The sequence below is a fragment of the Campylobacter sp. BCW_6465 genome (genome assembly GCF_001762815.1).
GTDB lineage: Bacteria > Campylobacterota > Campylobacteria > Campylobacterales > Campylobacteraceae > Campylobacter_D > Campylobacter_D jejuni.
The window spans coordinates 56,553-102,182 of sequence record NZ_MJXN01000112.1; the positions used below are offsets into that span (position 1 = coordinate 56,553).

The following is a 45,630-nucleotide window of genomic DNA, read 5'->3' on the forward strand; positions in this document are numbered from 1 at the left end:
ATTTTCTCCAAATAAAAACTCGCAAATGTTTGATGAAAATTTAATTTTTGAAGTGGCAAGACTTTCTAAAAAAAATACACAAATTTGCACCTTTTCTTCGGCAAGTTTTTTACAAAAAAATTTAAAAAAATATGGCTTTAGAGTAGAAAAAACCAAAGGTTTTAGAAAAAGAGAAATGATTAAAGCTTATTTGGAAAATGAGCTTGAGTTTAAAGATAAAGAAGCGTATTTTTCAAGAACATTTTCATCTTTAAAAAATAAAAAAGTAGCTATTATTGGTGCAGGTATATCAAGTGCTGTTTTAGCTTATGAGTTTAGTTTAAGGGGTTTTGAAATAGATGTTTTTGAAAAACATTTAGAATTAGGCAAGGGTGCAAGCGGAAATGAAAGTGGAATTTTAAGCTCTTTAATCTTAAAGCCTAAGGTAAATTTAGGGGAGTTTTCAGAGCTTTCTCTTATAGAGGCAAGTCGTTTTTATAGACAAATTTTAGATTTAGAATTTAAGGGTGTAGTCGAGTTTGCACATAATGATTTGATGCAAGAAAGATTTGATACACAAAGAGAAAATGTTTTGTTTAAAATTTCAAAAAATCAAGCTTTTTTAGAAGATGGTGGAGTGATTTTTCCAAAAAATTTGGTTAAAAATCTTTTTGAAAAAAGTAAAGCTTGTATATATTTTAATCATGAATTTCAAGCTTATAAATTTGAAAATGAGTGTTTTGTTTTAAAATTTAAAAATAATATTGTTAAAAGTGATTATGCGGTTTTGATTTATGCTATGGGTGCAGATACAAAAGATTTTGTTTTTTATGATGAGATGAAATTAAGTAAAGTAAGAGGTCAAGTTACACACCTAAAACCTTTTTTAGACTCTCCATTTCCTTTATCTTCTAAGGCTTATATTTGTCCTATAAAAGATGATTTGCAAGTGATTGGAGCAAGTTATGATAGGCTTGATACAAGTTTAGAATCAAAAGAAGAAGATGATAAACAAAATATAGAAAATATAGCCGAATTTATAGATAAAAATATAAAATTAGAAATCATAGGTTCTAAGGTAGGTTTTAGATCTTATTCGAGTGATCGCTTTATGATAGTTGGAAATGCTTATGATGAAGTGTTTTATAAAGAAGAATATAAAGCTTTATTATGGACAAAAAACAAGGAGCAAAAACCAGCTAAAATGTCTTGTAATTTGTATTTTAATTTTGCTCATGGATCAAGGGGTTTTAGCACAAGTGTTTTAGCGGCAAGGTATTTGTGTGCATTGATAAATAATGAACCCTTGTGTTTAGAAAAAAAATACATCCACGCTATTCACCCTGCAAGATTTTTGATTCGCAAACTCAAAAAAGGCTTATGATTAAACTTTAATTAAGATTGATACTAATATTTGCTTATGAGAGTAAGTTTTTAATTTTATTTTAACTTCCTTTATTTTATTATTATAGAGAATAAATTTCATATTATAAAGGAAATATAATGATTGATTATCATCAAATAGAGTCGCGTTTATCGGCTCTTGAAAAGCTTCCTTCTTTAAAAGACAATGATAGCATTGCAAAAGCATTAGAAAAGTCAGGTTTTTCTAGAAGGGATTTTATGAAATGGGCAGGTGCTATGACGGCATTTTTGGCTTTACCAGCGAGTTTTACTCCTATGGTAGCAAAAGCTGCTGAGCTTGCTGATAGACTTCCTGTTGTGTGGCTTCATATGGCTGAGTGTACAGGCTGTAGTGAGAGTTTGTTAAGAAGTGATACTCCAACGATTGATAGTTTGATTTTTGATTATATTTCTTTAGAATATCACGAAACAGTGATGGCTGCAGCAGGTTGGCAAGCTGAAGAAAATTTAGAAAGTGCCATTCAAAAACATAAAAATAAATACATTTTAATGGTTGAAGGTGGCATCCCTATGGGTGATACAGAGCATTTTTTAACCATAGGTGCACATGGAAAAACAGGCTATGAGCTTTCAAAAATGGCAAGTGAAAATGCTTTGGCTATTTTTGCTATAGGAACCTGTTCTAGCTTTGGAGGAATCCAAGCAGCAAGACCAAATCCTAGTAATGCGCAGCCTTTAAGTAAAGTAACAAGCAAAACTGTGATCAATGTTCCAGGCTGTCCTCCAAGTGAAAAAAATATAGTGGGTAATGTGCTTCATTATTTATTATTTGGTGAGTTACCAGCACTTGATGTATATAATAGGCCAAAATGGGCTTATGGCTTAAGAATTCATGATCTTTGTGAAAGACGCGGACATTTTGATGCGGGTGAATTTGTGCATGCCTTTGGAGATGAAGGAGCAAAACAAGGTTTTTGTCTTTATAAAGTAGGCTGTAAAGGGCCTTATACTTTCAATAACTGTTCAAGAGAGAGATTTAACCAGCACACTTCTTGGCCTATCCAAGCAGGGCATGGTTGTATAGGTTGTTCCGAGCCTGATTTTTGGGATACTATGGGACCTTTTGAGGAGCCTATGGCTAGTCGTAAATTTGATACTGTTTTTGGTTTGGGCGCGGATAGTGTTTCAGATAAAATCGGCATAGGCGTGCTTACGCTCACAGGTGTTGCTATAGCAGCGCACGCAGTTATATCTTCCATGCAAAAAGATAAGGAATAAAAATGAGTCAAAAAATAATTGTAGATCCTATTACAAGAATTGAAGGGCATTTAAGAGTTGAAGTTGTTGTTGATGATAACAATGTGGTAAAAGAAGCTTATGCGGGCTCTACTTTGTGGCGTGGTATTGAAACCATAGTAAAAGGGCGTGATCCAAGAGATGCGGGTTTTATGACACAAAGAATTTGTGGAGTTTGTACTTTTTCACATTATAAAGCAGGTATAGTTGCTGTTGAAAATGCTTTAGGTATTACTCCACCTTTAAATGCGCTTTTAACAAGAACTTTAATGAATGCAGCTTTATTTTTACACGATCATATCGTGCATTTTTATCAACTTCATGGGCTTGATTGGGCTGATGTGGTAAGTGCTTTAAGTGCTGATGTTAAAAAAGCAAGCGATGAAGCTTTTAAATACACTCCAAATCCTTATGCAACAGGTGCGGATAAACTTCTTGAAGTGCAACAAAGACTTAAAACTTTTGTAGATAAAGGAAATTTAGGACCTTTTGCTAATGCGTACTATGGTCACCCAACTTATCGTTTAAGTCCTGAACAAAATTTAATCGTTCTTTCTCACTATTTAGAATGCTTAAGAATCCAAAGAATCATTGCTCAATGTATGGCGATTTTTGGAGCTAAAAATCCACATCCACAAAGCTTAACTGTTGGTGGTGTAACTTGCGTTATGGATTTACTTGATCCTGCAAGAATGGGTGAATATATGGTTAAATTCCAAGAAGTACAAGACTTTGTTAATCGTGCGTATTATCCTGATCTTGTGATGGCAGGAAAAGCTTATGCACATGAAGCAAGCGTTTTAAATGATATAGGGGTAAATAATCTTTACACCTTTAAAGAATTCCAACTCGGAAGAGATGAATGGCTTTTTGAAAGTGGTATTATCAAAAATGGAGATTTAAGCAAGGTTTATGAAGTAGAAGAAGATAAGATTACTGAAGAGGCAACTCATTCTTGGTATGCAGACAATGAACCTTTACATCCTTATGATGGCAAAACAAATCCAAATTATACAGGACTTGTAGATGGGGAAAGCGTAGATCATCATGGAAATAATGTTCATTCTAAAGTGTTTGATACTAAGGGTAAATATAGTTGGATTAAAGCTCCACGCTATGAAGGAAACCCTATGCAAGTAGGACCTTTAGCAAATATCGTTGTAAATTATGCCAAAGGTAATCAAAATGTTGTTCCTGTGGTTGATGAGTTCTTAAAAGAAACAGGACTTCCTTTAAATGCTGTATTTAGCACACTTGGAAGAACAGCTGCGCGTTGTATTGAAGCAAAAATCGTTGCAAACAATACTTTAAAAGCGTTTAATAATTTAGTTGAAAATTTAAAAGTAGATCAGAGTACTTGTGCGCCTTATGTGATCGATAATTCTAAAGAATACAAAGGACGCTATATGGGGCATGTGCCACGCGGAACATTAAGTCATTGGTGTAGAATTAAAAATGGCGTCATTGAAAACTGGCAAGCTGTGGTGCCTTCTACTTGGAATGCAAGTCCAAAAGACGCAAATGGCGTAGGTGGAAGTTATGAGCAATGTTTGATAGGACTTAAAATCGCTGATGTAAAACAACCGCTTGAAATCATTAGAAAAATTCACTCTTATGATCCTTGTATTGCTTGTGCGGTGCATGTAATGGATACTAAGGGCAATAATCTAAGCGAATATAAAGTGAATGTCAATTTATAAGGAGGCTTTCATGCAAAACAAAGAAGAAAAATTGCAAAGAAAAGCTGAATATGAATTTAGCATAGGTTTGCGTTTAACGCACTGGGTAAGAGCTATTGCTATAGTGATTCTTATTGGCACAGGGTATTATCTTTCTTATGTGTTTCAAAGTCCTATTAGCAACGGCGAACCCGTAAATTTTATGCAAGCAAAATACCGTTTAGTACATCAAGCGGTGGGTTTTGTTTTAATCGCTTGTATTATTTTTAAAGTATATTTGTTTTTCTGCGATAAGGTAAGTGCAAAAGAACGCAGAAGTGTATGGGATATTTTTAATATCAAATTATGGATAGAACAAGTAAAATTTTACATTTTCTTAGGAAAACATCCGCATTTAAAAGGGGTTTATAATCCTTTGCAATTTGTAACTTATTTTTTCTTTTATCTTGTGATGTTAGGTATCATTCTTACAGGGCTTATTCTTTATACTCATACTTACCATGAGGGCTTAGGTGGGCTTTTATATCATATTTTAAGACCACTTGAAGCTGCAATGGGCGGTTTGGCTGATGTAAGAACTTATCATAGAATTTTGATGTGGGTGATTATGATTTTTGTACCAGTACATATTTACATGGCGATTTTTAACGCAGTAAAAGGTAAAGATGGTGCTATGGATGCTATTATTAGCGGATATAAATTTGTAAAAGAAGAAAAGCATTGAAATTCTTAGTCCTTGGAATAGGCAATATCATGTTTGCAGATGAAGGCTTAGGCGTTCATCTTTGCAAACAACTTGAAAAAAACTACAAATTCACTCATCCTGAATTTACTTTAGATTTTATTGATGGTGGAACTTTGGCTTTGCAACTTAGCTATATCATCGCTAGGTACGATAGACTTATCGTTTTAGACTGCATAGAAGCGCAAGATGCGAGTATAGGAGATGTATTTTTCTTTCCTTATGATGCTATGCCTAATAAAATTAGCTGGAGTGGAAGTGCTCATGAAATAGAAATGCTTCAAACCTTACAATACATGGAACTTGCAGGAGATTTGCCTAAAACACACATCTTAGCTTGTGTGCCAAAGCGTATTGAAGCGATGAGTTTTAAGCTCTCAGATGAGCTTATACAAGGGGCTAAAATCATGGAAAAAACTTTACTTGATTTTTTAAGCAAGGAAGGTTTTATTTATGAAAAGATTGCGGATTTTTCTTTGCAAGAATTAGCCGATATTTCTTATAAAAATTTCTAAATTTTTGTTCTAAAATTCATAGCTTTATTTAAAGAGATTAAATCCACATTTTCTAAATTTACACCACTTGGAATTCCTTGAGCGATTTTACTAAAAGTTAGGTTTAAATCTTTAAATTTATCTTCTATAAAAAAGATAGTTGCATCAGAATTAATGCTATGTGTCAATGCAAAAATGAGCTCAGAGATATTTAGCTTAAGTATGATTTGCTTTAGTTTTTCAAGTTTTTCTTCATTTAACTCATCTAAAACAAAATATAGCCCATTGTAACTTTGACTCTCTTCGAGCGTTAGTATATCTTTTGGACTTTCAACTATACATAAAATGTTTTTATTTCTTTCTTCATCACTGCAAATTTCGCAAAGCTCATTTTCGCTTAAAGCACCGCATTGCTCACAAGGTTTTATAAAGCGGATAGCATTTTCTATATTGTGTGCGAGTTTCATACCATCGATTTGATTATTTATGCAAAGGTGATAAGCAAGCCTTATGGCGGTTTTTTTCCCTATGGTAGGTAAATTTGCAAAACTTTCAACAAGTTCGTTGAATTTTTCTAGGCCTTTTGCCATTATTTTTCTTTATCTCCAAAGAAAATTTTAAAGCAATGTTTTCCATCATCATAAAAATAAATCAAATCAAAATTATGCAGTTTACATACCTCTGAAACTATATAAAGTCCTAGTCCCATACCTTTGACCTGATTGTGTTTTTCTCTTGCGAAAGCTTCAAGATAATGTTCTATAGGCTCTGCTAAAGGCTTGCCTGGATTTTTAATGGTAAAACATTCTTTACAACAAAAAAGCTCACAAGTGCCATTGTTTGAGTATTTTAAGGCATTATCGATAAGATTTTTTAAAATTACAGAGAAAATTTCCATATCAACATTGATTAAAGCATCATCTCTGATATCGACTTTTACAACTTTATTAAAATCATCTCTCATAAGGTGTTCTTTAGCTTCCTCAAGTATAGTGCTAAAACGACTAGGTTTAAAGTGTAAGTTGTAGTTTTTTGAAAATAAATTTTCGATTTTGGCAAATTCATTGATCAAAGAATCCATACGTAAAAATATAGCGATAAGTCTTTCTTTTTGTCTGTCTTCTTTGATCATTTCAGAAATAATTCTCCCTTTTCCTATAGGGGTTTTTAACTCATGCATGATTGTTCTTAGGAAAAGTTGTCTTGATTGGATTAATTCTTGATTTTTTTTAAAAGCTTTTTGAAATTCAAAGGCGATTTTTCCTACTTCATCTTCTTGATAATCTAAAAAATCAGGTTGCTCCCCATTTGCAACTTTAGCAACTTGCCTTCTTAATTTTTTTAAAGGTTCTAAAGATTTTAATACCGAAAAATACATAAAAACAACCAACAAAGAAAAAGAAAAAAATCCTATTAATAAAAGATTATAAACTCTATCGCTAGTATTTTCTTCATATAAGCCATCAAAATCTTTACATTGAACATCAAAATAAAGATTGCTATGATATTTTAAAGAAGAAAGGGTGCAAAATTCTCCATTTGCTTTAAAAAGTGATTGTCCATTATTTCTTATGCTTTTTACAAGATAGGGATTTTGTATAGTATTAAAACCGCTATTTTCAAGATAGGATCCTATTTTAGCACCTGAAGTGTTTTCATAGGAGATGAGTAAATTTTTTATAAGATTTTCTTGTTTTAAACTTTCTTCTTCGTTGTAAGCACTTCCTTCTATTTTCAAAAGAACGATAAAAAGCACACAAACCAAGAAAAAAGTAACAACAAATAAAATAATTAGCTTGGTATAAATAGAATAATTTTTTGTCATCCTATTAGTTTATATCCTATACCTCTAACAGAAAAAATATGTTTTGGGGATTTTGAACTATCTCCTATTTTTACTCTTAAGCGACCAATGATAACATCAAGACTTTTAGAATCTTTATCTTTTAGATTTTTACAGCGACTTACAAGCTGTTCTCTTGAAACGCTATATCCGTGCTGCTGGATAAGGTATTCTAAAATTTCAAACTCAGCAGGAGTAAGTGTTAAAACCTTATCTTCATAGGTGATCTCATGCCTTCTCTCATCGATTTTGAAAGCGGAATTAATATTTTCATTATTTGCGTGTTCAACTCTTTTTGTGCGACGAATAAGACTCATAATCCTTGCATACATTTCTTTTGGATCGTAAGGCTTTGGTAGGTAATCATCAGCACCAATTTGAAGCCCTACAACCTTATCGCTTAAGTCGCCTCTAGCTGATGAGATGATAATGGGAATATTGCTTTTTTGTCTGATTTCTCTACAAACTTCAAGACCATCAATTCCTGGTAAAGTTAAATCCAAGATTAGACAATCATAGCCTTGAACGCCTACATTTAAGGCACTTTTAGGATTTTCAAAATTTGTGATTTTAATATTAAACTGCGCTAAATACTCAGATAATAATTGCGCAAAATCAGGATCATCTTCTATCATCAACACATTAATCATTTTGGTATCCTTTAAATTTTATCTAAGATTTATAATATTTGCATAATTTTATTTAAAATTTGATAAATTATTGATTTTATTTTTGCTAAAATTAGATTTTTGAATTTTTAAGATTAAAATTCTAGCAAAATTTTAAATTTTTTAAAGGAATAATGTGGAAATAAGTTATTATGAAATTCTTGAAATCACGCAAAATGCTGATAAAGAAACCATAAAAAAAGCCTATAGAAAAATGGCTTTAAAATACCATCCCGATAGAAACCAAGGCGATAAAGAAGCAGAAGAGAAATTTAAGCTTGTTAATGAAGCCTATGAAGTTTTAAGTAATGATGAAAAGCGAGCTATTTATGATAGATATGGAAAAGATGCTTTAAAAGGCGGTGGATTTGGTTCTAGTAGCTCAGGTTTTGGTGGTTTTGAGGATTTAGGAGATATATTTTCTAGTTTTTTTGGAGAAGGCTTTGGTTCATCATCGCGTCGTAGAAAAAGTTCAAATGATGAGAAAATCCCTTCAGATTTTATCGTTAATTTAAAATTAAGTTTTAAAGAAGCGATTTTTGGTTGCAAGAAAAATATAGACTTTACTTATAAATGTTCTTGTAAAACTTGCAATGGAACAGGGGCTAAAGATGGAAAACTTCAAACTTGTCCAAAGTGTCAAGGTAGAGGACAAGTTGGGGTTTCTCAAGGTTTTATCACTTTTGCACAAACTTGCCCTGATTGTCAAGGAAGTGGAGAAAAAGCTAGTGAAAAATGTAGCGATTGTAAAGGTTTAGGTTATAATGAAAGCAAAGATAGTGTTGAGCTTAATATCCCAGAAGGCGTAGATACAGGTATGAAGCTTCGTGTCAATGCTAAAGGCAATATCTTAAAAAATGGCACTAGAGGGGATATGTATGTTAAGATCATCGCTGCTGAAGATGATACTTTTATCAGAGATGATGATGATATATATATAGAATTTCCAGTGTTTTTTACTCAAGCTATCTTAGGAGAGAATATAAAAGTACCTACCATACGCGGTGAAGCGACTTTAAATTTACCAAAGGGTGCTAAAGATGGACAAAGATTTGTTCTTGAAAAAGAAGGGGTAAAAGATGTTCATAGTTCTCGCATAGGAAATCAAATCGTTCAAATTTCTATCAAATTCCCAACTTCTTTAAACGATGAACAAAAAGAACTTTTAGAAAAACTAAGTGAAAGTTTTGGTATCAAAGATGGTATGCATCAAGAGCAAAAAGGGCTTTTTGAAAAAATCGCTAATTGGTTTAAGTCCTAATTTTCCTAAAGCTTTTTAGCTTGGGAAAATCTTTTTTTATATAAATTTAAGTTTTAAAAATCAGGCATAAAAAAAGCGGAGCAAAACCCCGCCTTAAAGTTAAACTTGAAAACCCCTTAGAATTTGTAAAGAGCTTGAAGTCTTACAGCATCGTGATGAGTGCTTTCAGGATCTGTATTAACATTTACATAAGAGTAGAATGCTGAGAAGTTAAGTTTTGGAGAGTATTTGTAATCTACTCTTGCAACAGCTTCAAGTTTCTTACCACCATTGCCAATTTCTCCTGTTTTTGTTCCACCGTATACAAAGTCAGCACCAACGCGAACTGTTTCATTAAAAGTATATCCAGCAGTTACATAACCAAAGATATTTCTACCAATATCGCCATTTAAATTAGAACCATTAGTATAGAAAATTTCTTCACCTGCAAGCAAAGAGCCAAGATTACCTTGATCTTCAATTGTGGTTAAAGTAACTTTATCTTTTTTACCATAGTATAAACCACCAAGGCTAGCATCCCAACCATTTAATTCAACACTACCTCTTAAAGCGAAGAAATTACCGTTAGCTGCTTGATTTGAAAGTGCATTTTTAAGTTTGCTATCCAAGGAATTTCCTAGGTAAGCTCCTTCAAGAGTCCAGTTGATTCCATCAAAGATAGTTGTGCTATAAGCTGCATCTACAGCATATAAGAATGCATTATCACTCATATAAGCTAACCATAATTGCGGATTAAATTGTCCACCTAAGAATTCATAAGAACCTATGGCAGCAGCACCATAAAGATTTTTATCCCAGTTTAAAGCACCGCTTGTATCGCTATCACCTTGAGGATTTCCACGATTAAATTGAACTCCTGTAATTTTGTTATTACCAGGATCTTGAGTGATTATTACAGTAGAGTCTGAAGCTTCGTTGAAACTATCTACTGCAAAAGCAGCTAGAGTTAAACCATCGATGCTGTTGTTTACTACTTTAATACCTGTTCCAACTAAACCATCAACTCCATTATCAGTCCAGATAGTGTTTAGTTGTTGTTTACCAGCGATTACGCTTGTTGCAACATCTTCATTTGTATAAGTTAAATATAATTGGCGAACACTTAAGGTATCACTTGTGTTGCTGATGCTATTTTCACCATAACCACCATCTTTCGAATTATAGTCAAATTGAACAAAAGCTTTGAAGTTATCAGCTATAGCGGCATTAAAGTTAACTTGTGCTCTGTATTTATGATCTTGTTTACCAGAAATACCAGAACCATAATTATCATTGCTCCATGGATTGCTACTTTCATATCTGTATCTTAATACTCCAGATACATCGATATCTTTGATCGCTTCTTCAAGTGGAGTAGCGTTAGCTGCTGAAAAAGCACCTGCAGCAAGAGCTGCAACTAAACTAAGTTTAACTAGTTTCATGAGAATTCTCCTTGTCAAAAATTAATAAAACATCGTAATTGTAGCACATAAATTTGGAGTTTTTTCTTAAGAAGCACTTAAAATAGTAAAAATTTTAAATCTGAAGGATAAAAACATCTAAAGAAAAGCCTAGCTAAAGGGATTTAAGCTAGGCGTGTAATTTTAAGGAGTTTTTCTTATGAATGTTTTTCGGTTCGTTTAGAAGTATAAGTCTAAAAAGTAAACGAGAAGTAATATATAGTTGTTTTAAATTATTTTGATAAAAAAACAAGTAAATTTTTACAAGCTAGGGATAAAATTTTATAAGTTTCATCAAAATTCCCACTATACCAAGGATCAGGGACTTCATCGTAGTTTAGACTAGGACTAAAATCAGTGATTTTTAAAACTTTGTTTTGGGTGTTGGTGAAGTTTTTTAAAACATTTTTGAAGTTGGAATTGTCCATGGTGATTAAAAAATCGCTTTCATCGCAAAGCTTTTGAGTGAGTTTTTTGCTTGTGAAGTTTTTGTGTTCTATATTAAGTTGGGCAAGCTTGTTTTTGGTGCCATAGTGCATACCTTCTCCATCGTGTTCTCCTGAAGTTCCAGCACTGCTTATAAAAAATTCTTTTTCTAAATTTGCTTTTTTGACAAGATCTTTCATGATAAATTCTGCCATAGGTGAACGGCATATATTGCCTAAGCATATAAAGAGTATTTTTTTCATTTTTATCCTTGAGTTTTAATTAAAAATTATAAAAAATATCATACAATAAATCCATGGAAAATTTCAATAGAACTTTGCTTGTGTGTTGGTTTGGTGTTTTTACCACAAGTATGGGGCTTAGTCAAATCGCTCCGATTTTGCCTTTTTATATCAAAGAACTAGGACATGTTGATACGAATGAAATAGCGTTTTACTCAGGACTTGCTTTTGGGATCACTCCGCTTTTTATGGCTGTTTTTTCGCCTTTATGGGCTTTTTTGGGTGCAAAGTATGGTTATAAAAATATGCTTCTTCGTGCAAGTTTTGGAATGTCGGTTTTAACCTTATGGCTTAGCTTTGCTCATAGTGCTTTAGAAGTGGTTTTTGTGCGGGGTTTAACAGGGATAATTTCAGGTTTTACTTCTGCTGCTGTTGTGTTTATCGCTGTGATAGCACCTAAAGAAAAAGTCGCTTATGCTTTAGGAACTCTTTCTACAGCTTCTATAAGTGGAAGTTTGCTTGGGCCTTTGTTTGGTGGCTTTGTGGCTGAATTTTTTAGCATTAGTGCGGTTTTTGATGTGGTGGCTTTTTTGATCGCTTGTTCTTTTGTGACGATTTATTTTTTCATCCATGAGAGAAAAATTCAAAAAGAGGCGAAGAAAAATACCCAAAAAGTAAAAGAAAACAAAACCCTTATCATCGTTCTTTTTATCACTACTTTTGTGATACAATTTGGTACTTTTGGAGTGATGCCGATTTTGAGTATTTATGTTGAGCAAATTCATCAAGGTGGAACTTTAGCTCTTTGGGCGGGTATAGTGGTGGCTGCAAGTGGGATTAGCAATCTTTTTTTCGCACCAAAACTTGGAAAAATCGCTGATAAGATAGGGCCTAGTAAGATTATTTTGATAGCTTTGATATTTTGTGGAATTTGCTTTTATTTGCAGGCTGTAGCAAGTAATGTTTATATGCTTATTTTCGTACGTTTGCTTATAGGCATAGGGCTTGGAGGGCTTTTGCCTTGTGTGAATGCCTTGCTTAAAAAAAGCGTGAGTGCTAAAAATTTAAGTGTGATTTTTGGTTTTAATCAAACTTGTCAATTTTTGGGAAATTTTTGTGGTGCTTTTGGCGGAGGGCTTATGGCTTCGCATTTTAGTGTGGAATTTGTTTTTACTTTTGTGTGTTTGATTTTTATCATTAATGCTTTTATTTTCTTAGCGTTTGAGAAAAAATATATCTTTTCAAATCAAGGTTTATAAATTTAGAAAGGTTTAAAATGGAAATGATTTTATTTGTTTTAGTGATGATTTTACTTGTGCTTTTATTTATAGTGCTTTTTAGGCAGTATAAAAGCCCTAAAATAGAAGAAAAAAGCACGCAAAGTTTTAGCGATATTATGCAGCTTAAATCCATAGGAGAATTAAGTGTTTTTCAGGTTTTTAGCAAAGAGATTGTCACTAAAAAAGATAGCGCTTTTAATGGAATTTGGAAAAATCTTTTAGGATGGTCTTTGAGTGAAAGACAGATTGCTTTGATTTTTGAATTTGAGATCACTTTCTTGTATGATTTAAGGGATAAAAACTTTGATATTTTGCCTTTAGGGGACGATGCTTATAAGATCATCATGCCAGAGTGTAGATACAAACACAGCATCATAGATATGAAATTTTATGATGAAAAAAATGCTAAATTTTTACCTTTTTTACTGCCTGATTCTATCAATAGTACGGGGATTAGTTTTAGCGAAAGTGATAAAAACAAACTCATAAAAGAAGCCAAAGATGAGGTTAAAGACTTGTCTTTAAATCTTATCCAAAATTTAGAAAGCAAAATTCATAAAAGTGCTAAGGATACTTTAGAAGCTATTGCTAAAGGTTTTGGAGCTAAGAGAGTGGAATTTGAATTTAAGGATAACACGCAAAAGCTAGATGTAAACTAGCTTTTTTCTTTTCTTGCTTGGGTGATGCTTAGTTTGCTATTTTGTAAATTTTTTGATTATTTCATAGTTTTGTAAAAGCTGTTCAAAAGAAAAATTTAAATTTGCAGGAGAAGTTGAGGGTAGGGCTACGGCTTTTAAATGAGAGTGAAATTTAGTAAAAAATTTATAAGCACTTTGTCCGGTGGTAAAAATGGCTTGGATTTTGGCTTGAGAAAGGATCAGGTTTAAATCATTAGCTTTTGCATAACTTATGGTTTTATCATCTGAATTTTTTATCTTGCAACTTTGAAGTACATCCCAAAGAGCGATATGTTTTTTTCTTAAAAAGGCTTGTTGTTCTGTGATATTTTCTAATTTTACATCAAAAAGTGTTTCTAGTATAGGCCAAAAACGATTTCTTGGGTGTTGATAATAAAAGCCGTCTTGTCTTGATTTAATAGAAGGAAAAGAGCCCAAAATTAAGATTTTAGAATCCTTGTCAAAAAAAGGCTCAAAAGGGTGAGTTAGAAATTCACTCACTCGCACAAATCCACAGAAATTTTTCCGTTTTTAATTTCGCTGATTTTAACTTTTAAGCTTTGGTTTTCGCTTAAATTAAGATGCTTGCTTTTTGAACTATGCAATAAACCATCAACACCATTTTTAAGTTCCACAAAGGCTCCAAAAGGAGCGATTTTTTTAACAATACCTTGAAATTCTTGCCCAAGTTCAAAGTCTGATATATCTTTGTCTTTAGAGCCTTTTTTAGTTCCTTTTTGAGAGCTTGTGATGTTTATGATGTAGTCTTTTGCGGCTTTGATTTGCTCGTTTTGATTACCTGCTATTTTTACTTCACCTTTTTCGCGATCTAAGTCTATAGAAACGCCAAATTTTTCTATGATTTCTTTGATGGTTTTTCCAGCTTGCCCTATGATATCAACGATTTTTGAAGGATCAACGCTAAAAAGCTCAAGTTTAGGTAAAACTTCTTCATTGACTACGATTTCTTTGGCGGCTTCTTCCATGATATTTAGGATGTGAATTCTTCCTTCTTTGGCTTGGTATAAAGCTTGTTTTAGTGTTTCTTGATCGATTCCGCCTAGTTTTATATCCATTTGAAGAGCAGTAACGCCGTCTTTGCTTCCTGCTACTTTAAAGTCCATATCCCCATCATGATCTTCAAGTCCCATGATATCTGTTAAAACAGCAAATTTGTTATCTTCAAAGATAAGCCCCATGGCTACTCCTGCAACAAGTTTTAAGCTTGGCACTCCTGCTGCTTTTAGGGCTAAAGATCCGCCACAAACCGTTGCCATAGAACTTGAGCCATTGCTTTCTAAAATTTCACTGACTAAGCGGATTACATAAGGATAGTTTTCATCTATGCTTGGATAAAGTGCTCTTTTGGCTAAATTTCCATGTCCTAGCTCTCTTCTTCCTGGAGCTTTGATAGGACTTGCTTCGCCTACTGAAAAACCTGGAAAATTATAATTTACCATAAAGCGTTCGCTTATAGGATTTTTTTCTGTAAGCAAGTCTATCATTTGAGCATCGTTTTCTCCGCCTAAGGTTGCAACCACTAGAGCTTGAGTTTGTCCACGAGTGAAAAGACAAGAGCCATGAGCGTTTGGCAAGAGATTGGTTTCTATACTGATAGGACGCACCTCGTTTAAACTTCTACCATCAGCTCTTTTGCCTTCATTTAAAATTTGCTCACGAATAAGTTTGCGTTTGACTTTAGCTAAGGTATTTAAGATACTTTCTTCGCTCCAGTCTTTAGCGATTTCAAGATTTAAAATTTCTTTAGCAATTTTATTTAGTTCGCTTGCTCTTTCGCTTTTTGCCATTTGGTTGATGGCTTCTTTGATTTGTTTTTGGAAATTATTTTCTATAAAAGCTAAAATTTCAGGATGTTCAATCTCATTTTTTAGTTCGATTTGAGAATTTTTTTTGTGTTTGCTAAAGGCTTCTTCATAAGCATTTGAACCATTTAATATAGCTTTTTGAGCTAAATTTAGAGCTTCTAAAATTTCATCTTCGCTAAGTTCATTCATATTTTGTGAAGTGGTTTGAGTTAAAACATCAGCATAAGGAGCTTCGATAAAGATTTCATTTTCTTTTTGATCGGGTAAGGTTCTCATTTCTATCATCAAAAGCTCATCTTTTACACCTGCTACATAGAGATCTAGAGTGCTATTTTGAAGCTCTTCATTGTTTGGATTGAGTATGAAATTTCCATCTATCTTTCCTATGCGAACACCGCACACTGGAGCTTTCATAGGTATATCACTAAGATAAAGTGCCACGCTTGCGGCATTTAAGCTCATTACTTGCAAATCTACTTTAGGATCAGCTGAGAGAACCATCACAACGATTTGAGTTGGATAAGCATAGCCTTTTGGAAAAAGAGGGCGCAAGCTTCTATCGATAATACGTGCTGTTAAGGTTTCTGCATCGCTTGGCTTGGTTTCTCTTTTAACATAGCCACCAGGGATTTTTCCTGCGGCATAAGCTTTTTCGATGTATTGAACGGTTAGAGGTAAAAAATCTTCTTCAACTTGTTTTTCTTCTCTTGCAACTGTAGCTAGAACAACGCTTTTGCCTTGTCTCATTAAAACAGCACCAGCAGCTTGTTTGGCGACTTTATCTATATCAAATATTTCTGTATTTTTGTTAATTTCTATGCTGTATTGCATTATTTTCCCTTTTTTACCAGATAATAAATTCGTAAAATTTTTTAAAATATTTAGCAAATTTCATCCTTTTTAAATTTTGTTTTCACTTTCTGCTAAAGAGAAATCGTATTTTACTCCTCCTAAAGGATAGAAGTTGAAAATAAAATAAACTCCGCTTTGATTTTTAGCTGTGATACCACCACTTGTGAGTTGTGGATCGATTCTTTCTCTATACATTAAAGAATAGTTCCAACATTTTCTTTGATAGGTATAGCCAAGTTCCCACATGTTTGCATGAGCTCTTTGAGTATCAAACCAAATTCCACCAAATAAATTGTAATTAGGTGTGGCAATATAATTTGCTCTTGTGCCAATAAAGCTATATTTTCCATACTCATCGTTTTGATAAGCATGAGAAAACATCCAATTAAATTTTGAATTTGTATTGACTTCTATTTGGCTGATGACATTGGTAAAGCGACTTTGCTCATAAGAGTAAAGCACTTCGCTGTTGAGATTGATGTTTTCATTAAAATAATAAGTTAAAAGATTTTCAAGTTTATAGAATTTATTTTGTTTATTGAGATAGTCAAGTGAAAATCTGTGTTTGAGTTTTTTTTGTCCTTCGTTGTTATAGAAATATTGTACAGCATAAAGACTTGTATGTTCGTTTTCTTTGTCGTATTCTTCAAGATAATCTTGCGTGATTTTACCTGATTTTGCTCCTGGTAAAATGTAATTCACTCCTAAATTTAAAGTATGAAAGAAATTTTCATAAGCTTTTGAAAGATCGGTGTAGAGATTAAAATCATGAGTGTTTCTAAAATAATGCTCATGGTTTCTTTCGGGATCGTTGCTATAATTTACAAAAGAAGCATAAAATCTTTCTGTAAAAGTAAAGTGTAAAAAGTTTCCAAAAAAAGCATTGTGATACGAGATAGGCAAGTCTAAATTTAACTCATTTGCATAAGAACCAGCAGGTCGGTAAAAATTATGAAATGAAGCATCAAATGAATAACGTAAGCGTTCATCAAAAAGGTTATTTAAAAATCTATGATATTGAAAGCTTGGATATTCTTGCAAGGTTGTATTGTTGCTAAGTTTAGATGTGTCGATATAATATCTTGCATAAGCTCCATAAAAATTGTTTTCATCAGCTAAAAAATAATTGATTTTGGAGGTTACAAGCGAGTTAAGATCTCGATAATCTCTACTTCCTAAATTTAAATAATCCACATCGTTGAGATAGGTTGCATCTATCCATAGACCTTCTTGAAAATTATCACTGAGCAAAGATTTGATTAAATCATCTCTTGAGTATTTTAGTTCTATTCCATAGTGGGTTTGGTTTTTCAAATTTTCATCGTGAAAATAGGAGCTATTTTCTCTAAAAGCACCAAAATTTAATTCTCCTGTTGAATATGGAGAATCAAGAAATCTTAAAGTAGAATAAAGTCCAAAACCACGGTTTGTTCGAATTTGTGGATCAAGTTCTAAATCCCAATTTTCTTGAGTGGCAATATAAATAGGTTGTTCATAGTATAAGCCTTCGCTACTTTTTAAAACGATTTTTGGGATTAAAAGTCCGCTTTGTCTATGAGTATCAGCACTAAATCCAAAATAAGGTAGATAAAAAACCGGGGTATTTTTAACATATAATCTTGCATTGTAAAGATGAACAAAATTGGTTTCCCGGTTAAGCCAGCCTTTTGAAAAACGAATTTCCCAATCAGGATCTTCAACATTGCAGCTTGAAACTGCTGAAATTTTACTTTCAAAGACTTTATCATTTAGATGGCTTGTTTTGCTTTGAAACCATACTTCAAGATTATTATTGGAAAAGAAAAAATTACTAAAATCGGCTTGATTGGAATTTAGGTTGATTTTAGCATAATCAGAATGTGATCTTTCGTTTTGTCCCCTTAGGATGTTAACATCACCAAAAAGCTCAACATCTCCGGTTTTTTCATTGTAAATTGCTTTATTGGCAGTGATGAAATAAAAATCAGAAAAAATAATAACATCATTGTTTGCAGTAAGAATATCACCTTCTTTTTTTGCATCAAGAGCGTAAATATCAACTTGTGCTGCACTTAAAGCTATGCTAGTTCCTAGCAATAAGGAAAATTTACGCCACATCGACTACTATTGTCCTTGCTAGATAATCCTCCCAAGCTTTGCGTAAATCATTGCTTAAAGCCCAAGCAAATCCAAGCATAAATGCCATAGCACTAACCTGTCTTATGGCAGATCTGATGCAACTTTGGATGAGATTGGGTTTGTCAAGAATATTTTCATCCAAGATGATAATTTTGCATAATATTTTTCCCAAACTTGCCCCATAAAGATAAGTAAAAATTGCTTGATAACTAAAATGAAGCAAGATGAAGCCAAGATAAAAATTTCCTATAATTTGAGTTGTTTCAAATAAATCTTTTGCTTGGATTAGACGATCATAAAAAATGATAAACACAATCAAAGAAATAATCATATCATCGATTAAAAAAGCTAGAACTCTTTTTCCAAAACTTGCTATTTTTAGATTTTCACGCTCTAAGCGGTCTTGTAAATTTTCTTTCATTTAAGAACCTGATGAGCGATGTCTTTTCTGTATTGCTTTCCTTTGAAATTTACATTATCACAAAGTTTATAAGCATTTTTTTGCGCTTCTTCTATACTTTTTCCTGTGCCAACGCAAACCAAAACTCTTCCACCATCAGCCATTAATTTGCCATCTTCTAGGCTTACTCCAGCATAAGAGATATGAGAGTTTTCAGGAATGTTATTTACAGTAATTTCACTTTTTGGTGAACTTTTGTAAGGATAGTTTTCACTCGCGCATACAACCCCTACTGCAAATTCTTTTTTGATTTTGATTTTTGTGTGTCTTAAGCGTCTTTGAGTAGCAGCTAAAATAAGCTCCAAAGGATTTTCGATTAAAGGCATTAAAACTTCACATTCAGGATCGCCAAAGCGAACATTAAATTCTAATACATAAGGTTTATTTCCAACGATCATAGCACCTATAAATAAAACACCACAAAATTCCGCTCCTTCTTTTTTCATGCCTGCTAAAGTCGGTAAAATAATATCTTTTTGAACTTTTCTAAGCAAGCTTTCATTCGCTAAAGAGCTAGGAGCGTAAGCACCCATTCCGCCAGTATTTGGCCCTTGATCATTATCGAGTAATTTTTTGTGATCTTGTGCTACAGGAAGTAAAACAAAATCATTGCCATCACATACTGCAAAAATGCTTAATTCATAACCATCTAAAAATTCTTCAATTACAACGAGTTTTCCAGCATCTCCAAAGCTTTCTCCACTCAGCATTTTAGCTGTTTCTTCTATGGCTTCTTCATGAGTCTTAGCTATGATAACACCTTTTCCTGCACAAAGTCCATCGGCTTTTACTACTATAGGAGGGGTTAAACTATGTATAAAATTTTTTGCTTTTTCAATATCATTTGTGTTTAAAAATTTGGCTGTTTTGATACGGTATTTTTTAAGAAAGCTTTTCATAAAAGATTTTGAGGTTTCAAGCATTGCAGCAGCTTTACTTGGCCCAAAAATAGCAAGTCCTTGTTGTTTAAAAATATCTACAACACCTTCAGCTAAAAAACTTTCACTTCCTACTATACAAAGATCAAAACCTTTTTCTTTCGCATAGGTTGCTAAAACTACTGGATCTTTTAGGTTTAAATTTGTTCCAAGACTTTCGGTAGCGCCATTTCCAGGAGCAAAATAAAACTCTAAATTTTTGTCTACTCTTCTTAAGGCTAAAGCAATAGAATATTCTCTTGCACCACTACCCAAAATCATTATTTTCATTTATATCTCCTTTTAAACCCAAACAGCCGTTTAACAAAGATTGACCCCAAAAAGTCAAAGAAAACCGCTAGGTAATTTTTAAAGGCTGCAACTTCTCGCTTTTTTTAAAGCTCAAACGATGCCACAGAACACGGTAAATCACACAATCGCAGTTAATAAAAATGTGTTGGATCACTTTAAATACCACAAACTGTTTAGGCAAGGAAATTATAACTTAATTTAGCTTAAATTTCTATGTCTTAAATCAGTTTAAATTTGGTTTTTCCTGATTTGTCAAAATGCTTTCCTTGTAAAATAATATCGGCAACATTTTCCCAAACATGTTTTTCATCAATATAGACTATATCAAAGGTGTTATCACGCATTAAAGACTGATAATTCACTTTTTTAGGTGCGTATTTTACTAAATAATATGGATTTTGTGAAAAGTTTTCAATTTTTAATTTGCATAATAAATCTAAATCCGATGTGACAACTAAAAATTTTTTTCTTTGTTCTTTTGTAATTTTTTGAATATACACTAAAAGTTTTTGATCAAAAGGATTTAGAGCGGATTTATTTAAGCGACTTAAGTAATGTTCTGCAAAAGAAAGAGAACAGAAAGAATTTTCTATATTGCTCATAGTAAAATAAGAATTTTTAACCCCTGATGATTTTAAAGATAAGTGCCAAATTTTAACATCCATTATGGTTGCACATAGATTTAAACCTGTGACAATTTTTTTAAAGAGCTTTTCTCGTGAAAGCTTAAAAGCATTTTCGAAAATATTGTAATTTTTCTTATAAAAATCCTCCCTTATAGCATCAAGTCTTTTTAGTGTTGTTCTGTAGTATTCTGCTTCTTTTTGTAGCTTAGCCAATCTTTCTTGCCGTGCTTTAAGTTTTTCAGGGTCTGCATTGGCCGCATTACTTTTAAGATTTATTTCAGATTGTAAAGTTTTCATTTGTGCTTCAAGTGAGGCTAGACGATTTTTTCTTGTATCTATGGTGGCTACTAAAGCTTGGTAATGACACTGCAAAGATAAAAAAGTTTCGTTAAAAATTTTAGTGATATTTGGTTTTTGATCAGCTATCATTTGTTTATATGAATTCTCTAAATGCATCATGATGCTTTTTAATGCGCTAAATTGGGTTTGGTCTATGCTATTATCCATAAAAATTAAAGTATCATAAGCTTTAAATAAAAATCTTTTAAGTATAAGATAATCAAGTATGCAAGGAATTTCCTTTTCATCTTGTAGATTGGCTTGAAGCGTTTCTACGGATAAAATTTCATGGGCAAAATATTTTTGTATAGCTTGAGGTATAGTAAAAGAAAGAGGAATTTTTTCTATACTGTCAAAGTCTGTTGTTCTATAGAGTTCTGTTATATAAGCACTTCTTCTTGAGTTTTGCAAGTCTTCTAATTCATCATCATTATCAGTTTTCCAAAAATCATGCTCAGTGATAAAATCCCCTTCTTTAAATTCTTGAAATTTTGAAGGTTTTATACCCGTTATGGTTTTGCTTGTTTGAACGGGCTTGCCGTCTTCTGCTTTTTTTTCGCTAGAAAGAGTTCTAAATTCCACAAGCATACCAACACTTGGCATGCTTTTTTTATCATTCCAAATTTGGCGATTGAAGTCAAAAAAGGTATTTGCTGAGTTTGTAACGGTTCCACGTCCTGTAGAATCCATATAAATAGCTATTTTTCCATGCATATTTCTTCCTTGAAATTTCTTAAATAAATTCTAGCCTTATTTTTATAAAAATTTTATAATAAAAATAAGAGCTAGAAAAAAATGGATCATTCCCATTCTATGGTTGCAGGTGGTTTGCTTGAGATATCATAAACAACGCGGTTTATACCTTCTACTTCATTGATGATACGGCGACTTATGTTTTCTAAAACTTCGTAAGGTAAATGCGAGAAAGTAGCTGTCATACCATCACTTGCATCTACAACGCGTATACAAACTGCATTATCATAAGTGCGGTTATCCCCCATAACCCCAACGCTTTTAACATTTAAAAGTACGCAAAATGCTTGCCAAGTTTTATCATACCAGCCGGTGCTTTTAAGTTCTTCAAGTAAAATTACATCAGTCTTGCGCAATAGTTCTAAACTAGGGCGATTTACTTCTCCCATAATGCGTATAGCAAGCCCTGGTCCAGGGAAAGGATGGCGATAAACTACTTCTTTGCTAAGTCCAAGCTCAAGTCCTAGGGCACGCACTTCATCTTTAAAAATTTCTTTTAAAGGCTCTATGAGTTTAAGATTCATTTTTTCAGGCAAGCCCCCTACATTATGATGGCTTTTAATGGTTTTGCTTGCACCTACAACAGAACTTTCTATGATATCAGTATAAAGTGTTCCTTGAGCGAGATATTTTACATCTTTATGTTTTTTTGCTTCTTCTTCAAAAACTTCTATAAAGGTATTTCCTATGATTTTTCTTTTTTGCTCAGGATCTCTAACATTAGCCAAGCGACTTAAGAAAATTTCACTTGCATCAATGCTGATAAGATCGATACCTAAGGTATTTTTAAACATAAATTCAACTTGTTCTTTTTCTCCGCTCCTTAAAAGTCCATTGTCTACAAAAACTACTATAACTTGCTCTTTTATAGCACTGGCTAAAAGTGCAGCAACTACACTACTATCTACTCCGCCACTTACAGCACAAAGCACTTTATCACTGCCTACTTCTTCACGGATTTTTTCTGCTTGAGTTTTTGCAAAAGAACCCATATTCCAAACACTTTCGCAATTACAAGCGTATTTAGCAAAATTTTTTAAGATATTTTTGCCAAATTCACTGTGTTGCACTTCTGGGTGAAATTGCAGAGCAAAAAATTTCTTATCTTCGTTGCCAAAAACACAAAAAGGACTATTTTCACTTGTGGCTAAAACTTCAAAACCTTGAGGTAAATTTTCTACTTTATCAGAATGACTCATCCAAACAGTTTGTTTTTTTGGAAGATTTTTAAATAAAGCACTATCTTTTTTAACTTCTATATTTGCTTTACCATATTCTTTATGTCCTGCAGGTGCAACTGTAGCTTTGTAATGATGTGCCATAAGCTGCATACCATAACAAATTCCAAGAACAGGTAAACCCAAGTCAAATATGCCTTTATCGCAAAAATACGCATCAGTTGCATATACGCTTGCTGGACCTCCACTTAAAATAATACCTTTTGGTTCTTTTGCTTTGATATCAGCTAAGCTTACATTAAAAGGTAAAATTTCTGCATAAACTCCTTGTTCCCTTAAGCGTCTTGCTATAAGCTGAGTGTATTGAGAGCCAAAGTCTAAAACTAAAATATCTGCTTTTTTCATTATTTACCACCTATGTAATTGTTCGTATTTTTTAATGGTTTTTACCGAGCCATTTTGTTCATAGCTTGTGTATTGAGGGTTGCCTTTATATCCGCAAGCACAGAAGAAAATTAAGAAAAGAAATGCTAAAATCATCTTATGGGAAAAAGAAATAATATTAAGATGACTAAAAACGCTAGTGCTGTTATTAATGAATTGATGGATAAACCTCATTATAAGCCTTTAAAAACCTTATTTTTTTGCAAAGATTTTTTAAGTTCTTTTCCGCTTGCTAAGCAACGTTTGATTGCTAAAATTTATGTAAAAAATCATATTTTAAATATAATAACCTTACATCCAGCAGCTTATCAAGAATTAAATCATGATGATAGCAAAATTTATATTAAATTTCTCATAAAAGCATATGGACAAAAATATCCTTTAAGTGGATTTATTGATATAAAAGATATAAAAATCTTTTCCCAAAAATACACTTATGCAGCAAATAAAAACAAAAATGATGAAAAACTCTCTAAAAATTCTTATTTGGAGCTTTCTAAGGGTGAATTTAAAAATTGCTTTAAAGATGAAAAATTATTTAAGAAATTTGAAGATTTAAGAGAACTTATCAAAAAGGGTTCTAATCTTGACTAAAGAGAATTTAGAAAATGAGTTAAAAACTCTTCCCAATAGCACTGGAGTTTATCAATACTTCAATCAAGAAGGAAAGCTTTTATATGTAGGTAAGGCTAAAAATCTTAAAAATCGTATCAAATCTTATTTTGCTTTTACTCCAAATTTACACGCAAATCCAAGAAATTCTTTAAGAATTCAAAAAATGATTGAAGAAACAGTGCATTTGGAATTTATCACTACTAATTCAGAAGCTGATGCTTTGATTTTAGAAAATTCTTTTATCAAACAACTGCATCCAAAATATAATATTTTACTAAGAGATGATAAAACTTATCCTTATATTTATGTGGATTTTGAAGAAGAATTCCCACGCTTTGAGATCACTAGAAAATTGGTAAAAAAAAGCAAAATCAAATATTTTGGTCCTTTTTTTAAAGGTGCTAGAGAGCTTTTAGATGCGCTTTATTTATATTATCCTTTAAAGCAAAAAGCAAGTTGTAAATCCCCTTGTATTTTTTATCAAATTTCTCGTTGTCTTGCGCCTTGCGATAAACGCATCAGCAGGGAAAAATACCTTGAAATTTTAGATGAGGCTATGCACGCACTTTTAAATCCTAGTATTTTAATAAAAAATTTAGAAAAACAAATGCTTGTTTTAGCACAGAATGAAAATTACGAAGAAGCAGCTAAAGTAAGGGATCAGATTGCAACGATTAAAGATTTGGAAGTTAAGGTTGAAATAGATATTGCAAAATTAGAAGATTTTGAAGTATTTGCTTTAGCCTTTGAAAATTCCATGCTTTCAACCTTACGCTTTGTGGTGCAAAATGGAAAAATTATCAGTGCAAATTCTAAGATTACTCCTATAAAAAATGATATACAAGAGGATAAAAATGAAATTTATAAGCAATTGATTTTAGAAAATTTTAGTATGGACATTCCTTTGCTTGCAAATGTTATTTATGTTTATGAAGAATTTGAAGATAGAGTGCTTTTAGAAGAAATTTTAAGCCAAAGATTTGATAAAAAAATCAGTATTAAAATCCCTAAAATAGGAGAAAAAAGAAGAATTTGTGATTTGGCTTTTCAAAATGCCCTTTTAAATATAGAAAAAGAGCAAAAAAATCATGGTTTTACTATACAAAAAGAATTAAAGTCTTATTTTGAGCTTGAAAATTTACCAAATGATATAGAAATTTTTGATAATTCTCATTTGCAAGGCGTGGCAAATGTTGGAGCTATGGTAGCTTATAGAATAAATTCTTGGGATAAGTCAAAATATCGAAAATTTCATTTAAAACATAAAAATGATTATGATCAAATGCGTGAAGTTTTAACGCGTAGGGCTTTGGACTTTGATAAAATACCCCCTCCTGATTTATGGCTTATAGATGGAGGAAAGGCTTTGCTTGATTTGGCTAAAGAAATCATTGTAAGTAGTGGAGCTAATGTCGATATTTTAGCTATTTCAAAAGAAAAGATCGATGCAAAAGCACATAGGGCTAAAGGAGGTGCTAAGGATAAAATTCATTCCTTAAAAGGAGAATTTAGCTTAAGTATTAACGATAAAAAACTACAATTCTTACAGAAATTAAGAGATGAAGCACACCGTTTTGCTATCAGCTTTCATCAAAATACTAAGAAAAAACAGGACTTGAAAAGTTCTAAGCTTGCAAATTTAGGACTTAGTTCAGGGGTTATACAAAAACTTTTAGCGTATTATGGAAATTTTGAATCTATATATAAGGCTGATTTTAAAGATCTTGCAATGCTTGTAGGCAAGAAAGCGGCGCAAAAAATAAAGGAAAATTGATTTGATATTAGCAGGGATAATTTTTATTTTTAATCTAATTTTAGCGTATTTAAGTATTGATATCTCAAAGCTTGATAGTGTTGCTGAACAACTGAAAATAGGTATGTTTTCTAGCATTTTTGTTTTATCTTTAACACTTTTTATTTTTGCTTTTAGACGAAATAGAAATATAAACAAAATATATCAAAAAATTTTTTGCATGCAAAATGATTTTTTAAATTTTCAAAAAAAGATTGATGTTGATAGTGCGCTTGATTTGTTAAAGGAAAAATTTGAAACTACGGGACAAAATTTAACTAAAATATCCCATGAAAAAGACAGATATTTGCATTTATTAGAAGAAAATTTATATCAGCTTGGAAATATATCCAATGCAATGCGTTGCTTAAATGAAGGGTATAATAAAGAAATTAATTCTTTGATTTTAAATGCCTTAAATTCTCAAAAAGATCAAATTAGATTAGAATTAAATGAGGCTTTAGAGCATCATAAAAGCATTATAGGGACATCTCATGGAAAGGTTTTGCAGTTTGAAGCAAGTGTGGCTATAGTTAATAATGATGAGCTTGAAAATTTTTTACTTGCAAATTTACTTTCGTATTTTGGCATAGAAAGTACTTGTTTTAAAAATTTAAGTTTTGATGTTAATGACTTTCATTTGATTTTTATCAAGGATAAAATTTTAAATGAAAATGTAAAGAAAAACTATGATTTTATAGTGATGGGTCGGCATAAAAATACACATTATGAGTATTTTTTAACTTTACCTTTTGAAAAAAAAGATCTTGAAAATATTTTGCAAAACAAGCTTGATAAGGTTTGCACTTTAAAATTTAAAACCCCTTATCAAAATAATGTATTGCTTTTTAAACAAAATGATTTTGATGCAACCTTATTTTTCAATATAATAGAAAAACAATGCGATAAAAATATATGTATAAATTCTTTTAGTCAATTAAAACAAGAATTAAGCAAGGAGACTTATCGTTTGATTTTGCTTGATTATGAATTAATTAAATTTGATCTTGAGCAAATGAGAAATTTGCTAAGTGCTTATAAAAAACAGCATCCACAAAGCCATATCATCTTTTTTTCAAAGGAAAAAGTTAGGGATTTTGATTGTGTGAGTGAAGTTTTAAGTGATGTAAGTAGAAATGATCTTATAACTTTACTTAGAAAGTATTTACCAAAGGTCTAAACTTTATAAAATTTAACTCCAGCTAAATCGAGAATTTTTACCTTTTTTTCTTTGATAAGTTGATTTAAGAGAGTTTTGGATTGTTCATCAAATTTCACTTCAATGTCTATTTCGCTTTGTGAGCGTAAATGAAGCATTTTTAATAATTCTTCTTCATTGAAGCTTATTTTTTCACCTTCATAATGCCTTTTGGCTAAGAGTACAGGGGTAGAATCTATAAGTTTGGAAAGTTCTAAAAGTTTTTCTTCGCTTACTTTTTTAACGGCATAAGCAGGAGGTCTATCTATGGTACTTAGATCAACTCTTAAAGGTATGATTTTTTTTAAAGCTTGATTGAGCGCTTTAAATTCTTCTTCGTTGTCATTAAGATCTTTAACAACTAGAATTTCCATAATCAAATCTCCATTAAACCTAGCTCTAAAATCTGCCATTTTTTCTATCATTTTTTCTAAGTCAATGTTTTTTAAAGCTCTATCAATACGATAAAAAGTTTTAGCAACTGCACTATCTAGGCTAAATTTGACCACATCTAGTTTTAGCAAAGCATTAAATTTGTCTTCATCTAATACAGCTGTGCCATTGCTTAAAATAAGCAATTTTTTATCTTTAGCAATGCTGCGTAAAGATAAAATAAGCTCATTTAAATAAGGATAAAGACTAGGCTCTCCGTTGGCAGTAAGGGTAAGAAAATCAAATTCAACATTTTTTTCAAGCACAACTTTAACTTCGGAGATAATTTTATCTATGCTGATAATTTCATCCTGTTTTTCTTGGGCTTTTTTTGGATCAAGCTCACAATAAACACAATCAAAATTGCATTGTTTTTTACTAGGGCTTAAATCTATACCCAAAGATCTTCCAAAACGCCTTGAGCTAACAGGACCAAAGAGTATTTTCATTTAGCTGAACTTTCTTGTACAAGCTTGATAAAATATTTTGCATTTTCAACAGGAATATCAGGCAAGATCCCATGTCCTAAGTTGAAAATATGAGCTTTATTTTGCATGGTTTTTAGTATTTTTTCCACTCCTTCTTTGATGGCATTTTTATCATAAAGTCTGCAAGGCTCCATGTTGCCTTGAAGAGTGTATTTGTGTGATAGTTTATCACGTGCTAAATCAAGCGGAGTGCTCCAATCAACCCCAAAAACATCAAAATTACCATCGATTCTATCCAAATAACCGCTAATGCCTTTAGGGAATAAAATTACAGGTATATTTGAGTATTTGCTTTTAATAAAATTTGAAATTTCAAGCATATAATTAAAAGAGAATTCAAAAAACTTATCGTATTCTAAAGCACTTGCCCAGCTATCAAAAATTTGTACAGCATTGGCACCTGCTTTAATTTGCTCTTCTAAATAAAGTTTTAAAACTTGAGTTAGTTTGTTTAGAATTTTATGTAAAAGTTCTGGGTTTTGATAGAGCATTTTTTTACACTTTGCATAATTTTTACTTCCGCCTCCTTCTATCATATAGGTAGCTATAGTCCAAGGGCTTCCGCAAAATCCTATTAAAGCCTTGTTTTGAGATAATTTTTCTCTAGTAAGCTTTAAGGCATCATAGACATAATTTAATTTTTTATGCGCATTTTGATCGTCAAGTTTTTCTAAGTCTTCTAGGGTTGAAATAGGATTATCAAAAATAGGCCCTTCTCCTTTTTCAAAGCGTAAATTCATGCCCATTTCGAGAGGAACAACTAAGATATCTGAAAAAATGATTGCTGCATCTACATCTAAAATATCAATAGGCTGTAAAGAAACTTCAGAAGCTTTTTTATAGTCTTTACACAAAGAGAGAAAATCGCCCGCTTGTTTTCTTACTTCCATATATTCTGGCAAATATCTTCCTGCTTGACGCATCATCCAAATAGGGGTATAGGGTGTAGGTTTTTTAAAGCAAGCATCAATAAAAATCATTATTTTCCTTTGTTTTTGGCAAAATTATAACAGAAATTGATAAATTAAATTGGTCAATTTTTCTATATTTGCTTCATATAAAGGAAATAATAAATTTTTTCATTTTATCTGGAGTTATTAGAAAATTTACGAGAATTATTGGAATTCTCGTTTATGTAATTTGAGTTTTGATTGATTTGTATATTAAGCCTTTGTATTGTTTGTGGCATTTCCTGCGTCAATTGTAGCAAAAAGCTTATTTAGCAAAGTCTCCTCATTTTTTTTGTATTGATCTTCTTTCATTTTTTGCCAAGCATAAGATCTAAAATCTTCTCTAACAGCACCAAGATCAATGTCTTCGTTGGTAAATTTGCTTGAACTTGTTTTTTCTTCTTCCTTTTCTTCTTTGTTTTTTGCTTCATTTAATGTGGCTTGAAATTCATCTGCTGAAGTATTTTTCTCTTTAACCTTTGTTGTGGTGCTAAAAATAGCATTTGATGTTTTTTGAGTATTATCTACTACCATTTTCTCCTCCTTTATTTAACTTTACATTAAACAAACAAGCAATTTCTATTCCAATTTATATCTTTTTTAAACTTTTTCTTTGAAATTTTTTATAATTTAATTTATCTTTGGCAAAAAGTAAGGCAAAAATCAAAGCAGGGCTTACAAAAAGTGCCGAAAATAAAGCATTAAATTCTATGCCCAATCCTGCTAAAACAATCCCACCTAAAAAACTTGCTAAAGCTATGCCTACATTAAAAGCTGCTTCATTTACACTTACTGTGCTGTCTATGACTTTATAAGTATGGCGTTTAGCTTTAGCAATGCTAAGCATTTTTAGCGCAGGTATAGTGGAAAAGGCAAAAAATCCTATCAAAGCTACGCTAAAAATGATTAAAATTTTAGAATGCATGGTGAGAAATACGCTTAAAAATACTAGAACTTGTATGCTTAAAATAAGACGCAGGGAAAAAATAGCACCTTTTTTATCTACTATTTTTCCGCCCCATAAATTTCCACAAATTGCACAAATTCCATATAAAAGTAAGATATAAGCTGTATCTTGGACTTTAAAACTGCTTATTTCTACGAGTAATTTTTGCAAATAAGTATAAAGAACAAATTGAGCCCCACAGCTACAAATGGTTATAGTATAAGTTTTTAACAAATTTTGATGCGAAAAAGCAGGGATTAGATTTTTAAGACTTGTTGGACTAGGATGTAAATTTTTGGGCATCATATGCCATACTCCAAAAAATGCTAGGCTTGTAATGATAAAAATAAGTAAAAAGATAAATTTAAAGCCAAAATAATGCCCTATGAAAGTTCCAAGTGGCACTCCAGTAACCAAGGCTACAGTAAGTCCTGTGACCATTATAGCTAGAGCGCTTGATTTTTTATCATCTGGGGTTATAGCACTTACAGCTAAGGTAGCAATGACAAAAAATACTCCATGTTGTGTTCCTGCTACAAAACGCGCAAACGCTGTAAGATAGAAATTTTGGCTAAAAAAGATAATGAAATTTGCTAAAGCAAAAATTCCAAGATTGATTAAAAGTTGTGTATGTCTGTGAAAACGACTTAAAGGTATAGTAATAAGAGGAGCACCTATAACAACACCTATAGCATATAAGGTTGTAAGATAGCCCGCAGTTTTTGCATCTACGCTAAAATACGCTTCAACATCAACCAAAACTCCTGCCATAACAAATTCGGTTACACCCATACAAAAAGCACTAAGAGCTAGTGCAAAAAGAGCTTTTTTGTAATTTTGCATTTTAATTTCCTTATAAAAATAAAAACGCATTATAATAAAATAAAGGCTTAATTTCCTTAAAAAATTCAAAATATTTTTGTTAAAATAAAATAAAAATTTTAAAGGTAAATAATGAAAAAAATTATTTTATTGCTTGGTTTAAGTTTGGTGAGTTTAGGGGCTTTGAGTTTTGATGAGCTTATGATATGTAATGAAATTGGTGTGCGTAATGAATTTGAGAATAAAAAACTTGCTTTAGTAGATAACATCTATAGTAGTTTGTATCAAAATATTTCAAAAAAAGCAGATAAAAAAGATGAAAAAAGATTTTAAAGCCATTTCAAAAAAGATGCTTAAAGAAAGAAAAATTTGTATAAAAAATATGCAAAATACAAAAGCAGGGGAAAATCCTATTTTGCCTTTACTCAATGCAAGTGATTGCATGCAAGAAGCTTATATTAAGGCTTTATTAGAGCTTATGCAAAGAGCAAAAAGATATAAAGACTAAAGAAGTTTTAGAGCAAATTTTTAAAAATAAAGTTGATAAATATGAAAATTTACTCACTCAAAGTTTAAATACCAATAAAGATTTGCAAGATTTTATAGACAGCTTGGCTAAAGAAGATTTGATTGATTCTAGGGCTAAATTAAGCCTTAGGATTTAAATTAATTGCGAATTTAGCCGCTTCAAAATAACTTTTAGTGTTGATTTTAGCATTTTTATAGGCCTTATCAAAGGCCGTGCCATGATCAACGCTGACGCGTATGATGGGTAAATTTAAACTCACATTGATGCTTTTATCAAAATACAAGGCCTTTAAAGGAGCAAGGGCAAGATCGTGATACATAGCCACTAAACGATTGCAGTTTTTTAAACCAGCCTTAGTAAAAGCCGTATCAGCTACTAAAGGATAGGGTAGATAAACACCCTTGTCTTTAAAACTTAAAAGCAATTCTTTTTGTAAATTTTCATCTTTTAAAGCTTTTTTGAAAAATTTTTCATCTTTTTTAGAGCGTAAAAAGGCATTAACAAAAGTTATAGCTTTTTCCATGATTTTTTCTTCTTCTCCGCCTATGACTCCATAATCTCCAGCGTGAGGATTAAAACCTAAAAGCCCTATTTTTTTAAAATGCGTTTCTTTGTAAAAATCTTTTAAAAAGATGCTTAAATTTTTAAAAGTGATTTTTTTACTCACCTTAGCTAAAGGTACATGTTCGCTAAAAAGTCCTACAAACAGCTCTTTACAACCTAGCATCATAATGGCATTTTTTTTAAAAAAATCCCTTAAAGCATCGGTATGTCCTTTGTATTTAAGTCCTGCGTCTTCCCAAGCTTTTTTGTGTATAGGTAGAGTAAGCAAGGCATGGGCGTGTTTTTCATAGACAAAATAACTTGCCGCCTTAAAGCTTAAAAAACCATAAAGTCCACTTTTTGCATCTATTTCTCCGGCTTTGATTTCAAAATTTTCATCTACTTTAAAGCCTAAAGGAAGGCAAAAAGAGTAAATTTCAAGAGAATTTTGCTTTTTAAGAAATTTAAACTCATAGTCTTTTTTATCTTTAAAAGCTACGATTTTTACATTAAAAGGTTTTAAATTTAAAAGTTTTAAAGCTTTATCAAGCAAGCTTTCGTGGATAAAATAAAAAGGCGTGCAGATTTTACTTAGTTCTTCATGAGAACGCACTAAAATTTCAAGTCCTATGCCGTTTATATCGCCTATGCTAATGGCTAGTTTTTTCATCTTTTAATAAGTTCTTTCATTTCTAAAATAGCGTTTTGAAGTCCTGTAAATACAGATCTTGCTACAATGCTTTGTCCTATATTTAGCTCACAAATTTCTTTAATTTTTGTTATAGGTTTTACATTTTTGTAATTTAAACCATGTCCTGCGGCTACTTTTAAACCAAATTCTGTGCCTTTTTTAGCACAGAGTGTTAAATTTTGCAATTCTTTTTCAAAGTGAGCTTGCAGGGTTTTTTTATCTTGATCAAGTTCTTTTAAGGCAAAAGCAGTATGAGAGATATTGCTAAAAAGTGCGTTGTGTAAATTCGCATAATGTCCTGTATGAAGCTCTATGAATTGGGCTTTTAAAATTTTTGATTTTTCTATATCTTCTAAACTAGGATTGATAAAAAGCGAAACTTCAATGTTTGCACTTTGAAGTTTTTCTATGCTTTGTTTTAATTTAGCATGATTTAAACAAAGCCCTCCTTCTGTAGTAAGCTCTTCTCTTTTTTCAGGCACTAAAGTAACGCGGTGGGGTTTGAGTTTAAGAGCTAAATTTAAAATTTCATCATTTAAAGCACATTCTAAATTGATAGGGCTTTTGCAAAATTTTATAATATTTTCCAAGTCAAAATCCTGAGCATGACGGCGATCTTCTCTTACATGCAAAGTGATTTGATCTCCGTGTTTAGCTGCTATAAAAGCAGCCTCTAAAAGATCAGGATCATTTACCATTCTAGCTTGTCTTAACACTGCGATATGATCGATATTTACACCTAAAAGCATATTTTTCCTTTAGAACTTTTTTGCTATTATACTATAAAATCAAACAAGGAAAGTCATGTTAGGTATAGATCTTGGTTCAAATACTTTAAGAGCAGTACAAATGGATGAAAAATTAAATAAATTAAAAGAATATGAATTTGTTATTGGAGCAGCGAAAAATCTAAATCAAAGTGGAGAAATTTCTAAAGAAGCCATACAAAGATTAAAAAATGCTTTGAGTATTTTGGCTAAAGAGCAAGATTTAAGCAAAGCAAGAGCTGTAGCGACTGCAGCTTTTAGAAAAGCAAGCAATACAAATGAAATTTTTGCCCATTTAAAAGAAGAATTTGGGATTGATTTTAAGCTTATAGATGCCAAAAGTGAAGCTAAGATCAGTGTTTTAGGTATGCAAGTGGGCTTAAGAAGGCTTAAAATTTGGGGAGAGTTTGCGTATTGTGATTTAGGAGGGGCTTCTTGTGAGCTTTCTTTTGGAAAAAGTTTTAAAAGTTTTGATTTTGGTATTATTAGTTTTTATGAAAAAAATTGCCATTCTTATTATAAATCTTGTATTTCTTACAAAAAATTGATAAAAAAATATCCTAAATTTATCATCAATATTAAAGATAAAAAACTTAAAATTCATTTTTTAATTGCAAATCCCTATTTAAAGCATTTAGCTTTTATGGCTTTTGATGAGGTGGCTATGATTAAAAAGGAACTTCGTTCTTTAGGGGCTAAAACGGTGGTTTTAAATTCCGGAGTTCCTACTACACTTAGCGCATTAAAACAAAATATAAGCTATGAAAAGTATGAAGCAACTAGAGTAAATGGTAAAAAACTTTGCCATAAGGATTTTTTAAACTATGCTATTAAACTTTTTCATATGGAAGAAAAAAAGGCTATAAAAGAAGTAGGCACGATGAGAAAAAATTATTTGAGTGCAGGTTGTTTGCTGTTTTATGCTTTGTTTGATAAACATAAACTTCTAGTCATTGATGAGGGTTTAAGAGAGGGGGTTTGTTTAGCAAGTATGAAAAATATAAAATTTTAGTTTTTTTGAAATTCGAAAAAATGAAATTTTACATCAAAATTAAAAAATAAAATTTTAGCTTGAGATAAAAAACTTTCGTAAGTTTTAATGTTTTTATTTTTTGTGTATTCTAATAAATCTTCAAAACCAAAATCCATGAAAGCAAGACTTTGTTTTTTAAAAGCTAAAGGTTTGAAATCATATTCTTTGATGAGTTTTTGAAGATGGGTAAAATTGACATTATAAGTTAGATCGCTTTTGCCGAAAAAATCTTTTAACGATACTTCAAAAGGGTTAAAAACTTCGTGCTTTTGATAGATTCTTAAGCTAAAATTTTGTGGATTCAAAGTTCCATAGTCAAATCCCGCAAATATAAATCTCTCGCAAGCTTGATCTAAATCTTTAAAAAAATTTTCAAGCTCTAAACTGAGTTCGCCTTTTGTAAGATTTAAAGCTTTGCATTTTGTGATCAAATTTTCATCCATATTTTTAAAAATAAGTTTAAAATTTTCTACAAATGCCATTTTATCATGATCTATAAGTTCACAAGTAAAACTATCAAAAAGTTCATTGCAAAAGAAAAAAGCGTTCTTAAAATGGCATTCTTTAAGGCTATTTTTGTGAGTAAATTCCACTCCTTCTAAAGTGTTTTTTTGCAAATTTTTTAATTTTTCATGCGGTTCTATGATGAAAAAAGAAATTTGAGAAAAAATTTCAGGTCTTAATTCAAGCAAAGCGGCTAAAAAATCACGACTTAAATAGCCTTCATTAGCGCCTATTTCTACAAGTTCTAAAGGGGGTTGTAAAATTTTTTTATCTATTAAATTTAAAAAATGCTTGGCTAAAAGTGTGCCAAAAAGATTTCCTACGCTCACAGCAGTAAAAAAATCTCCGTTTTTTCCTATACTTACAGCATTTTTATAATAGCTCTTATGGAGCCAAGCATGGAAAAAGTCACTAAATTTCATTGAAAAATAGCATTAAATTTGGAGACAAAATCCAAAGGATCGACTTGTTTGCCTCCAGCTAAAATTCCAAAATGCAAATGCGGTCCACTTACTCTACCGCTAGCCCCGCTAAGTCCTATAAGCTCACCTTTTTTTATCTTTTGTCCTACTTTAACATCGATTTTAGAAAGATGATAGTATTGTGAATAAATTCCAAAACCATGATCAATGACTACTGAATTTCCTGCAAAATAACGATCTTTTGCAATTTTTACTATGCCTGAATTGGCTGCATAAATAGGCGTTCCTGTGGCAGCTCTAAAGTCTGTTCCACTGTGATAACTTGCTACTTTTTCATTAAAAGTTCTTGCTTCGCCAAAATCACTTGTGATAAAAGATTTTAAAGGTATATTAAAAGCACCGTTAAATAAAGCTTTTGGAGTATAAGAGCTATAAATCGCATTGGCTTCTTTTAATTCTTTAGCGATGCGTTCTTGTACGGTTTTTGGCGGAAAAATCTTTTTGTTTTCAACTTGCAATTTTTCACTTTTATAATTACCTTCTAAAGTTTTTATGAAAATTTCTTCTTTTTTATTTTTATAAAATGCGATAAGTTTTGTATTTTTCGGGGGATTTTTGTAAGGTAAGGAAAAAATAGCTAGAATTTTTTCTTGATTTTTAGGATGTGCAAAGGTGAGAATATTTTTATCATTATTTTTTAAAGATAAAAAATCTTTCTTATCTAGCTCCAAAAATAAAGCTTGACCTTTGATGAGTTCTAAATTTTGAACTCCAAAAAGCCAAAGAGTAAGGCTTAAAAAAAGCCATAAGGCTTTCATAGGCTTAACTCTTTAAGATCGGCGATTTTTAAAAACTCCGCATAAATTTCATAAACCAAAGCTTGGCGATTATTTTTAAGTTTTTCATCTTCAGCATTAATCATTACTTGATTAAAAAACTCGTCGATAAAAGGCTTGAGTGCAAAAAGATTTTCAAGTTTTTCTTGTAAAGAGTTGGCTTTAGTTTTTTCTTGAAAAGCTTTGTAAAGTTTGCATTCTGCTTCTTGAGTAAAAAGACTTTCATCAACTTTATGAGGATTTTTAGTGGCGATATTGGCTAGTCTTTTAAAGGTTGCAAAATTTTCATTAAAATTATCTTTTTTGCTAAGTTTTATAAGAGCATTTACGCTTTGATTGATATGAATAAGATCTGTATTTTGTGAGCTTAAAACCGCTTTTACAAAAGAAGCATTGACCGTATAAAAAGTATAAAGTCTTTCAAAAATAAAATCTTTTAAAATTTGCATATCAAAGCTTTTATAATGACTTGAAAGTTTTTCTAATAAAATTTGGATATCAAATTCTTTATTTAAATTTAGAGCGATTTTAATGATTCCATTGGCTGCTCTTCTTAAGGCATAAGGATCCTTTGTTCCGCTTGGAATTTTTCCTATACTAAAAAGTCCTATAAGGGTATCAAGCTTGTTTGCAAGGGCTACTATGCTTGAAAATTCTGTGCTTGGAAGTGGAGCTTGTTCAGAATTAGGAAGATATTGTTCTTTGATGGCTAAGCAAATTTCATAATCTAATCCTATTTTTTGCGCATAATAACTTCCCATAATGCCTTGCAAATCAGTAAATTCATAAACCATTTGTGTGGCTAAGTCTGCTTTGGCGTATTTTAGTGCTGTGCTGATATTTTCGATTTTATCATTATGAAGCATTTGACATAAAATTTCAGCAATTTTAATCTCTCTTAAACTTTTATCTTGCATTGTGCCTAAACCTTCAAGATAAGTCATTTTGGCAAGTTTTTCAGGTTGTAAACCATTTTGTAAATCATTTTGATAAAAAAACATTGCATCGCTAAGTCTTGCACGCAAAACTCTTTCATTTCCATGTATGATTTTTGAATAATCCTTACATACTGCATTGCTTACTACTATAAAATGATTACTTAAGCCTTTGTCGTTAAAAACCGCAAAATAGCGTTGATTTTCTCTCATTGAAGTGATGATGACTTCGCTAGGAATTTCTAAAAATTCTTCTTCAAAGCTTCCTAAAAGTGCATTAGGATATTCTGTGATAGCAACTACTTCAGCTAAAAGCTCTTCATCTTCTCCAATTTGTATATTTTTTTGACTTTCTATGAGTTTAAATTGTTCAAGTATTTTTTCTTTTCTTTTGATTGGATCAAGGATAATATAGTTTTTTTCTAGTAGTTCAAAATATTCTTTTGCATTGTTAAAATCTTTCAAATCATAACTTACACTTCTGTGAATGAAAGTTTTTTTAGCACTTTTTACCCCATAACTTTGAAAATCAACAAGTTCATCATTTAAAATGCAAGCTATAGAACGGATCGCACGAATGAATTCAAAAGAATTTGCACCCCAACGCATACTTTTGCCAAAACTAAGATTTTTTAGAAATTTTTCTACCATTTCTCCTAAAATTTCTTGACTTTGTAAACCTTTGATAGCTTTTTGATGATATAAAACTTCCTTACCTTTGATTTCTTTAAAAGCGAGTTCATTTTCACTGATCCCTGCTTTTTGCAGGAAGCTTTGTCCCGCAGGAGTTAAAACTCCATCTTTATAAGCAACATTTTTAGGTGCTCCTATAAATTCAGCAAAACTATCTTCTTGTTTGTCTGCAAAATTTTCATGAAAAAAAACTAAACGACGCGGAGTATAATAAAATTTAAAATCACTTACCAAGCGATATTCTTCTAAAACATTTTTCCATTTTTTTTCTATATTAGCTAATTCTTTTAACAAAGGAATAGCAGGTAATTCTTCTGTGCCAATTTCTATTAATAATTCACTCATAATTTACTCTTTTTAAAATTTGTTTCTAATTTTAACTAAAATTTCATTAAAAAACTTATAAATACTTTTGCAAAAAGCCTTTGAGTTCACTAGCGTTGCTAAATTCATTTTCTTTTAAATCTTTTTGATACCATTTGGCATGAAAATAAGGCAAATTAGCATTTTTAGCACATTCTTTATCTTTTTGACTATCTCCTATAAAAACGCTTGTTTTATGTGGAGCCTCGCTTTTTAAAAGCTCTAGCATCATAGGATGAGGTTTGGGTTCTATGCCTAAACTTATACCTAAAATTTTATCAAAATAAGGAATGATATCGTGTTTTTTAAGTATACTTGAAAGTGAGTTTTGAGGGGCGTTAGTGGCAATAGCTAAAAAACAATTTTTGCTTTTTAAAAATTCTAAAAGTTCTTTCACTCCTTCAAAAAGCACCACGCTTTGTTCATAGTGTTTAACAAAATATTTTTCATAGCCTTCTTTAAAACTAGAATGATGGAAATTTTCTATATTATAAAGTTCTTTTGCCCAGTCAATATTGGGAGTATTGATGGTTTGCATAATGATTTCTCTTGAAAGTGGGGCTAGGTTTAAATCTTGCCTTATTTCATTAACTGCACAAGAAATGGCATTTGCACTATCGATTAAAGTTCCATCCATATCAAAAAATACATTAATCATTCATAATCCTTTAAATAATTTTTATGTTTTTCTTTTTTCTCACCTTGTTTTTTTTGCTTATCTAAAGCATTGGCAAGATTTAAAAGTTCGCTTTTTTCTTTGGAAAAATCTAAACAAGCATTGACAAAAAATTCAAGATTTTTTGCATAGGTTGAGTTAAGATTTACCGCGGGATTTTTTTCAAAAAATTTAGCATTTTTTAACATTCTTTCTTCAAATTTAGTTTTATCAAAATCTTCTTTTTTAAGTACAGATATAGCGCCATTGAAAAATTTTTCAAGATTTCTTAGGTATTTTACGCGTAAGGCTTTTTCTTCATTTTTTGTCAAAATTCTTCCTTAGGTATTTTTATGAATGCGGCATTCTAGTGCTTCTTGAACTAAATTTCTAGCGATTACTTTTTCAGAGCGAATGATGCGTATATTTTCATCTATGCTAGAAAAAAGCATCTTTTTCAAAGTTCCATTTACATGAATGATAGTATCTATAGGTTTTGGATAATTAGCTAGCACTTGACATAAAATTTCAAGTTTAGCTTCATTTGTAACTGTGATAATAGCTACTGCACATTCTTCTATATTGGCAATTTTTAAGGTTTCTTCTTGAGCAGCATTGGCAAAAACGACATTTTCACCCCGACTAACTCCAAGTTCTACTAAATTTAAATCACTTTCTAAAACAAGATAAGGTACGCCTGTGTTTTTGATTTTTTGTACGACTTCTTGTCCTAAGCGTCCATAGCCAAAAACAACAAGATGATTTTTAAGCTTGATATTGCTGTCAATATTTTGCACAGCGTTGGTATTAAGTGCTATATCTTCTACAACATTGGTAATTTTTCTTATATTGTTTAAAATAAAAGGCGTGATAATCATGGTTAAAATAGAAACAACAATTAAAATTTGTGAAGTTTTGATATCAAGCATATTTTTTGCTTGTAAAAGAGAAAAAATTGCTAGGGCGAATTCGCCAATTTGCGCTATGGCAAAAGCTGTTTTAAGCGCTACTCTTTTTTTGGTGTAAAGAAATAAAAAGCCAAAAACTATGCCAATTTTTAAAGCCATTACAAGAAGGGTTAAAACTATGATTAAAAACCAATTTTGTGCCACTACATCAAGTTGAATTTGCATGCCTACAGTTATGAAAAAAAGCCCTAAAAGCAAATCTCTAAATGGGATCAAGTCTGCTTCTATTTTGTGTTTATATTTTGTTTCTGCTATCAAAGCACCTGCTATAAAAGCACCCAAAGAATAAGAAAATCCAAAATAATTTGCTAAAAAACTTGCTCCAATAACCATAAATAAAACAGTACTAATAAAAATTTCCTGAGAAGAAGTGTGGATAATGAGTCTAAAAATTCTATCCACTAGATATTTACCTATGAAAAATAATAAAGTGATTAAAATAAGTGCTGAAATTAAAGTGGTAAAAAGGAGTTTTTCTATGTTTTGATTGTTGGATGAAAAAATATCTACAAGCAAAAGCAAAGGAATAACGGCTATATCTTGAAAAAGCAAAATTCCCAATGCTTTTCTGCCATATTGCTCATTTATATCGCCATTATCATTTAAAATTTTAAGCACCACTGCGGTTGAAGAAAGTGCTAGTGCAAAGCCTGCTATGGTAGCGCTTTTATCTCCAAGTCCCAAAATTCCTATAGCAAGTAGCATAAAAACAAAGCCACAAGTAAGCATCTGCAAAGAGCCGTTTAAAAAAACTTCTTGTTTCATTGCCATTAAATGCTTAAAAGAAAATTCAAGCCCTACGGTAAACATTAAAAACACTATACCAAATTCGGCTATATGGGTGATTTCGCCTTTGCCGCTTAAATGATAAATTTCAGAAATGATTTCTCCGGCAGCTATATATCCAATGATAGTTGGAATTTCAAATTTTTTAAATATGACATTTAAAACTATAGCTATAGCAACGGTGATTAAAAAAATTTCTAAAAAATTATCCATTATTTTTTATTTTTTCTCATAAAAAATCAATTCAAAGCTATTTTTATGCTTGACAACGGCTTTACTAGCCGCTTCTTTATCTTGTTGTTTACTTAATTCTAAGCGTAGTTCATCAATTAAATTTTCAAATTCGTGAAGTTGGTTTTTTAATTTTAAGATAACATCTACTCCAGCAAGATTGATTCCCATGTCTCTTGTTAAACGCAATATAAGTTTAATACGGTCAATATCCCTTTGAGAATAAAGTCTTATTTTGCCATCGGTTCTACTTGGCTCTATCAATCCTTCTCTTTCGTATTGCCTTAAGGTTTGTGGATGTATGCTTAAAACTTTAGCCACAACACTGATTAAATATACAGGTTCATCATAATGGTGTTCCATATTTTATTCCTTTCTTTAAGGTAATTTTTCTTTTAAGAGTTCTATAAATTTTTCATCAAGAGCATCTAAATTTGGCAAAACAACATTTAAAATCAAATACATATCCCCATAAATATCACTTTTTCTATTTTGCACCCCATAACCTTTTAAACGAATTTTTTGGTTATTTTTTGAATTAGGTGTTATGTTAATTGTCGCTTCTTCCTTGCCTTCTTTGAGTGTTTTTATATTTATTTTTCCACCAAAAAGTGCAGTTTTTAAAGAAATATCAACCTTTTGATATAAATCATCATCTTCTCTTGTGTAAATAGGACTTTCTTCTATTTTTACAATAATGATTAAATCGCCTCTAGCTCCATTTCTGCTTTGTTTTCCTTTAGAGCGAATTCTTAGTTTCTCGCCTTCTTTTATACCGTGTGGAATTTTAAATTTAATGGTTTCGCCTTGAAAATTAAAACTATGTTCCCCGCCTTTAACAGCTTTTTCAAAAGGAATGTGAAGCTCTAGATTGCTGTCTAAATTTTCTTCTTCAAAACCTCCAAATCCTCCAAAACCACTGCTAAAGCCTTTTGAAGAAAAGCCGTTAAAACCCCCTCTTGAGCGTCCACCAAAGCCTCCTCCAAAGAGATCTTTTAAAATATCGTCTAAATTTACCCCACCAGTATTTCTTGAAAAATCATGAAAACTTTGTCCACCAAACATAGAATCGCCGTATTGGTCATACTGAGCTCGTTTTTTTTCGTCACTTAAAATTTCATAAGCAGCATTAATTTCTTTAAATTTTTCTTCCGCACCTTTTTCTTTGTTGATATCAGGATGGTATTTTCTAGCTAGGCGACGGTAAGCTTTTTTTATTTCATCTGCACTAGCGTTTTTGCTAACTCCAAGAGTTTCGTATAAACTATTCATGTTATATTTCCTTAAAATTTTTTACTTGATTATATAAAGGATTAAATTATAACATAAACTTTAGCCTAAGTCAATCAAGTTTTATAAATTTTTATCACTCAAGGTTTTATTTACAATTTTGTAAATTTTCAGTTTTATACTATGAAGACAGTAAAATATTTTACGAGATAATTTATCTTTAAGAACAAAAGGAAATGAAATGAAAAAGATTTTTTTATCATTAAGTTTAGCGAGTGCTTTATTTGCCGCAAGTATTAATTTTAACGAATCAACTACAACGGCTAATCGTGTAAATCCTGCTGCTGGAAATGTAGTGCTTTCTTATCATGATTCTATTAAAGATGCAAAAAAATCAGTGGTTAATATTTCTACCTCAAAAACTATTACAAGAGCGAATCGTCCAAGTCCTTTGGATGATTTTTTTAATGATCCTTATTTTAAACAATTTTTTGATTTTGATTTTCCTCAAAGAAAAGGAAAAAATGATAAAGAAGTAGTGAGTTCTTTGGGATCAGGGGTGATTATTTCAAAAGATGGTTATATAGTAACAAATAATCACGTTGTAGATGATGCTGATACGATTACAGTGAATTTACCAGGAAGTGATACAGAATATAAAGCAAAACTTATAGGTAAAGATCCAAAAACAGATTTGGCTGTTATAAAAATAGAGGCTAATAATCTTTCAGCTATTACTTTCACAAATTCTGATGATTTAATGGAAGGAGATGTTGTTTTTGCACTTGGAAATCCTTTTGGAGTCGGTTTTAGTGTTACAAGTGGGATAATATCTGCTTTAAATAAAGACAATATAGGTTTAAATCAATATGAAAATTTTATACAAACAGATGCTTCTATCAATCCAGGAAATTCAGGTGGAGCTTTGGTGGATAGTCGCGGATATTTAGTAGGTATTAATTCAGCTATTCTTTCTCGCGGAGGTGGAAACAACGGCATAGGTTTTGCTATACCTTCAAATATGGTTAAAGATATAGCTAAAAAACTTATTGAAAAAGGCAAGATTGATAGAGGATTTTTGGGTGTGACTATTTCAGCTTTGCAAGGTGATACTAAAAAAGCTTACAAAAATCAAGAAGGAGCTTTAATCACTGATGTTCAAAAAGGTTCAAGTGCTGATGAAGCAGGGCTTAAGCGTGGAGATTTAGTTACTAAAGTTAATGATAAGATTATAAAAAGTCCTATTGATCTTAAAAATTATATAGGAACTTTAGAGATTGGTCAAAAAATTTCATTAAGTTACGAAAGAGATGGAGAAAATAAGCAAGCAAATTTTACTCTTAAAGGTGAAAAAGAAAATCCTAAAGGCGTACAAAGCGATTTGATTGATGGTTTGAGTTTGAGAAATTTAGATCCAAGACTTAAGGATCGTTTGCAAATTCCAAAAGATGTTAATGGTGTTTTGGTTGATAGTGTTAAAGAAAAGAGCAAAGGAAAAAATTCTGGTTTCCAAGAGGGTGATATTATCATAGGTGTTGGACAAAGTGAAATTAAAAATTTAAAAGATTTAGAACAAGCTTTAAAACAAGTTAGTAAAAAAGAATTTACTAAAGTTTGGGTATACCGCAATGGTTTTGCGACTTTGCTTGTGCTTAAATAAAAATAACGGAAGGATTTTCCTTTCGTTATAAATTTTAGTTTAAAATTAAAATTAAGTTTAAAATAAAGGAAAACTATGACAAATATTCTTATGATAGAAGACGATTTAGAATTAGCGGAAATTACAGCTGAATATTTGGAAAAATTTGATATGAAAGTTGATATAGCTCATGAGCCTTATATAGGTCTTTCTAAGCTCGCATTAAAAGAGTATCAGCTTATCATTTTAGACCTTTCTTTGCCAGGGCTTGATGGGCTTGAAGTGTGTGAAGAGATTCGTAAAAAGTATGATACACCTATTATTATTTCAAGTGCAAGACATGATATTACAGATAAGGTTAATGCTTTAGAGCTTGGAGCAGATGATTATCTACCAAAACCTTATAATCCAAAAGAATTACAAGCACGTATTAAAAGTCATTTAAGACGTATTTCAAATACAAAAAGCGCCATAGCAAAAAGTGTAAAAGATCTTGTTTATGATCAATATAAGCATATTATTACCATGAAAGGACAAGAGCTTACTTTAACTAATGCTGAATTTGATATTTTAAGCTATTTGATTAAAAAAGAGGGTGGAGTGGTAAGTCGTGAAGAGCTTGTTTATAATTGTTCTTCTATTAGTGAGGATTCTAGCAATAAAAGTATAGACGTTATTATCAGCAGAATTCGTCAAAAGATGGGAGATGATCCAAAAACTCCAAAATATATTCACTCTATACGTGGAATAGGTTATAAGCTTACTCAATGAATAAATCTTCGATTTTCTATACTATAACTTTTATTTTTATTTTTGCTGGGGTTAGTGTTATACTTGGCTTTTTGTGGCTTATAGAATACGATCAGCAAAATTATACTAGAGAATTAAATACAAAATATTCTTTAATAGCTAATGCAAGGCTCTTAAATTTTGCAGGAGTTATCAGTGAAAAAGAATTTGAAGAGCAGACAAAAAATTATAATAAAATGGATGAGATAACAGAAGCAAAGCAGATCCGTAAAATTCTTTTTAGAGGTGATGTTTTAGCTAGAGTTGAGGTTAATAATGGCTTAATCGAGATTATTTCTTATAATAGACAGGTGTATTTAAATATTATTTATGATGGAAAGGTTTATCTTTATAAGGATCAAGATTATCAAACCTATAGGTATTTTATTATCAAAGCTATAGCTGTAGCTGTGATTTGTATTCTTGTATTACTTTATATTTATATATTTAAAAAATTAAAACCACTCAAAAGACTTAAAAAACAAATTGATAAATTTGCCCAAGGAAAGCTTAGTGATATAGAAGATGTAAGCACTGGAGTGGATGAAATTTCACAAGTAAGTGAAGCTTTTTATCAAGCCATTGTTCAAATTCGAAAGCTAAATCAATCTCGTCAGTTTTTTTTAAGAAATATTATGCATGAACTCAAAACTCCTATTACTAAAGGGCTCTTAACGTTAGAAATGATAGAAGATAATAAATATAAAGAGCGCTTAAATGGGGTTTTTACTAGACTTGAAATTTTAATTAATGAATTCGCTGCTATTGAGCAAATTACTTCAGGGGCTGCTTTTATAAATAGAAAAAAATACAATATTTTAGATGTTTTAGATGAAGCCAAAGAAATTGCAATGCGAGATGATAGCAATATACGTATTTTTATGGAAGAAAGTTTTTTTGTAAATGTGGATTTTAAACTTTTTACTACAGCGATTAAAAATATGATAGATAATGGTATTAAACATTCTGAAGATGGGTTTGTGCAAATTGATATTATAGGCGATTATATTTGTTTTAAAAATCGTGGTCCTGAGCTTAATAATACTTTAGAATATTATACTCAAGCTTTTACTCAAGGATCAAAACAAAAATCAAGTTTTGGATTAGGGCTTTATATTGTAAATACTATTTTAGAAACACATGGAATGAAGCTTGATTATTTATATGAAGATGGGGTAAATTTGTTTTATTTTAGAAATTTAAAAAGTGTTATTGCTAAGGAGTAAATTAATTTTTTGCATAAAAAATGCATTTTTGTGTAAAAACCCTTGACAAAGTTTTTTAATTTCACTATAATTACATTTTACTTTTAAATATTCCGGATTAGCTCAGCGGTAGAGTAGTCGGCTGTTAACCGATTGGTCGTAGGTTCGAATCCTACATCCGGAGCCACTTTTTAACTCCATTTTTAATATTCGTAAATGTATTTTAACATAAAAAATTAATAAGTCTTTATCACAAAAAATTGTGATAAAGTTTTTATTTTGTTTGTTTAAGATTTTTGACAATTTTATCTATTTTTTTACTCGCCTTTTGATAATCCCCATCTTTAAGTTC

At 31.3% G+C, this 45,630-nt stretch carries 41 protein-coding genes, 1 tRNA gene and 2 pseudogenes (1 of these 44 cut by a window edge); 17 read left to right on the forward strand and 27 right to left on the reverse strand.

The features are described 5' to 3' along the window. The 5 genes from mnmC to AJ886_RS08460 form a co-directional block, all read left to right on the forward strand. A protein-coding gene (gene mnmC, locus AJ886_RS08440; protein ID WP_070242768.1) for a bifunctional tRNA (5-methylaminomethyl-2-thiouridine)(34)-methyltransferase MnmD/FAD-dependent 5-carboxymethylaminomethyl-2-thiouridine(34) oxidoreductase MnmC crosses the window boundary here: on the forward strand, positions 1 to 1,363 show its 3' portion. It extends 479 nt beyond the left edge of the window; only the last 1,363 of its 1,842 coding nucleotides appear in the window; its start codon lies off the left edge, out of view; its stop codon occupies positions 1,361 to 1,363. A gap of 119 nt (positions 1,364 to 1,482) precedes the next feature. Further along, entirely contained in the window at positions 1,483 to 2,622 is a 1,140-nt protein-coding gene (locus AJ886_RS08445; RefSeq protein WP_002861961.1) for a hydrogenase small subunit, read from the forward strand. A gap of 2 nt (positions 2,623 to 2,624) precedes the next feature. Next, positions 2,625 to 4,340 carry a nickel-dependent hydrogenase large subunit gene (locus tag AJ886_RS08450; protein ID WP_002871028.1) on the forward strand — a complete coding sequence of 572 codons (1,716 nt, stop codon included), beginning with the start codon at positions 2,625 to 2,627 and terminating at the stop codon, positions 4,338 to 4,340. Between the two features lie 10 nt (positions 4,341 to 4,350). Beyond that, positions 4,351 to 5,043 carry a Ni/Fe-hydrogenase, b-type cytochrome subunit gene (gene cybH, locus AJ886_RS08455; RefSeq protein WP_002855770.1) on the forward strand — a complete coding sequence of 231 codons (693 nt, stop codon included), beginning with the start codon at positions 4,351 to 4,353 and terminating at the stop codon, positions 5,041 to 5,043. Next, positions 5,040 to 5,576, forward strand: coding sequence for a HyaD/HybD family hydrogenase maturation endopeptidase (locus AJ886_RS08460; RefSeq protein WP_070261352.1), 537 nt, complete (start codon positions 5,040 to 5,042; stop codon positions 5,574 to 5,576). The genes cybH and AJ886_RS08460 overlap by 4 nt, the downstream gene beginning before the upstream one ends. Here the strand turns inward: AJ886_RS08460 and recR are convergent. Genes recR through AJ886_RS08475 form a run of 3 tightly spaced genes read right to left on the reverse strand, consistent with a single transcriptional unit; the run spans position 5,573 to position 8,048 of the window. Beyond that, the gene (gene recR, locus AJ886_RS08465) at positions 5,573 to 6,145 is read right to left on the reverse strand and encodes a recombination mediator RecR (protein ID WP_002861957.1); all 573 of its coding nucleotides are present in this window, start codon (positions 6,143 to 6,145) and stop codon (positions 5,573 to 5,575) included. The two genes, AJ886_RS08460 and recR, sit on opposite strands and share 4 nt — an antisense overlap. Next, positions 6,145 to 7,380, reverse strand: a complete 1,236-nt coding sequence (locus tag AJ886_RS08470) for an ArsS family sensor histidine kinase (protein ID WP_002861956.1) — start codon at positions 7,378 to 7,380, stop codon at positions 6,145 to 6,147. The genes recR and AJ886_RS08470 overlap by 1 nt, the downstream gene beginning before the upstream one ends. After that, a complete protein-coding gene (locus AJ886_RS08475) occupies positions 7,377 to 8,048 on the reverse strand; it encodes a response regulator transcription factor (RefSeq protein WP_002861955.1) in 672 nt (223 codons plus the stop codon). Before AJ886_RS08475 ends, AJ886_RS08470 begins: the two co-directional genes overlap by 4 nt. A gap of 154 nt (positions 8,049 to 8,202) precedes the next feature. On the opposite strand from AJ886_RS08475, the gene dnaJ reads away from it, so the two are divergent. Then, positions 8,203 to 9,327, forward strand: coding sequence for a molecular chaperone DnaJ (dnaJ, locus tag AJ886_RS08480; RefSeq protein ID WP_070287545.1), 1,125 nt, complete (start codon positions 8,203 to 8,205; stop codon positions 9,325 to 9,327). 116 nt (positions 9,328 to 9,443) lie between these two features. On the opposite strand, the gene AJ886_RS08485 is transcribed toward dnaJ, so the two are convergent. Together AJ886_RS08485 and AJ886_RS08490 are read right to left on the reverse strand one after the other, a co-directional pair. Further along, entirely contained in the window at positions 9,444 to 10,748 is a 1,305-nt protein-coding gene (locus AJ886_RS08485) for a major outer membrane protein (protein WP_070287546.1), read from the reverse strand. A gap of 251 nt (positions 10,749 to 10,999) precedes the next feature. Continuing rightward, complete coding sequence (locus tag AJ886_RS08490; protein ID WP_002853170.1) at positions 11,000 to 11,455, reverse strand: low molecular weight protein-tyrosine-phosphatase; 456 nt, start codon at positions 11,453 to 11,455, stop codon at positions 11,000 to 11,002. Positions 11,456 to 11,508: 53 nt separating this feature from the next. Here AJ886_RS08490 and AJ886_RS08495 point away from each other — a divergent pair, with 53 nt between their 5' ends. Together AJ886_RS08495 and AJ886_RS08500 are read left to right on the forward strand one after the other, a co-directional pair. After that, positions 11,509 to 12,693: an MFS transporter gene (locus tag AJ886_RS08495; protein WP_070287547.1), complete on the forward strand. Its 1,185-nt coding sequence runs from the start codon at positions 11,509 to 11,511 to the stop codon at positions 12,691 to 12,693. A gap of 17 nt (positions 12,694 to 12,710) precedes the next feature. After that, a complete protein-coding gene (locus AJ886_RS08500) occupies positions 12,711 to 13,373 on the forward strand; it encodes a DUF4230 domain-containing protein (RefSeq protein WP_002856597.1) in 663 nt (220 codons plus the stop codon). A gap of 36 nt (positions 13,374 to 13,409) precedes the next feature. On the opposite strand, the gene AJ886_RS08505 is transcribed toward AJ886_RS08500, so the two are convergent. The 7 genes from AJ886_RS08505 to guaA form a co-directional block, all read right to left on the reverse strand. Further along, positions 13,410 to 13,892: a DNA-deoxyinosine glycosylase gene (locus tag AJ886_RS08505; protein ID WP_044780115.1), complete on the reverse strand. Its 483-nt coding sequence runs from the start codon at positions 13,890 to 13,892 to the stop codon at positions 13,410 to 13,412. Beyond that, on the reverse strand, positions 13,889 to 16,048 hold the full coding sequence (locus tag AJ886_RS08510; protein WP_070287641.1) for a polyribonucleotide nucleotidyltransferase: 2,160 nt from the start codon (positions 16,046 to 16,048) through the stop codon (positions 13,889 to 13,891). The genes AJ886_RS08505 and AJ886_RS08510 overlap by 4 nt, the downstream gene beginning before the upstream one ends. Positions 16,049 to 16,117: 69 nt before the next feature. Continuing rightward, positions 16,118 to 18,166 carry an LPS-assembly protein LptD gene (locus AJ886_RS08515; protein WP_070287548.1) on the reverse strand — a complete coding sequence of 683 codons (2,049 nt, stop codon included), beginning with the start codon at positions 18,164 to 18,166 and terminating at the stop codon, positions 16,118 to 16,120. Next, the gene (locus AJ886_RS08520) at positions 18,156 to 18,608 is read right to left on the reverse strand and encodes an RDD family protein (protein WP_070287549.1); all 453 of its coding nucleotides are present in this window, start codon (positions 18,606 to 18,608) and stop codon (positions 18,156 to 18,158) included. Before AJ886_RS08520 ends, AJ886_RS08515 begins: the two co-directional genes overlap by 11 nt. Next, positions 18,605 to 19,855 (reverse strand): phosphoribosylamine--glycine ligase, encoded by a 1,251-nt coding sequence (gene purD / locus AJ886_RS08525; RefSeq protein ID WP_002861945.1) that lies wholly within the window; start codon positions 19,853 to 19,855, stop codon positions 18,605 to 18,607. Before purD ends, AJ886_RS08520 begins: the two co-directional genes overlap by 4 nt. 239 nt (positions 19,856 to 20,094) lie before the next feature. Continuing rightward, a complete protein-coding gene (locus AJ886_RS08530; RefSeq protein WP_002871009.1) occupies positions 20,095 to 21,555 on the reverse strand; it encodes a hypothetical protein in 1,461 nt (486 codons plus the stop codon). Positions 21,556 to 21,641: 86 nt separating this feature from the next. Then, on the reverse strand, positions 21,642 to 23,177 hold the full coding sequence (guaA, locus tag AJ886_RS08535; protein WP_070252823.1) for a glutamine-hydrolyzing GMP synthase: 1,536 nt from the start codon (positions 23,175 to 23,177) through the stop codon (positions 21,642 to 21,644). Positions 23,178 to 23,315: 138 nt separating this feature from the next. On the opposite strand from guaA, the gene AJ886_RS08540 reads away from it, so the two are divergent. From AJ886_RS08540 to AJ886_RS08550, 3 genes are read left to right on the forward strand one after another with little or no spacing between them, the layout of a single operon-like run. Continuing rightward, positions 23,316 to 23,810 (forward strand): hypothetical protein, encoded by a 495-nt coding sequence (locus tag AJ886_RS08540; RefSeq protein ID WP_070276697.1) that lies wholly within the window; start codon positions 23,316 to 23,318, stop codon positions 23,808 to 23,810. After that, positions 23,803 to 25,605, forward strand: coding sequence for an excinuclease ABC subunit UvrC (gene uvrC, locus AJ886_RS08545; RefSeq protein WP_070287550.1), 1,803 nt, complete (start codon positions 23,803 to 23,805; stop codon positions 25,603 to 25,605). The genes AJ886_RS08540 and uvrC overlap by 8 nt, the downstream gene beginning before the upstream one ends. A gap of 1 nt (position 25,606) precedes the next feature. Beyond that, positions 25,607 to 26,803: a hypothetical protein gene (locus AJ886_RS08550; protein ID WP_070286642.1), complete on the forward strand. Its 1,197-nt coding sequence runs from the start codon at positions 25,607 to 25,609 to the stop codon at positions 26,801 to 26,803. Here AJ886_RS08550 and AJ886_RS08555 read toward each other — a convergent pair. The 4 genes from AJ886_RS08555 to AJ886_RS08570 form a co-directional block, all read right to left on the reverse strand. Then, on the reverse strand, positions 26,800 to 27,702 hold the full coding sequence (locus AJ886_RS08555) for a radical SAM protein (protein ID WP_070287551.1): 903 nt from the start codon (positions 27,700 to 27,702) through the stop codon (positions 26,800 to 26,802). The genes AJ886_RS08550 and AJ886_RS08555 overlap by 4 nt on opposite strands. Further along, the gene (gene hemE / locus AJ886_RS08560; protein WP_070283102.1) at positions 27,699 to 28,721 is read right to left on the reverse strand and encodes a uroporphyrinogen decarboxylase; all 1,023 of its coding nucleotides are present in this window, start codon (positions 28,719 to 28,721) and stop codon (positions 27,699 to 27,701) included. The genes AJ886_RS08555 and hemE overlap by 4 nt, the downstream gene beginning before the upstream one ends. A gap of 183 nt (positions 28,722 to 28,904) precedes the next feature. Beyond that, positions 28,905 to 29,225, reverse strand: a complete 321-nt coding sequence (ciaC, locus tag AJ886_RS08565) for an invasion antigen CiaC (RefSeq protein WP_070286640.1) — start codon at positions 29,223 to 29,225, stop codon at positions 28,905 to 28,907. Positions 29,226 to 29,280: 55 nt separating this feature from the next. Beyond that, the gene (locus AJ886_RS08570; protein ID WP_002861936.1) at positions 29,281 to 30,480 is read right to left on the reverse strand and encodes an MFS transporter; all 1,200 of its coding nucleotides are present in this window, start codon (positions 30,478 to 30,480) and stop codon (positions 29,281 to 29,283) included. Between the two features lie 111 nt (positions 30,481 to 30,591). On the opposite strand from AJ886_RS08570, the pseudogene AJ886_RS08575 reads away from it, so the two are divergent. Continuing rightward, a pseudogene (locus tag AJ886_RS08575) lies at positions 30,592 to 31,124 on the forward strand (hypothetical protein). On the opposite strand, the gene pdxA reads toward AJ886_RS08575, so the two are convergent. Both pdxA and AJ886_RS08585 read right to left on the reverse strand, forming a co-directional pair. Continuing rightward, positions 31,107 to 32,201, reverse strand: a complete 1,095-nt coding sequence (pdxA, locus tag AJ886_RS08580) for a 4-hydroxythreonine-4-phosphate dehydrogenase (protein ID WP_070286639.1) — start codon at positions 32,199 to 32,201, stop codon at positions 31,107 to 31,109. The pseudogene AJ886_RS08575 and the gene pdxA overlap by 18 nt on opposite strands. Then, positions 32,198 to 32,971, reverse strand: coding sequence for a pyridoxine 5'-phosphate synthase (locus AJ886_RS08585; RefSeq protein WP_002861932.1), 774 nt, complete (start codon positions 32,969 to 32,971; stop codon positions 32,198 to 32,200). Before AJ886_RS08585 ends, pdxA begins: the two co-directional genes overlap by 4 nt. A gap of 55 nt (positions 32,972 to 33,026) precedes the next feature. Between AJ886_RS08585 and AJ886_RS08590 the strand changes: the two genes are divergently transcribed. Then, on the forward strand, positions 33,027 to 34,001 hold the full coding sequence (locus AJ886_RS08590; RefSeq protein ID WP_070287552.1) for an exopolyphosphatase: 975 nt from the start codon (positions 33,027 to 33,029) through the stop codon (positions 33,999 to 34,001). Here AJ886_RS08590 and AJ886_RS08595 read toward each other — a convergent pair. Genes AJ886_RS08595 through AJ886_RS08630 form a run of 8 tightly spaced genes read right to left on the reverse strand, consistent with a single transcriptional unit; the run spans position 33,998 to position 41,687 of the window. Further along, the gene (locus AJ886_RS08595) at positions 33,998 to 34,948 is read right to left on the reverse strand and encodes an SAM-dependent methyltransferase (protein WP_070287553.1); all 951 of its coding nucleotides are present in this window, start codon (positions 34,946 to 34,948) and stop codon (positions 33,998 to 34,000) included. The two genes, AJ886_RS08590 and AJ886_RS08595, sit on opposite strands and share 4 nt — an antisense overlap. Beyond that, the gene (locus AJ886_RS08600; RefSeq protein ID WP_070287554.1) at positions 34,945 to 35,766 is read right to left on the reverse strand and encodes a M23 family metallopeptidase; all 822 of its coding nucleotides are present in this window, start codon (positions 35,764 to 35,766) and stop codon (positions 34,945 to 34,947) included. Before AJ886_RS08600 ends, AJ886_RS08595 begins: the two co-directional genes overlap by 4 nt. Further along, a complete protein-coding gene (gene glyS / locus AJ886_RS08605) occupies positions 35,763 to 37,757 on the reverse strand; it encodes a glycine--tRNA ligase subunit beta (RefSeq protein ID WP_070287555.1) in 1,995 nt (664 codons plus the stop codon). Before glyS ends, AJ886_RS08600 begins: the two co-directional genes overlap by 4 nt. Positions 37,758 to 37,812: 55 nt before the next feature. After that, the gene (locus AJ886_RS08610) at positions 37,813 to 38,433 is read right to left on the reverse strand and encodes an HAD family hydrolase (RefSeq protein WP_070287556.1); all 621 of its coding nucleotides are present in this window, start codon (positions 38,431 to 38,433) and stop codon (positions 37,813 to 37,815) included. Beyond that, the gene (locus AJ886_RS08615; protein ID WP_070287557.1) at positions 38,430 to 38,762 is read right to left on the reverse strand and encodes a hypothetical protein; all 333 of its coding nucleotides are present in this window, start codon (positions 38,760 to 38,762) and stop codon (positions 38,430 to 38,432) included. Before AJ886_RS08615 ends, AJ886_RS08610 begins: the two co-directional genes overlap by 4 nt. Positions 38,763 to 38,771: 9 nt before the next feature. Next, positions 38,772 to 40,397 carry a cation:proton antiporter gene (locus tag AJ886_RS08620; protein WP_070287558.1) on the reverse strand — a complete coding sequence of 542 codons (1,626 nt, stop codon included), beginning with the start codon at positions 40,395 to 40,397 and terminating at the stop codon, positions 38,772 to 38,774. Positions 40,398 to 40,403: 6 nt separating this feature from the next. Further along, entirely contained in the window at positions 40,404 to 40,778 is a 375-nt protein-coding gene (gene hspR / locus AJ886_RS08625; RefSeq protein WP_070287559.1) for a heat shock transcriptional regulator HspR, read from the reverse strand. Between the two features lie 15 nt (positions 40,779 to 40,793). Continuing rightward, positions 40,794 to 41,687, reverse strand: coding sequence for a DnaJ family protein (locus tag AJ886_RS08630; protein ID WP_002870990.1), 894 nt, complete (start codon positions 41,685 to 41,687; stop codon positions 40,794 to 40,796). 199 nt (positions 41,688 to 41,886) lie between these two features. Here AJ886_RS08630 and htrA point away from each other — a divergent pair, with 199 nt between their 5' ends. From htrA to AJ886_RS08650, 4 genes are all read left to right on the forward strand, one after another. Further along, on the forward strand, positions 41,887 to 43,305 hold the full coding sequence (gene htrA / locus AJ886_RS08635) for a serine protease HtrA (protein ID WP_070287560.1): 1,419 nt from the start codon (positions 41,887 to 41,889) through the stop codon (positions 43,303 to 43,305). A 75-nt stretch (positions 43,306 to 43,380) separates the two neighbouring features. Further along, positions 43,381 to 44,055, forward strand: coding sequence for a response regulator transcription factor (locus AJ886_RS08640; protein ID WP_002777451.1), 675 nt, complete (start codon positions 43,381 to 43,383; stop codon positions 44,053 to 44,055). Next, positions 44,052 to 45,299 carry an ArsS family sensor histidine kinase gene (locus AJ886_RS08645; protein ID WP_070287561.1) on the forward strand — a complete coding sequence of 416 codons (1,248 nt, stop codon included), beginning with the start codon at positions 44,052 to 44,054 and terminating at the stop codon, positions 45,297 to 45,299. Before AJ886_RS08640 ends, AJ886_RS08645 begins: the two co-directional genes overlap by 4 nt. Positions 45,300 to 45,390: 91 nt before the next feature. Beyond that, a tRNA-Asn gene (locus AJ886_RS08650) sits at positions 45,391 to 45,465 on the forward strand. An 87-nt stretch (positions 45,466 to 45,552) separates the two neighbouring features. On the opposite strand, the pseudogene AJ886_RS10905 reads toward AJ886_RS08650, so the two are convergent. Further along, a pseudogene (locus AJ886_RS10905) lies at positions 45,553 to 45,630 on the reverse strand (CopG family transcriptional regulator); the annotation flags it as partial.

What these genes read in the sequence shown, in the direction of transcription:
- AJ886_RS08445 (WP_002861961.1), top strand. Translation starts at nt 1,483, where the DNA reads ATGATTGATTATCATCAAATAGAGTCGCGTTTATCGGCTCTTGAAAAG.
- AJ886_RS08450 (WP_002871028.1), top strand. Translation starts at nt 2,625, where the DNA reads ATGAGTCAAAAAATAATTGTAGATCCTATTACAAGAATTGAAGGGCAT.
- cybH (WP_002855770.1), top strand. Translation starts at nt 4,351, where the DNA reads ATGCAAAACAAAGAAGAAAAATTGCAAAGAAAAGCTGAATATGAATTT.
- recR (WP_002861957.1), bottom strand. Translation starts at nt 6,145, where the DNA reads ATGGCAAAAGGCCTAGAAAAATTCAACGAACTTGTTGAAAGTTTTGCA.
- AJ886_RS08470 (WP_002861956.1), bottom strand. Translation starts at nt 7,380, where the DNA reads ATGACAAAAAATTATTCTATTTATACCAAGCTAATTATTTTATTTGTT.
- AJ886_RS08475 (WP_002861955.1), bottom strand. Translation starts at nt 8,048, where the DNA reads ATGATTAATGTGTTGATGATAGAAGATGATCCTGATTTTGCGCAATTA.
- AJ886_RS08485 (WP_070287546.1), bottom strand. Translation starts at nt 10,748, where the DNA reads ATGAAACTAGTTAAACTTAGTTTAGTTGCAGCTCTTGCTGCAGGTGCT.
- AJ886_RS08490 (WP_002853170.1), bottom strand. Translation starts at nt 11,455, where the DNA reads ATGAAAAAAATACTCTTTATATGCTTAGGCAATATATGCCGTTCACCT.
- AJ886_RS08495 (WP_070287547.1), top strand. Translation starts at nt 11,509, where the DNA reads ATGGAAAATTTCAATAGAACTTTGCTTGTGTGTTGGTTTGGTGTTTTT.
- AJ886_RS08500 (WP_002856597.1), top strand. Translation starts at nt 12,711, where the DNA reads ATGGAAATGATTTTATTTGTTTTAGTGATGATTTTACTTGTGCTTTTA.
- AJ886_RS08510 (WP_070287641.1), bottom strand. Translation starts at nt 16,048, where the DNA reads ATGCAATACAGCATAGAAATTAACAAAAATACAGAAATATTTGATATA.
- AJ886_RS08515 (WP_070287548.1), bottom strand. Translation starts at nt 18,166, where the DNA reads ATGTGGCGTAAATTTTCCTTATTGCTAGGAACTAGCATAGCTTTAAGT.
- AJ886_RS08520 (WP_070287549.1), bottom strand. Translation starts at nt 18,608, where the DNA reads ATGAAAGAAAATTTACAAGACCGCTTAGAGCGTGAAAATCTAAAAATA.
- purD (WP_002861945.1), bottom strand. Translation starts at nt 19,855, where the DNA reads ATGAAAATAATGATTTTGGGTAGTGGTGCAAGAGAATATTCTATTGCT.
- AJ886_RS08530 (WP_002871009.1), bottom strand. Translation starts at nt 21,555, where the DNA reads ATGCATGGAAAAATAGCTATTTATATGGATTCTACAGGACGTGGAACC.
- guaA (WP_070252823.1), bottom strand. Translation starts at nt 23,177, where the DNA reads ATGAAAAAAGCAGATATTTTAGTTTTAGACTTTGGCTCTCAATACACT.
- AJ886_RS08540 (WP_070276697.1), top strand. Translation starts at nt 23,316, where the DNA reads ATGGGAAAAAGAAATAATATTAAGATGACTAAAAACGCTAGTGCTGTT.
- AJ886_RS08555 (WP_070287551.1), bottom strand. Translation starts at nt 27,702, where the DNA reads ATGAAAATACTCTTTGGTCCTGTTAGCTCAAGGCGTTTTGGAAGATCT.
- hemE (WP_070283102.1), bottom strand. Translation starts at nt 28,721, where the DNA reads ATGATTTTTATTGATGCTTGCTTTAAAAAACCTACACCCTATACCCCT.
- ciaC (WP_070286640.1), bottom strand. Translation starts at nt 29,225, where the DNA reads ATGGTAGTAGATAATACTCAAAAAACATCAAATGCTATTTTTAGCACC.
- AJ886_RS08570 (WP_002861936.1), bottom strand. Translation starts at nt 30,480, where the DNA reads ATGCAAAATTACAAAAAAGCTCTTTTTGCACTAGCTCTTAGTGCTTTT.
- pdxA (WP_070286639.1), bottom strand. Translation starts at nt 32,201, where the DNA reads ATGAAAAAACTAGCCATTAGCATAGGCGATATAAACGGCATAGGACTT.
- AJ886_RS08585 (WP_002861932.1), bottom strand. Translation starts at nt 32,971, where the DNA reads ATGCTTTTAGGTGTAAATATCGATCATATCGCAGTGTTAAGACAAGCT.
- AJ886_RS08590 (WP_070287552.1), top strand. Translation starts at nt 33,027, where the DNA reads ATGTTAGGTATAGATCTTGGTTCAAATACTTTAAGAGCAGTACAAATG.
- AJ886_RS08595 (WP_070287553.1), bottom strand. Translation starts at nt 34,948, where the DNA reads ATGAAATTTAGTGACTTTTTCCATGCTTGGCTCCATAAGAGCTATTAT.
- AJ886_RS08600 (WP_070287554.1), bottom strand. Translation starts at nt 35,766, where the DNA reads ATGAAAGCCTTATGGCTTTTTTTAAGCCTTACTCTTTGGCTTTTTGGA.
- glyS (WP_070287555.1), bottom strand. Translation starts at nt 37,757, where the DNA reads ATGAGTGAATTATTAATAGAAATTGGCACAGAAGAATTACCTGCTATT.
- AJ886_RS08610 (WP_070287556.1), bottom strand. Translation starts at nt 38,433, where the DNA reads ATGATTAATGTATTTTTTGATATGGATGGAACTTTAATCGATAGTGCA.
- AJ886_RS08620 (WP_070287558.1), bottom strand. Translation starts at nt 40,397, where the DNA reads ATGGATAATTTTTTAGAAATTTTTTTAATCACCGTTGCTATAGCTATA.
- hspR (WP_070287559.1), bottom strand. Translation starts at nt 40,778, where the DNA reads ATGGAACACCATTATGATGAACCTGTATATTTAATCAGTGTTGTGGCT.
- AJ886_RS08630 (WP_002870990.1), bottom strand. Translation starts at nt 41,687, where the DNA reads ATGAATAGTTTATACGAAACTCTTGGAGTTAGCAAAAACGCTAGTGCA.
- htrA (WP_070287560.1), top strand. Translation starts at nt 41,887, where the DNA reads ATGAAAAAGATTTTTTTATCATTAAGTTTAGCGAGTGCTTTATTTGCC.
- AJ886_RS08640 (WP_002777451.1), top strand. Translation starts at nt 43,381, where the DNA reads ATGACAAATATTCTTATGATAGAAGACGATTTAGAATTAGCGGAAATT.
- AJ886_RS08645 (WP_070287561.1), top strand. Translation starts at nt 44,052, where the DNA reads ATGAATAAATCTTCGATTTTCTATACTATAACTTTTATTTTTATTTTT.